At 66.1% G+C, this 56,687-nt stretch carries 52 protein-coding genes and 1 pseudogene (2 of these 53 only partly in view); 24 read left to right on the top strand and 29 right to left on the bottom strand.

The window, feature by feature from the left end:
• A protein-coding gene (locus QW887_RS31755) for an SDR family oxidoreductase (protein ID WP_316195860.1) crosses the window boundary here: on the top strand, positions 1–492 show its 3' portion. Its footprint begins 261 nt before the window's first position; 492 of the gene's 753 nt are visible here — the last part of the coding sequence; the start codon falls outside the window, past its left edge; it ends in the stop codon at positions 490–492.
• A gap of 256 nt (positions 493–748) precedes the next feature.
• Here QW887_RS31755 and QW887_RS31750 read toward each other — a convergent pair whose 3' ends face one another.
• Positions 749–967 (bottom strand): hypothetical protein, encoded by a 219-nt coding sequence (locus QW887_RS31750; protein WP_409998659.1) that lies wholly within the window; start codon positions 965–967, stop codon positions 749–751.
• 391 nt (positions 968–1,358) lie between these two features.
• Positions 1,359–2,336: a magnesium transporter CorA family protein gene (locus QW887_RS31745; protein WP_315715525.1), complete on the bottom strand. Its 978-nt coding sequence runs from the start codon at positions 2,334–2,336 to the stop codon at positions 1,359–1,361.
• Positions 2,337–2,679: 343 nt separating this feature from the next.
• Between QW887_RS31745 and QW887_RS31740 the strand changes: the two genes are divergently transcribed.
• Positions 2,680–3,360 (top strand): L,D-transpeptidase, encoded by a 681-nt coding sequence (locus tag QW887_RS31740; protein ID WP_011925214.1) that lies wholly within the window; start codon positions 2,680–2,682, stop codon positions 3,358–3,360.
• A 306-nt stretch (positions 3,361–3,666) separates the two neighbouring features.
• Here the strand turns inward: QW887_RS31740 and QW887_RS31735 are convergent.
• Positions 3,667–4,755: pseudogene (locus tag QW887_RS31735) on the bottom strand (extensin family protein); the annotation flags it as partial.
• Positions 4,756–4,875: 120 nt separating this feature from the next.
• Between QW887_RS31735 and QW887_RS31730 the strand changes: the two are divergent.
• From QW887_RS31730 to QW887_RS31715, 4 genes are all read left to right on the top strand, one after another.
• Entirely contained in the window at positions 4,876–6,504 is a 1,629-nt protein-coding gene (locus QW887_RS31730; RefSeq protein ID WP_315752068.1) for a fatty-acid--CoA ligase, read from the top strand.
• Positions 6,505–6,669: 165 nt separating this feature from the next.
• Positions 6,670–7,875: an ABC transporter substrate-binding protein gene (locus QW887_RS31725; RefSeq protein WP_315752069.1), complete on the top strand. Its 1,206-nt coding sequence runs from the start codon at positions 6,670–6,672 to the stop codon at positions 7,873–7,875.
• Between the two features lie 127 nt (positions 7,876–8,002).
• On the top strand, positions 8,003–9,220 hold the full coding sequence (locus QW887_RS31720) for an MFS transporter (protein WP_316195857.1): 1,218 nt from the start codon (positions 8,003–8,005) through the stop codon (positions 9,218–9,220).
• Positions 9,221–9,353: 133 nt separating this feature from the next.
• On the top strand, positions 9,354–10,214 hold the full coding sequence (locus QW887_RS31715) for a DUF1499 domain-containing protein (protein ID WP_315715519.1): 861 nt from the start codon (positions 9,354–9,356) through the stop codon (positions 10,212–10,214).
• An 80-nt stretch (positions 10,215–10,294) separates the two neighbouring features.
• Here the strand turns inward: QW887_RS31715 and QW887_RS31710 are convergent, their stop codons facing one another.
• From QW887_RS31710 to ribB, 3 genes are all read right to left on the bottom strand, one after another.
• Positions 10,295–11,212: an MBL fold metallo-hydrolase gene (locus tag QW887_RS31710; protein ID WP_315715518.1), complete on the bottom strand. Its 918-nt coding sequence runs from the start codon at positions 11,210–11,212 to the stop codon at positions 10,295–10,297.
• 211 nt (positions 11,213–11,423) lie between these two features.
• Positions 11,424–12,638 (bottom strand): acyl-CoA dehydrogenase, encoded by a 1,215-nt coding sequence (locus tag QW887_RS31705; RefSeq protein ID WP_315715517.1) that lies wholly within the window; start codon positions 12,636–12,638, stop codon positions 11,424–11,426.
• Between the two features lie 64 nt (positions 12,639–12,702).
• Positions 12,703–13,779, bottom strand: coding sequence for a 3,4-dihydroxy-2-butanone-4-phosphate synthase (ribB, locus tag QW887_RS31700; RefSeq protein ID WP_315715516.1), 1,077 nt, complete (start codon positions 13,777–13,779; stop codon positions 12,703–12,705).
• Positions 13,780–13,954: 175 nt separating this feature from the next.
• On the opposite strand from ribB, the gene QW887_RS31695 reads away from it, so the two are divergent.
• Complete coding sequence (locus tag QW887_RS31695) at positions 13,955–15,193, top strand: PLP-dependent aminotransferase family protein (protein WP_315715515.1); 1,239 nt, start codon at positions 13,955–13,957, stop codon at positions 15,191–15,193.
• A gap of 11 nt (positions 15,194–15,204) precedes the next feature.
• Here QW887_RS31695 and QW887_RS31690 read toward each other — a convergent pair whose 3' ends face one another.
• Complete coding sequence (locus QW887_RS31690; RefSeq protein ID WP_315715514.1) at positions 15,205–16,485, bottom strand: amidohydrolase/deacetylase family metallohydrolase; 1,281 nt, start codon at positions 16,483–16,485, stop codon at positions 15,205–15,207.
• Positions 16,486–16,660: 175 nt separating this feature from the next.
• Here QW887_RS31690 and QW887_RS31685 point away from each other — a divergent pair, with 175 nt between their 5' ends.
• Together QW887_RS31685 and QW887_RS31680 are read left to right on the top strand one after the other, a co-directional pair.
• The gene (locus tag QW887_RS31685) at positions 16,661–17,107 is read left to right on the top strand and encodes a hypothetical protein (protein ID WP_315715513.1); all 447 of its coding nucleotides are present in this window, start codon (positions 16,661–16,663) and stop codon (positions 17,105–17,107) included.
• 144 nt (positions 17,108–17,251) lie between these two features.
• Positions 17,252–17,479, top strand: a complete 228-nt coding sequence (locus tag QW887_RS31680; RefSeq protein WP_315715512.1) for a hypothetical protein — start codon at positions 17,252–17,254, stop codon at positions 17,477–17,479.
• Between the two features lie 91 nt (positions 17,480–17,570).
• On the opposite strand, the gene QW887_RS31675 is transcribed toward QW887_RS31680, so the two are convergent.
• The 3 genes from QW887_RS31675 to QW887_RS31665 form a co-directional block, all read right to left on the bottom strand.
• The gene (locus tag QW887_RS31675; RefSeq protein WP_315715511.1) at positions 17,571–18,392 is read right to left on the bottom strand and encodes an aldo/keto reductase; all 822 of its coding nucleotides are present in this window, start codon (positions 18,390–18,392) and stop codon (positions 17,571–17,573) included.
• Positions 18,393–18,585: 193 nt separating this feature from the next.
• Positions 18,586–19,005 (bottom strand): hypothetical protein, encoded by a 420-nt coding sequence (locus tag QW887_RS31670; protein ID WP_315715798.1) that lies wholly within the window; start codon positions 19,003–19,005, stop codon positions 18,586–18,588.
• 317 nt (positions 19,006–19,322) lie between these two features.
• Entirely contained in the window at positions 19,323–20,204 is an 882-nt protein-coding gene (locus QW887_RS31665; protein WP_316171890.1) for an aldose 1-epimerase family protein, read from the bottom strand.
• A 331-nt stretch (positions 20,205–20,535) separates the two neighbouring features.
• On the opposite strand from QW887_RS31665, the gene QW887_RS31660 reads away from it, so the two are divergent.
• A complete protein-coding gene (locus QW887_RS31660; protein WP_315715509.1) occupies positions 20,536–21,732 on the top strand; it encodes an amidohydrolase family protein in 1,197 nt (398 codons plus the stop codon).
• Between the two features lie 147 nt (positions 21,733–21,879).
• Here the strand turns inward: QW887_RS31660 and QW887_RS31655 are convergent, their stop codons facing one another.
• The 8 genes from QW887_RS31655 to QW887_RS31620 form a co-directional block, all read right to left on the bottom strand.
• Positions 21,880–22,395 carry a MarR family winged helix-turn-helix transcriptional regulator gene (locus tag QW887_RS31655; protein WP_315715508.1) on the bottom strand — a complete coding sequence of 172 codons (516 nt, stop codon included), beginning with the start codon at positions 22,393–22,395 and terminating at the stop codon, positions 21,880–21,882.
• A 13-nt stretch (positions 22,396–22,408) separates the two neighbouring features.
• Positions 22,409–23,113, bottom strand: coding sequence for an ABC transporter ATP-binding protein (locus tag QW887_RS31650; RefSeq protein ID WP_315715507.1), 705 nt, complete (start codon positions 23,111–23,113; stop codon positions 22,409–22,411).
• Positions 23,110–23,901 (bottom strand): ABC transporter ATP-binding protein, encoded by a 792-nt coding sequence (locus tag QW887_RS31645; RefSeq protein ID WP_316185978.1) that lies wholly within the window; start codon positions 23,899–23,901, stop codon positions 23,110–23,112. The genes QW887_RS31650 and QW887_RS31645 overlap by 4 nt, the downstream gene beginning before the upstream one ends.
• Positions 23,901–25,784 carry an ABC transporter permease gene (locus QW887_RS31640; protein ID WP_315715505.1) on the bottom strand — a complete coding sequence of 628 codons (1,884 nt, stop codon included), beginning with the start codon at positions 25,782–25,784 and terminating at the stop codon, positions 23,901–23,903. The genes QW887_RS31645 and QW887_RS31640 overlap by 1 nt, the downstream gene beginning before the upstream one ends.
• Before the next feature lie 182 nt (positions 25,785–25,966).
• Complete coding sequence (locus tag QW887_RS31635; RefSeq protein WP_315715504.1) at positions 25,967–27,169, bottom strand: ABC transporter substrate-binding protein; 1,203 nt, start codon at positions 27,167–27,169, stop codon at positions 25,967–25,969.
• Positions 27,170–27,195: 26 nt separating this feature from the next.
• A complete protein-coding gene (locus QW887_RS31630; protein WP_315715503.1) occupies positions 27,196–27,780 on the bottom strand; it encodes an amino acid synthesis family protein in 585 nt (194 codons plus the stop codon).
• Positions 27,781–27,819: 39 nt separating this feature from the next.
• Complete coding sequence (locus QW887_RS31625; protein WP_315715502.1) at positions 27,820–28,707, bottom strand: UPF0280 family protein; 888 nt, start codon at positions 28,705–28,707, stop codon at positions 27,820–27,822.
• Positions 28,704–30,155 (bottom strand): 6-hydroxynicotinate reductase, encoded by a 1,452-nt coding sequence (locus QW887_RS31620; RefSeq protein ID WP_315715501.1) that lies wholly within the window; start codon positions 30,153–30,155, stop codon positions 28,704–28,706. Before QW887_RS31620 ends, QW887_RS31625 begins: the two co-directional genes overlap by 4 nt.
• A gap of 285 nt (positions 30,156–30,440) precedes the next feature.
• Between QW887_RS31620 and QW887_RS31615 the strand changes: the two genes are divergently transcribed.
• From QW887_RS31615 to QW887_RS31575, 9 genes are all read left to right on the top strand, one after another.
• Positions 30,441–30,923 carry a (2Fe-2S)-binding protein gene (locus tag QW887_RS31615; RefSeq protein ID WP_315715500.1) on the top strand — a complete coding sequence of 161 codons (483 nt, stop codon included), beginning with the start codon at positions 30,441–30,443 and terminating at the stop codon, positions 30,921–30,923.
• Positions 30,923–34,468 (top strand): molybdopterin cofactor-binding domain-containing protein, encoded by a 3,546-nt coding sequence (locus QW887_RS31610; RefSeq protein WP_315715499.1) that lies wholly within the window; start codon positions 30,923–30,925, stop codon positions 34,466–34,468. The genes QW887_RS31615 and QW887_RS31610 overlap by 1 nt, the downstream gene beginning before the upstream one ends.
• A gap of 153 nt (positions 34,469–34,621) precedes the next feature.
• Positions 34,622–35,404, top strand: coding sequence for an IclR family transcriptional regulator (locus tag QW887_RS31605; RefSeq protein WP_315715498.1), 783 nt, complete (start codon positions 34,622–34,624; stop codon positions 35,402–35,404).
• A complete protein-coding gene (locus QW887_RS31600) occupies positions 35,404–36,279 on the top strand; it encodes an ABC transporter permease (protein WP_315715497.1) in 876 nt (291 codons plus the stop codon). Before QW887_RS31605 ends, QW887_RS31600 begins: the two co-directional genes overlap by 1 nt.
• Before the next feature lie 8 nt (positions 36,280–36,287).
• A complete protein-coding gene (locus QW887_RS31595) occupies positions 36,288–37,166 on the top strand; it encodes an ABC transporter permease (protein WP_315715496.1) in 879 nt (292 codons plus the stop codon).
• A 14-nt stretch (positions 37,167–37,180) separates the two neighbouring features.
• Entirely contained in the window at positions 37,181–38,245 is a 1,065-nt protein-coding gene (locus QW887_RS31590; RefSeq protein ID WP_315828062.1) for an extracellular solute-binding protein, read from the top strand.
• Entirely contained in the window at positions 38,242–39,330 is a 1,089-nt protein-coding gene (locus tag QW887_RS31585) for an ABC transporter ATP-binding protein (protein ID WP_315715493.1), read from the top strand. The genes QW887_RS31590 and QW887_RS31585 overlap by 4 nt, the downstream gene beginning before the upstream one ends.
• A gap of 78 nt (positions 39,331–39,408) precedes the next feature.
• A complete protein-coding gene (locus tag QW887_RS31580; RefSeq protein ID WP_315715492.1) occupies positions 39,409–40,512 on the top strand; it encodes a DUF917 domain-containing protein in 1,104 nt (367 codons plus the stop codon).
• Between the two features lie 2 nt (positions 40,513–40,514).
• Positions 40,515–42,068 carry a hydantoinase/oxoprolinase family protein gene (locus tag QW887_RS31575; RefSeq protein ID WP_316195856.1) on the top strand — a complete coding sequence of 518 codons (1,554 nt, stop codon included), beginning with the start codon at positions 40,515–40,517 and terminating at the stop codon, positions 42,066–42,068.
• Positions 42,069–42,078: 10 nt separating this feature from the next.
• Here the strand turns inward: QW887_RS31575 and pncA are convergent, their stop codons facing one another.
• Entirely contained in the window at positions 42,079–42,714 is a 636-nt protein-coding gene (gene pncA, locus QW887_RS31570) for a bifunctional nicotinamidase/pyrazinamidase (protein ID WP_316195894.1), read from the bottom strand.
• A 170-nt stretch (positions 42,715–42,884) separates the two neighbouring features.
• Between pncA and QW887_RS31565 the strand changes: the two genes are divergently transcribed.
• Positions 42,885–43,169, top strand: coding sequence for a hypothetical protein (locus QW887_RS31565; RefSeq protein ID WP_315715490.1), 285 nt, complete (start codon positions 42,885–42,887; stop codon positions 43,167–43,169).
• Between the two features lie 68 nt (positions 43,170–43,237).
• The gene (locus QW887_RS31560; RefSeq protein WP_315715489.1) at positions 43,238–43,438 is read left to right on the top strand and encodes a hypothetical protein; all 201 of its coding nucleotides are present in this window, start codon (positions 43,238–43,240) and stop codon (positions 43,436–43,438) included.
• 2 nt (positions 43,439–43,440) lie between these two features.
• On the opposite strand, the gene QW887_RS31555 is transcribed toward QW887_RS31560, so the two are convergent.
• Both QW887_RS31555 and QW887_RS31550 read right to left on the bottom strand, forming a co-directional pair.
• Positions 43,441–43,641, bottom strand: a complete 201-nt coding sequence (locus QW887_RS31555) for a DUF3606 domain-containing protein (protein ID WP_315715488.1) — start codon at positions 43,639–43,641, stop codon at positions 43,441–43,443.
• A gap of 76 nt (positions 43,642–43,717) precedes the next feature.
• Positions 43,718–45,268 carry an aldehyde dehydrogenase family protein gene (locus tag QW887_RS31550; RefSeq protein WP_315752091.1) on the bottom strand — a complete coding sequence of 517 codons (1,551 nt, stop codon included), beginning with the start codon at positions 45,266–45,268 and terminating at the stop codon, positions 43,718–43,720.
• A gap of 827 nt (positions 45,269–46,095) precedes the next feature.
• Between QW887_RS31550 and QW887_RS31545 the strand changes: the two genes are divergently transcribed.
• A complete protein-coding gene (locus QW887_RS31545; protein WP_316171940.1) occupies positions 46,096–46,722 on the top strand; it encodes a LysE family translocator in 627 nt (208 codons plus the stop codon).
• Positions 46,723–46,856: 134 nt separating this feature from the next.
• Entirely contained in the window at positions 46,857–47,621 is a 765-nt protein-coding gene (locus QW887_RS31540) for a serine O-acetyltransferase (protein WP_316171941.1), read from the top strand.
• Positions 47,622–47,655: 34 nt separating this feature from the next.
• Here the strand turns inward: QW887_RS31540 and QW887_RS31535 are convergent, their stop codons facing one another.
• The 5 genes from QW887_RS31535 to QW887_RS31515 all read right to left on the bottom strand — a co-directional run bounded on the left by QW887_RS31535 (position 47,656) and on the right by QW887_RS31515 (position 52,017).
• Positions 47,656–47,874, bottom strand: coding sequence for a hypothetical protein (locus QW887_RS31535; protein ID WP_316171942.1), 219 nt, complete (start codon positions 47,872–47,874; stop codon positions 47,656–47,658).
• 171 nt (positions 47,875–48,045) lie between these two features.
• Positions 48,046–49,668: a PAS domain-containing methyl-accepting chemotaxis protein gene (locus QW887_RS31530; protein ID WP_315715483.1), complete on the bottom strand. Its 1,623-nt coding sequence runs from the start codon at positions 49,666–49,668 to the stop codon at positions 48,046–48,048.
• Between the two features lie 505 nt (positions 49,669–50,173).
• The gene (locus QW887_RS31525; RefSeq protein ID WP_315715482.1) at positions 50,174–50,557 is read right to left on the bottom strand and encodes a DUF302 domain-containing protein; all 384 of its coding nucleotides are present in this window, start codon (positions 50,555–50,557) and stop codon (positions 50,174–50,176) included.
• 183 nt (positions 50,558–50,740) lie between these two features.
• Entirely contained in the window at positions 50,741–51,133 is a 393-nt protein-coding gene (locus QW887_RS31520; RefSeq protein ID WP_316195853.1) for an EF-hand domain-containing protein, read from the bottom strand.
• A gap of 149 nt (positions 51,134–51,282) precedes the next feature.
• The gene (locus QW887_RS31515) at positions 51,283–52,017 is read right to left on the bottom strand and encodes a thioredoxin family protein (protein WP_316188124.1); all 735 of its coding nucleotides are present in this window, start codon (positions 52,015–52,017) and stop codon (positions 51,283–51,285) included.
• Positions 52,018–52,962: 945 nt separating this feature from the next.
• Here QW887_RS31515 and QW887_RS31510 point away from each other — a divergent pair.
• Positions 52,963–53,175 carry a hypothetical protein gene (locus QW887_RS31510; RefSeq protein ID WP_315752098.1) on the top strand — a complete coding sequence of 71 codons (213 nt, stop codon included), beginning with the start codon at positions 52,963–52,965 and terminating at the stop codon, positions 53,173–53,175.
• Positions 53,176–53,237: 62 nt separating this feature from the next.
• Here the strand turns inward: QW887_RS31510 and QW887_RS31505 are convergent, their stop codons facing one another.
• The 3 genes from QW887_RS31505 to QW887_RS31495 form a co-directional block, all read right to left on the bottom strand.
• Positions 53,238–54,935 (bottom strand): response regulator, encoded by a 1,698-nt coding sequence (locus tag QW887_RS31505; protein ID WP_315828054.1) that lies wholly within the window; start codon positions 54,933–54,935, stop codon positions 53,238–53,240.
• A complete protein-coding gene (locus QW887_RS31500; protein WP_316195851.1) occupies positions 54,925–56,451 on the bottom strand; it encodes an ATPase domain-containing protein in 1,527 nt (508 codons plus the stop codon). Before QW887_RS31500 ends, QW887_RS31505 begins: the two co-directional genes overlap by 11 nt.
• Before the next feature lie 227 nt (positions 56,452–56,678).
• On the bottom strand, positions 56,679–56,687 hold the final stretch of the coding sequence (locus QW887_RS31495) for a YihY/virulence factor BrkB family protein (protein WP_315828053.1). It continues 1,026 nt past the right edge of the window; the window shows 9 of its 1,035 coding nt (coding positions 1,027–1,035); its start codon lies beyond the right edge, outside the window; it ends in the stop codon at positions 56,679–56,681.

The following is a 56,687-nucleotide window of genomic DNA, read 5'->3' as shown; positions in this document are numbered from 1 at the left end:
GTCAACAACGCCGCGATCTCGCCGAAGGGCGCGGGCGGTGCCCGGCTCGGCACCGTCGACACCGACCTCGACACCTGGAATCACGTCTTCCGCGTCAACTTCTTCGCGCCGATCATGATGGCGCGCGGCCTGATCAAGGAGCTGAAGGCGGCCAAGGGCTCCGTCGTCAACGTCACTTCGATCGCCGGCTCGCGCGTGCATCCCTTCGCCGGCGCGGCCTACGCGACCTCCAAGGCGGCGCTGGCCGCCCTGACCCGCGAGATGGCGTCGGATTTCGGCCGGGTCGGCGTCCGCGTCAACTCGATCGCGCCGGGCGAGATCGACACCTCGATCCTGTCGCCGGGCACCGAGAAGATCGTGCAGGAGCAGATCCCGATGCAGCGCCTCGGCACGCCCGACGAGGTCGCCAAGATCATCTACGTGCTGTGCACGGAGACCAGCTCCTACGTGAACGGCGCCGAGATCCACATCAACGGCGGCCAGCACGTCTGAGCCATTCGGCGCAGAGACGGTTGCCCGTGTTCGATTTGGTTCATGGCGGCTTGCCACGTTCGGCAAGTTCCCGATGACCGCGCGAAGGCGTGATTAACGCCATCTCCGAAGATCGATACGGACCTACCGACCACCACAAACAAGACAGCGCTCCCGGAGGGAACGCTGTTCATGGGATGGGATCGGCGTACTGAATTTCCAGTCGCTGGCTGCGCGGGCGGCATTGCCTGAATACCGTCCGGTCGAGAACGGTCGTTCAGCCTTCGCACACCAAACCGCGCAGAATCTGCGCGGCACGCCAGCGCAGGCGGTCGGACTCGACGTTGAGGGCGCTGGAGCAATCATCGTCGCGCTCGTCCTCCTCGAGATCGGCGCCGCAGTAGCGGCAGGTGCGCGGCGACAGCGCATGGGCCACGACGATGTCGGCTCGGCTGCGCTGATAGCTGGCAAGATCGATCACGTTGTTCGATGCCATTATGCGTTTCTCAACCATTGCCGCCGCCTCTTGGATAAGGCGCGACGAACGCGCCCTCGAGCTCTGCCTTGCATGCCACGCGCCGAGGCGCTCGTTGTTTGTCATGCTGGTGCAGATTTATCGCAGAGAAGTTTCGATCAAACGTTCAGCGTTCCCATCAAATTTTACCTGAGGAATTGGGGCGGCTTTGCAGCGGCATTGCAGCCGGCCTAACAAGTATTTCCCATTATGTGTTGCATCTCACCGCTTGTGTCACCTGAGGTGCATAGCGACGGACTCTGTCCCGCTGCTAACAACGGGGCGCGAATGAGGCATCGCCTGGAATGACGGCACAATGCCGCAGGCCTCGCCCAGATTTGTCGACAGAGCCTGGATTTTCAGGCCCGCGGCACTACAGCCACTTCTTCAATTTGAAGATGTAGTACGGCACGATCGCGCAGATCAGCATCAGCACCAGCGCCATCGGATAGCCGTGCACCCATTCGAGCTCCGGCATCATCTTGAAGTTCATGCCGTAGATCGATGCGATCAAGGTCGGCGGCATCAGCACCACCGCCATCACCGAGAACAGCTTGATGATGTTGTTCTGCTCGAGGTTGACGACACCGAGCATCGCATCCAGCACGAAGGTGATCTTGCCCGCGAGATAGGACGCGTGGTCGGTCAGCGAGGCGACGTCGCGCTGCATGGTCTTGAGCTGCTCGCGCATATCCTTCGACCACTTCACGCCTTCGACGACCGCAGAGAGAAACGTGACGAGACGACCGATCGACACCAGGCTCTCACGCACCTTCGAGGTCAGGTCGCCCTTGCGCCCGATCGCGATCAGGATCTGCGAATACTGCTTGGCGTGCCCGTGACGCTCATTGTTCGGCTCAAATATCTCGTGGCTGACCTGGTCAATATCGGCCCCGACCTTCTCGAGAATGTCGGCGCAGCGGTCGATTACCGCATCGAGCAACTCCATCAGCACCATCTCGCCGGTGATCCCGGGCGCACAGTTGCGAGCGAGTTTGGCCTCCACCACGGCAAACGGTCGCGGCTGGTCGTAGCGGACCGTCACCAGACGGTGGCCCGCCAGGATGAAGGTGACGGCGGTGGTCCTGGGCATATCGGAGTCCGAGTGGCACATCAGCGTAGCCGTCATGTAGCGGGCGCCGTTCTCGATATAGAGGCGGCTGGAGATCTCGATCTCCTGCATGTCCTCGCGCGTCGGCACCGCAATCCCGGCCAGCTTTTCGACGGCCCGATCCTCGGCACTGCTCGGGTTCACCAGGTCGACCCAGACCGCATTGTCCGGCAGAGCCGCGGGATCGGTGATCGCCATCTTCTTCAGCGCGGTTTCGGACGGGACGAACACCGAGAACATGGACAAACTCCGAATCGCGAAACCTGAATTTCGGGGACTTAGCGGTGGGATGCTGCCGCCTTGTGACGCAGCTTGCGAGTCCGGTCCATCGGCTTTTCGCGCCAATGCTCCGCGGCCTCTCGCGCGGCGCCGAGGGGGAGCTGACCGTGCCATTCGAAGCACAGCTGTGGATGACTGCCCGCAACTTTGCGGCAAAAAAGCAACAATCGCGGCGCTGCAGCGTGACCTGTGCGTGTATCGGCTGGAATTGAGAACGATTTTGACGATAATGGGACATGTGGAATCGCGCTGCAGTGGCGCGGCCGTGTCATTGCAACGTCAGCTGTCGATTGGAATTGGTGACATGTCGCTGAAGGTGAAACTCGGACTCCTGGCCGCCGGCCTGATGCTGTCGGGCTGCATGCAGGCCACGACGTACGAGGCGACCAACACCCAGGCCTTCAAGCCGAAGGACAAGGAACTTCTCGCGAAGATCCGCTACACCAACACGCCGGTGGCCGAGCCCTATCGGCGCGCGATCGTCGACTATCACCGCAAGGAAGCTCCGGGCTCGATCGTCGTCGATTCCGACAGCCACTACCTCTATTACGTGCTGGATGGCGGCAAGGCGATCCGCTACGGCATCACCGTCGGCGAAGAGGCCATGGCCTGGTCGGGCATCGCCAAGGTCGGCGCCATGACCGAGTGGCCGGCTTGGCATCCGACCAAGGGCGAGATCGAGCGGCTGGGCGTTCCGACCTTCGTCGCCCCGGGCCCCGACAATCCGATGGGCTCGCGCGCGATGTACCTCTATGCCAACGGCAAGGACACGCTGTTCCGCATCCACGGCACCAACCAGCCGGAATATATCGGCGCCTCGATCTCCTCGGGATGCATCCGCCTGACGAACGAGGACGCGATCGACCTCTATAACCGGGTGAAGGTCGGCACCATCGTCGTGGTCCTCGATCCGAAGAAGGGTGATTCGCCGTACAAGCCGCAGATGGCGCTGCAGGGCGGGGGCACCTACGCTGCGATGCAGTGAGCCTCGGCTGAAGCCGGCACGATATCAAAAAGCCGAGAAACGCGTTTAGCAGCCTTTCCAAGGGCGCCGGTCACCCGGCGCCTTTTGTTTTGGGGGCTAGAACAATCCGCGGAAAGGATCCCAGCCACGACGGCTGTGATGGCGCGTCCGAGAAGCCGGCTTCGACGGCGAAGCCCGACCCACGCGGGGACTGTTCTGTGCGCGCTGGTCCCGCCCGGCTGCATTCCGCACCGTGTCGGAAGCTGCGGTCGGCGCGCGCGCCTCTGCCGCGGAGCTTCCGGGCTCTTGCTGTTCAGGCGCCGACTGGGACGCGGTCCGCCGGCTGCGGGCCGTTGCAGCGGGCTTTATGGCCGGAGGCCCTGCTTCCGCGTCGGCCCGTCGGGAGCTGTCGTCAGCAGAAGGATTCTCCGCTGCGGCCGAGGGGTCGGCCTTCCTCTCGTCGGCGCCGGCGCGACCGCCGTCGTTGTGCTCGGCTTTGGTGCTCGGGCTCTTCCGGGCGTTTTCGGTGCCGGCCTGCGCGGTCTCGCGTGGCGGCGCGTCTTCGGGTCTGGCGGCGGGCATCAGGGGCGCGACCTTCGGCAGCGGATCCAGCACGTCCCATTGGCAGATCCGGTAATTGTTCCGCCGCTCCATCAGGTCGAGATGGATGTGGTCCTCGTGGTACCAGTCGGAATCGGGGCCGAGCACCGTGGAGAAATGAGTGCAGACCGCGTGCAGCACCGCCTCGCGCAAATCGCGCGGCTGGGTGCGGTCGGTGAGATCGACCAGGCGGCCGTCGGCCAGCTTGAACCCTTGGACATCCAGCGCATTGGCACGGCCGTGCTCCGATAGCTGCGCGCCGCTGACATTGTTGCGGCCGCGGCACTGATATGAATCGAAATTGTCGAGCGCGGTGACCGCGCTGCCGAGCCGTTCGGCCAGCGGCGCCACATCGTTGCGCACCCAGTTGACGACCGCGGTCGCCATCGGACAACGCATGGTCGCCGCGGGCGTCAGCGCCACCCTGCGCTTGTCAGGCAGCACCACCGCCTCCAGCCGCACCAGGTCCTCGCCGCCGCAGCCGCCAGGCCCCTTGATCGGCGGAATCGATGGCGCGATCGCGACCTCTTCGGTCAGGGCCAGCCGGCAGGCCGAAGGCGGCGGTGGGGCTTGCGCATCCGCCTTCGGACCGCCGCTGGCCGCGTCGCGCGGAGCGGCATCCTCACCCTTGGCCGCCTGCCGCGCCGGCGCGTCGGCTGGCCGCGGCTGCGGAAGCGGCACCTTGGCAACGTCGTCGGCCGGCTTCGCTGCGGGCTCAGAGGCCGCGGGCGGGCTGCGGTGCGCCGATTTCGCGGCCGCCGCCGGCACCGCCATGAGCCAGCTCAATGCGATCGCCACGGCCACAGCGCTAACCATCACGCCCGGCGCGACGTCGTGGCCATCACAAGCCCATTTGCGTCGGGTGCGGCGCGCGCTAAAATTGACCAAAGAGACCAAAAGACCCTCGCTGCAAGCGAATACCGGAGGAACGACCTGATGCTTGGTTTGATGCAAGACTGGCCCCTGCTTTGTCACCGGATCATCGAGCATGCGGCGACAATCCACGGCTCCCAGGAGGTCGTGACCCGCTCGGTCGAAGGCCCCATCGTTCGCACCACCTATCGGCAAATCCACGACCGCGCTCTCAAGGTCTCGCAGAAGCTGACGCGCGACGGCATCAAGCTGGGCGACCGCGTCGCCACCATCGCCTGGAATACCGGCCGTCATCTCGAGGTCTGGTACGGCATCATGGGAATCGGCGCGATCTGTCACACGGTCAATCCGCGCCTGTTTCCCGAGCAGATCGGCTGGATCATCAACCATGCCCAGGACCGCATCGTCATCACCGATCTGACGTTCGTGCCGATCCTCGAGAAACTCGCCGACAAGCTGCCGAGCGTCGAGCGCTACATCGTGCTGACCGACGCCGCGCACATGCCGCAGACGACGCTCAAGAATGCCGTCGCCTACGAATCGTGGATCGGCGAGGCCGACGGCGATTTCGCCTGGGGGACCTTCGACGAGAACACCGCAGCCGCGATGTGCTACACGTCCGGGACCACCGGTGATCCGAAAGGTGTGTTGTATTCGCATCGGTCCAACGTGCTGCATGCGTTGATGGCCAATAGCCGGGATTCACTCGGTACGTCCGCAGCAGACACAATGCTTCCGGTGGTTCCGCTGTTCCATGCCAACAGCTGGGGCATTGCCTTCTCCGCTCCCTCGATGGGCACCAAGCTGGTGATGCCCGGCCCCAAGCTCGACGGCGCGTCGGTCTACGAGCTGCTCGACACCGAGAAGGTGACCTACACCGCCGGCGTGCCGACGGTGTGGCTGATGCTGCTGCAGCACATGCAGGCGCATAACCTCAAACTGCCGCATCTGAAGATGGTCGTGTGCGGCGGCTCGGCGATGCCGCGCTCGATGATCCAGGCCTTCCTCGACATGGGCATCGGCGTGCGCCATGCCTGGGGCATGACCGAGATGAGCCCGATCGGCACGCTCGCCACCCTGAAGCCGCCGTTCCTCGCCGCCGACGGCGACGCCAAGCTCGATGTGCTGCAGACCCAGGGCTTCCCGCCGTTCGGGGTCGAGATGAAGATCACCGACGATGCCGGCACCGAGTTGCCGTGGGACGGCAAGACCTTCGGCCGGCTCAAGGTGTCCGGTCCCGCGGTGTCGAAGGCCTACTACAAGGTCGACAGCAACATCCTCGACGATGAAGGCTTCTTCGACACCGGCGACGTCGCCACCGTCGATGAACATGGCTACATGCGCATCACCGACCGCTCCAAGGACGTCATCAAGTCCGGCGGCGAATGGATCTCCTCGATCGACCTCGAGAATCTCGCGGTCGGCCATCCCGCCGTCGCCGAGGCTGCCGTCATCGGCGTCTATCATCCGAAATGGGACGAGCGCCCGCTGCTGATCGTGCAGTTGAAGCCCGGCCAGACCACGACGCGCGAGGACATCCTGAAATACATGGAAGGCAAGATCGCCAAATGGTGGATGCCCGATGACGTCGCCTTCGTCGACGGCATCCCGCACACGGCAACGGGCAAGATCCTGAAGACTGCGCTGCGCGACCAGTTCAAGAGCTATCGCTTCCCCAACGCCGCCGCCTAGCAACAACTCCCGCTCCGCGCGAGACTCACGGCCCCTGCGCCCCCGCGGGGGCCGTTTGCGTTCCGCGCAAAAAGTTCCATCGCCCTCGCCTCGACCAAAGGCGAATAGGAAGCCCATGGGCGCGTTCCTAAGGTCCGGCACCATAAAAAACGAGGGAACGCCACCATGCGAAAATCAACCCGCCTGCTGCCCTGGCTGCTGGGAGCCTCACTGGCCGCCACGGCCGCGCACGCCGCTGGCAACAAGGTCGTGATCGGCGACATCGACGACATGTCCGGGCTCTATGCCGACGTGATCGGGCCGGGCGGGGTCGAGGCTGCAAGGATGGCGATCGAGGATTTCGGCGGCAGCGTGCTCGGCAACAAGATCGAGTTCATGGAGAGCGATCATCAGAACAAGCCGGACGTCGGCGCCCAGAAGTTGCGCGAGTGGGCCGATCGCGACGGGGTCACCATGATCCTCGGCGGCTCCAACACGGGGGTCAGCCTCGCGATGGCCAACGCCGCCAAGGAGAAGAAAATACCGTTCATCGCGATCGGTGCCGCCGGCGCCTCGCTGACCGGCAAGGACTGCACGCCCTACACCGTCCACTACGCCTACGATACGACCTCGCTCGCCAACGGCACCGCCAAGACCATGGTCAGCCAGGGCGGCAAGAGCTGGTTCTTCCTGACCGCCGACTACGCCTTCGGCACCCAGTTGCAGGAAGCCGCGTCCAAGGTGGTCGAGGCCAATGGCGGCAAGGTGGTCGGAGCGGTCCGCGTGCCGCTCTCCACGTCGGACTTCTCCAGCTATCTGCTGCAGGCGCAGGGCTCGGGCGCGCAGGTTCTGGGCCTCGCCAATGCCGGCAACGACTTCACGAACTCGATCAAGGCCGCGGATGAATTCGGCATCGCCAAGACGATGAAGCCGGCGGCGCTGCTCGCCTTCATCAGCGACATCCACAGTCTCGGCCTGAAGACCGCGCAGGGTCTCTATCTCACCACCGGCTGGTATTGGGACCTCAACGACAAGACCCGCGCCTTCGCGAAGCGCTACTACGAAAAGACCAAGCGCGAGCCGACCATGAACCAGGCCGCCTACTACTCGGCGACGATCACCTATCTCAATGCCGTGAAGGCGGCCGGCACCACCGAGTCCGACAAGGTCATGGACCAGCTGCGCAATATGAAGATCGACGACATGTTCACGTCGAACGGCAAGATCCGCGCCGACGGCCTGATGGAGCATGAGATGTACATCATGCAGGTCAAGAAGCCGGAGGAGTCGAAGTACCCCTGGGACTACTACAAGCTGATCCAGACGATGTCCGGCGAGGAGGCGTTCGGCAAGCTTTCGGAGTCCGCCTGCCCGCTGGTGCATTCGCACTGAGCATCCGGCGCAAGCCTGACCAAGGCAGCCACGGCCCCTCCCCTTCGGCGGGGCCGTGGCGTTGCGTGCCGCCGTGGCGTTGACGTGGCGCAAGGCGGGCATGCCGGGCCGCATCTAGAAGGTGGGCATGAGTTCAAGAGCGCGCCTCCCAGCGTCCACGACATGGCGCGACGTACCGTCGACGGTGCTGACGCTCGGGCTGGTATCGCTCCTGATGGATATCTCCTCGGAGCTGATCCATGCGCTGCTGCCGGTCTTCCTCGCGACCGTGGTCGGCGCCTCCACGGTGACCATCGGCCTGATCGAAGGCGTGTCCGAGGCGACCGCCGCAATCACCAAGGTGTTCTCCGGCGCACTGTCCGACCGCATTGGCAAGCGCAAGCTGCTGGTCGCAATCGGCTATGGGCTGGCGGCATTGACCAAGCCGGTGTTTCCGCTCGCCAGCACATCATGGCAGATCCTCGCGGCGCGCTTCGTCGACCGCATCGGCAAGGGCATCCGCGAGGCGCCGCGCGACGCGCTGATCGCCGACGTCACGCCGGAAGGCATCCGCGGCGCGAGCTACGGCCTGCGCCAGGCGCTCGACACGATCGGCGCCTTTGCCGGTCCCCTCCTCGCCGTGGCGCTGATGGCGCTCTACGCCGACGACTTCCGGGCGGTGTTCTGGTGGTCGGCGCTGCCGGCCACGCTTGCCGTGCTGCTGATCCTGTTCGGCCTGCGCGAGCCGGCGCAGACCGCGCCTGCGGCGCGCCGGGACTGGCCGGTCCATGCGCGCGAGCTGCGCCGGCTGCCATCGGCCTATTGGATCGTGGTCGCCACCGGCGCGGTGTTCGCCTTGGCCCGCTTCAGCGAGGCGTTCCTGGTGCTGAAGGCGCAGGCCGACGGCCTCGCTCTCGCCCTGATCCCGTTGGTCTACGTGCTGATGAACCTGATCTATGCCGGCGTCGCCATGCCCGCCGGCATCCTCTCCGACCGCATCGGCCGCAACAACGTGCTGACCTGTGGCCTCGTGGTGCTGACAGCCGCCGACCTGACGCTGGCCTTCGTGCCCGGCCTGATCGGCACCGCGATCGGCGTCGCGCTGTGGGGCCTCTACCTCGGGCTGTCGCAGGGGCTGCTGTCGGCAATGGTCGCCGATACCGCCCCGCCGGATCTGCGCGGCACCGCGTTCGGCCTGTTCAACCTTGTGACCGGCGCTGCGCTGCTGGTCGCGAGCCTGCTGGCGGGATGGCTGTGGCACGCCTATGGGTCGCAGGCGACGTTCACGACCGGCGCAGCCTTCTCGATCGCAACCGTCCTGTTGATGCTGACGGCGTTGCGCAGCCGCCCAGACCGAGCCGCCTGACGCGGTCTCCGCATCAACCGCCCTCTCCGGGCCAAACGCCTCTTGAATTTGCGCGATCCGCGTGGTCTCACACGGGGTGATCCGGCCGCCCGGCAACGCAGGCAGCGGCCCAACCCCGGCAGTTCCTGACACGATGGCACGCAGGTTTCACGCCCCCTATCTGTCGGAGCCGATCTCCAGCCTCGCGACCTGGACCCGCAATCTGGCGGTGTTCTCGGTCGTCGCCGTGCTGGTCTCGATCCTGATCCTGCGCTTCGATTTTCTGGAGATGAAGCCGGCGCTGGCGACGTTCTTCGGCGCGCTGGGGCTCGCCGTGCTGTCGATCCTGCTCGGGCTTGCCGCCTTCGTCGCGATCTGGCGCAACGGCAGCCGCGGCATGAGCCGGATCCTGCTCGCCTTCATGATCGATGCGGTGGTGCTGGCCTATCCGGCCTACCTCGCGCTCCAGTACCGCAAGCTGCCGAAGATCTATGACATCACCACCGACCCGATCGATCCGCCGCGCTTCGAGGCTTTGGCGCCGCTCCGCAACGGCGACGGCACCAACACGGCCGTCTATGCCGGGCTGTATTCAGCCGAGCAGCAGCAGAAATTCTATCCGGACATCGAGCCGGTGCAGATCGAACTGCCGCCCGATCGCGCCTACGCGATCGCCCTGAAGCTGGTCAACCGGCGCAAATGGTTCGTGGTCGACGAACGCGCGCCGCAGCCGCCGCGCCGCGTCGGCCGCATCGAGGCGGTCGCGCGCACGCCGATCATGGGCTTCCGCGAGGACATCTCGATCCGCATCCAGCCCGACGGCGAGGATTCCCGCGTCGACGTCCGCTCCGCCTCGCGCTATTTCGAGTCGGATATCGGCAGCAATGCCGCGCGCGTGACCAAGCTGATCGAGGACCTGTCCAACGCCGGCGAGGCCGAGGCGCAGAAGCCGGTGAAGAAGGTCACGCCGCCGCCGGTGGCGGCGAAGGGCAATGCGAAGACGGTGAAGAAGTGAGCGGGGCGAATGGCGAATAGGGAGTAGCGAATAGGGAACGAAGTCTTCCCGGCTCGCACTCTTCCCCTACTCGCTATTCGCTACACCAGCCGATACGTCCCGCCGATCACCGGATCACCTTCCGTCGCGACCACGCCGCGGGCGACGAGGTCTTCCAGATGGGCCAGCACGGAATAGCCGGCCGCGGTGGTGAGCCGTGGATCGATGCCGATATAGATCGCGCGCACCATGGTCGGGATGTCGGCCTCGCCCTTGGCGAGGCGATGCAGGATCGAGGCCTCGCGGGCCTGGCGGTGGCGCATCAGGAAGCGCGTGTAGCGCGGTCCCTCCGGAATTTCCGGACCGTGGCCTGAGAAATACAGCTCCTCGGGTCGCGCGGCGAGCCGCTCCAGCGAAGCCATGTAGTCGACCATCGAACCGTCGGGCGGCGCCACGATCGACGTCGCCCAGCCCATGACGTGATCGCCGACGAAGGTGGTGCTGCGCTCGGTCCAGGCGAAGGCGAGATGGTTGGCCGTATGGCCCGGCGTCGCCACGGCCTCGACCCGCCAGCCCCGCCCTTCGATCACATCGCCGTCGACAACCGTGACGTCGGGTGCGAAATCGCGGTCGACGCCGGATTCCGGACTGTGCTTCTCACTCTCGTAGCGCGGCCGCGAGGCGCGATGCGGGCCCTCGGCATAGACGGTGGCGCCGGTCGCGGCCTTCAGCCGTCCGGTGTTCGGCGAGTGATCGCGATGCGTGTGCGTCACCAGGATGTGCGTGACGGTCTCGCCTCTGATGGCATCGAGCAGCGCCTGCGCATGGGCCTCGTTGTCCGGACCCGGATCGATGATCGCGACGTTGCCGGTCCCCACGATGTAGCTGACCGTGCCGGTGAAGGTGAACGGACTCGGATTGTTGCAGAGGACGCGGCGAATACCCGGGCGGACCTGCTCGACGACGCCCGCCCGAAGCGGGAAGTTGCGGTTGAACGGGACGTCGTCATTCTCGGCCATGGCGTGCCTTCCCTGTGCATGGGGCAGATCGCCTGCCTCACTCGCTGCCGTCATCCCCCGCGAAAGCGGGGGATCCAGTACTCCGAGACGGCGATGAGCCTCGATGGGCCGGTGATTGCTGGATCGTCCGCTTTCGCGGACGATGACAGCGAGGGCGCAACGGCGACCGCGTATACCGCCCGATGCAGCGAATGGGCGTCGCGCACAGCAGTTAGAAGAACGCCTGAATGCCGGTGATCGCGCGGCCGAGGATCAGCGCGTGGACGTCGTGCGTTCCCTCGTAGGTATTGACCGTCTCGAGGTTGGCGGCGTGGCGCATCACCTGGTACTCGATCGAAATGCCGTTGCCGCCGTGCATGTCGCGCGCGACGCGGGCGATGTCGAGCGCCTTGCCGCAATTGTTGCGCTTGACGATCGAGATCATCTCCGGGGCCATCTTGCCCTCGTCCATCAGGCGGCCGACGCGAAGCGAGGCCTGCAGGCCGAGCGCGATCTCGGTCTCCATGTCGGCGAGCTTCTTCTGGACCAGCTGCGTGGCAGCCAGCGGCTTGCCGAACTGCTTGCGGTCGAGCGTGTACTGGCGGGCGCGATGCATGCAATCCTCGGCGGCGCCGAGCACGCCCCAGGAGATGCCGTAGCGGGCGCGGTTGAGGCAGCCGAACGGCCCCTTCAGACCGGACACGTTGGGCAGCAGCGCGCTCTCCGGCACCACCACGCCATCCATCACCACCTCGCCGGTGATCGAGGCGCGCAAGGAGAGCTTGCCGCCGATCTTCGGCGCCGACAGGCCCTTCATGCCCTTCTCGAGAATGAAGCCACGGATCTGGTTGTCATGCGCGGCCGACTTGGCCCACACCACGAACACGTCGGCGATCGGCGCGTTCGAGATCCACATCTTGCTGCCGGTCAGGCGATAGCCGTCGGCCACCTTCTCGGCGCGGGTCTTCATGCCGGCCGGATCGGAACCGGCATCCGGCTCGGTCAGGCCGAAGCAGCCGACCCACTCGCCGCTGGCGAGCTTCGGCAGATATTTCTTGCGCTGGCTCTCGTCGCCATAGGCATAGATCGGATACATCACCAGCGAGGACTGCACCGAGTTCATCGAGCGGTAGCCGGAATCGACGCGCTCGATCTCGCGTGCCACGAGGCCATAGGCGACGTAGCTCGCATTGGCGCAGCCATATTCCTCCGGCAAGGTGATGCCGATCAGGCCGAGCTCGCCCATCTCGTTGAAGATCTCGCGGTCGGTCTTCTCCTCGAGATAGGCCTTGGTCACGCGCGGCAGCAGCTTGTCCTGGGCGTAGGCGCGCGCGGTGTCACGCACCATGCGCTCGTCCTCGGTCAGCTGATCGTCCAGCAGGAAGGGATCGTCCCACTGGAAGCTCGACTGGGCCGGCTTGTCCTTTGCCTGAGGGCGCGCGCTCATGAATGGTCCTTTCGCGTCTCGCTGCGCACGGGTCGCAGCAGTTGAGAGGTTAAATCCTGGAAGTTCAGCCTTCAAGCCGCTCGTTGGCGACGATCTCGATACCGAAACCCGACAGGCCCTTGTAGTCATGGACCGACGACGTCAGGTTCCGGATCGAGGTCACGCCGAGATCACGCAGGATCTGCGCACCGACGCCGACCTCGCGCCACTGCCGATGGCGATCGGCCTCCGCGGTATGCGGCTCTTCGACCGGCTCGACGGGAACGCCGGCCGCGCCGTCGCGCAGATAGATCAGCACGCCGCGGCCGGCCCGCTTGAAGTGCTGCAGCACCGCCTGGATACGCTGCGGACCTGCGATCAGATCCTTCACGATGTTGGGCTTGTGCAGCCGCGTCAGCACGTTCTTGCCGTCGCCGATGCCGTTATAGACGAACGCGGCGTGGGTGATCGGATCGAACGGCGAGCGGTAGGCGAAGCCCTGCAGCGGCCCGATCGGGCTGTCGGTCGTGAAGGTCGACACCCGTTCGATCAGCTTCTCGCGCGCCTGCCGGTACGAGATCAGATCGGCGATGGTGACATGCTTGAGATTGTGGGCCGCAGCGAAACGAACGACCTGCTCGCCTTTCATGACCGTGCCGTCGTCGTTCATCAACTCGGAGATGACGCCGACCGGCGGGAGCCCCGCGAGCTTGCAGAGATCGACCGCCGCCTCGGTGTGGCCGGAGCGCAGCAGCACGCCGCCGTCACGCGCTATCAATGGAAAGATATGGCCGGGACGCGCGAAATCAGCGGCACCGGCATTCGGGTTGGCGAGCGCACGACAGCAGGAGGCGCGCTCTTCGGCCGAGATTCCGGTGCCACCGTCCGGCTTGTAGTCGATCGAAACGGTGAAGGCCGTGGTGTGGTTGGAATCATTGTGCGCGACCATCGGGTCGAGCCGCAGCCGCCGCGCGTCGTCGGCGGTGATCGGCGCACAGACGATGCCGGAGGTATGGCGAATGATGAACGCCATCTTGTCGGGCGTGCAGAGCGAGGCGGCGACGATGAGATCGCCCTCGCCCTCGCGGTCGTCGTCATCGGTCACGACGACCATCTCGCCCTTGGCGAAGGCGTACAGAACTTCCTGGATCGAGTCGGCCATTGCAAGTCTCGCTGCTTTTCCGGGCTGCTTTAGCCGGGATCGCAGGCGCGCGCCAGAGCGGCGGAACCGCCGCTCGAAGGTCGCCTTCCCCGGGAAAAGGACCTGCCCTGCCAGGACAAGCGCCCTGGTATCTGTTTAAAGTCGCCTCAAATCGAGAACAAGGGAGCCGCGCCTCATGGCCGCATTCGATTTTGCACCCCTCCTCAGCCCCGGCCTGCCCGCACCCGCCGCGCGCTGGACGGGACTCGCAAAATACAGCTTCGTCGGCGGCAACAACGACGCCGATGCCGTGCCCGTGAAGGGCTTGCGCGCGGCCGCCGACGCCGTGCTCGCCCGCGAGGGACGCGCGCTCGCCACCTACGGCCTCGCGCACGGGCCTCAAGGCTACCGGCCGCTGCGGGACTTTCTTGCCGCCAAGCTGACGCGGGACGCGGGCATGTCGGCGCGCGCCGACGACATCATGATCCTGTCCGGCTCGCTGCAGGGCCTCGACCTCGTCAATCAGGCGCTGCTCACGCGCGGCGACACCGTGCTGGTCGAGCAGGACAATTACCAGGGCACGCTGACGCGGCTGGCACGACTGGGCGTCAAGGTCATCGGCATCCCGCTCGACCAGGACGGCATGCGAACGGACGCGCTGGCGACGATGCTGGCCGATCTCAAGGATCGCGGCATCCGGCCGAAATACATCTATACCATTCCGACGGTGCAGAACCCGACCGGCACCATCATGCCGGAAAGCCGGCGGGCCGAGCTGCTGTGGCTGTCGCGCGCTTATGGCGTACCGGTGTTCGAGGACGACTGCTACGCCGACCTGATCTGGGACGGCAAACGGCCCCGCGCGATCCACGGCATGTCCGACCATGGCGGTGTGATCCACCTCGGATCGTTCTCGAAGTCGGTCGCGCCGGCGTTGCGGGTCGGCTTCCTGGTCGCCCCCTGGGAGATCATGTCGGTGCTGCTGTCCCTCAAGACCGATGCCGGCTCGGGTGCGCTGGAGCAGATGGTGCTCGCGGAATATTGCAGGCCGCATTTCGCGACCCACGTGCCGCAGTTGGTGCGGGGACTGCGCGCCAAGCTGGACACCCTGATCGAGGCGCTCAACGCCGAGTTCGGCACCGCCGCCGAGTTCGCGCCGCCCAAGGGCGGGATCTTCCTCTGGGTCAAGCTACCGGACCAGGTTGACGCGATGAAGCTGTCACAGGCAGCGCTCAAACGCGGCGTCTCGATCAATCCGGGACCGGAATGGTCCACCGACGCCGCGCATGCGCGGAGCCGCCTGCGGCTGTGCTTCGCCAGCCCCTCGCATCAGGAGATCCGCGAGGGCATCGCAGTCCTCGCCGACGTCTGCCGGGAGGAGTTCGGGGTCCCACTGCGCTCATCCAATGTGGAGCGGACGCGCGCGATCGAGTGATCGCGCGCTGCTCACCGCACCGAAAAGGGCGACTGGTAGGGCCGCCCGAACGGCACGCCGTTGATCACCGTCTGCACCGGTTTGAGCTGCAGCTTGCCCTCGCGCTTGTTGCCGCGGGTATCGACGAAGCTGACGGGCCCCTCGACCAGGTCCATGATTGCGACGTCGGCCGGCGCACCGACCTGCAAGCTGCCGATCTTCGGCGCACGGTTGATGATCTTGGCCGGCGCAGAGGTGGCCATGCTCACCACCTGCTCCAACGAAAATCCCATAGCGATGAATTTCGCCATCACGTTGGGCAGGAACGGCATGCCCGGACTGTTGCCGGAGAAGACATGGATGTCGGACGAGATGGTGTCCGGGCCGCAGCCGCCGGGGATCGCGACCTCGGCCACGGTGAAATCGAAGCTGCCGCCGCCATGGCCGACATCGAACAGCACGCCGCGCTGCTTGGCGGCGAGCGCCGCGGGCAGCAGCTTGCCATCCTGGACGATGTTGGTGAAGGCGCCGCCCATATTCGGCGCGCCGGAATAGGCATGGGTCAGGATGTCGCCGGGGCGCAGCAGGTCCAGGATCTGCGACATCAACTCGCCGGTCTCGACCCCACCGATATGCACCATCATCCGCGCCGGCCAGCCGCACAGCTCGCAGGCCTTGATGCCGCGCTTCAGCGGCTCGAGCCCATGCTTGAAGATCACGTTCTCCGACATCCGCACCTTGACCCCGAGCAGGAAGTCCGGGTTCTCCGCCAGCGCCATGGCGCAGGCGTCTACCTGCGCATTGTCGATGTTGTAGAGCTCGGCCACCGGAAACGCCGACAGGCCGTTGTTGGCGATGTGGACGAAGGCGTAGATGCGTGCCCGCGACTGGGCGACGATGAAGCGGCGCAACGCAGCAAGATTGTTGACGCCGGCGTCGCCGGCCGAGACGACCGTCGTCGTGCCCTGGAATTGCACCAGTTCGTCGGGCGGGATCCCAATCGCCGAGCCATAGGGATAGACATGACTGTGGAGGTCGATGAGGCCCGGCGTCACCAACCGGCCGTTGGCGTCGATCGACCGCAGCGCCCGCTCGGCCGGTATCTCGGGCTCGACCGCTTCGACGACGCCCCAGCGGATCCCGATGTCGCGCTTGCCTCGGAGCGACTGGCTGGGATCGATCACGTCGCCGCCCTTGATCACCAGATCGAACTTGTCGGCCGGCCCCACCGCGGCGCCGGCAGGACCCGATAGCGCGGCCATGGCGGCCGCTCCGGACGACAGCAGGAATTTGCGGCGCGACAGCGCAGACATGGTCAGCCTCCCCACGCTTGTTTGTAGTTGCGGGGAGCATGCGCCTTGTCCCCCTCGCCAGCAAGGCCGGCCCGAAAAGAATGAGACTTTGTGCCAACGATCTCGGCGCAGGTCTGTCGTTGCGCCATTGACGCAGTGCATTAAGATGTCACGGCAGTCATCCCCGCGAGACCGCATGATTTCGATCTCCCGCCCTCTCATCGCAATCGTCCTCTGCGCATCATCAGCGTCTGCCGCTCGGGCCGGCGACACCGTCGAGGTTGCTCGGACCTGGGGCCTAATCGGAACCTGGGCCGCCGACTGCAGCGCACCCGCGGTCAAGGGCCGCGGCGCCATCATCTCCTACGAAGTCACTGACGATGGTCACCTGATCTATCGTCGTGACCACGATCCGTCCGACGTCAACCAGGTGGCGAGCGCACGCGTCGAGGCGGACCAGACGCTGGTGCTCTCGATCGTGCTGCCCAAAGCGCGCCAGACGCGAGAGAATGGGATCACCCGGACCGCCGACGGCAACATCCGCTCCGCGTTCAATCGCGGCGAGGACGACAGCTACACCATTCGTGACGGCCGCTTCGTCGCCAACGGCAAGCCGACGCCAGCGCTCAGGAAGTGCGACTGACGCGGCAGGCTCGAGGGGACGGCACGGTTCGCCCGCGAGCGTGAAGACCAAATCTGAACGTGTATTCAGCAACTTCGTGGAAGTTCCTGCGGAACGTTCTTTCACACTTCAAGTTGATCCCGCACTTTCATTCTGGAGGACAACATGAAGAAAATCGCTCTCGCGCTCGCTTCCCTTGCGGTCGTCGCGCTCGCGGCACCGTCGATCGCCAACGCCGAGACGGTGGTCATCAAGCGTGGCGGCCATCACTACCACCACGGCTGGGATCGGTCCCACGCCGAATACCGCATGCATCGTGAGTACCGGCCTCACCGCTATGTCCGGCCGTTCCACCGCCATCACGATCGCACCGTGATCATCCGGCGCGACTGATCTGCAACTTCGACACAGCAATGGCCCCGAGAGGGGCCATTTTCTGTGGCGTTCGTTCTGACGTCCGTTCTCGCAGGGCTCCGCGTGGTGGTCAGCGGTCCCATTCCGGCGCAAAGGCCGGATTGACGAAGCGCTTGTCCTTCGGGAGGGACGCGATGGTGGCACGATCCTCATCATCGAGTTGAAGCTTCATCGCATCCCAGTTCGCACGCTGACTTTCCGGACGCGCGGCCTTGGGGATCGCCGCCACCCCATCCTGGTCCAACAGCCATTTCAGTGCGACCTGGGCGGCGCTCGCGCCATGCCTCCTGCCGATGGCCCCCAGCGTCTCGTCGGCGGCGGCGCGTCCCTGCGCCAGCGGGCAATACGCCACCAGGGGAATCGACCGGCTCGCCATGTAGGCCATCAGCTTCGACTGGTCGAGCATCACATGATACTCGACCTGATTGCAGGCAACAGGTGCCTCGACGTCCTCCACCGCCTGTTTCAGCAGCGCGACGGTGAAGTTGGCGACGCCGATCGCGCGCGTACGCCCCTCCTCCTTCAGCTTCAACAGCGTCTCCAGCGCGGCCGGCAGGTTCATCCCCTTGGCCGGCCAGTGGATGAGATAGAGATCGACGAACTCCAGTCTGAGCTTCCTCAGACTCGTGTCGAATGCGCGACGGATCGCGTCCGGCGCGAGGTTCTCCGGCCAGACCTTGGTGGTGACGTGCAATTCGGCGCGCGGCAGATTTGTTGCCGCAAGTGCAGCACCGATCGCATCCTCGTTGGCATACATCTCGGCGGTGTCGATGTGGCGGTAGCCGAGCGCAAGCGCGCTCTCGACGGCCTCGCGGCAGACAGTGCCCTGCATGCGAAAGGTGCCGAGCCCGAGCTTGGGCAGACGGATACCCTGGGTGTCGATGGCGTTCATGAAATCTCCTGGAATCGCGCGAGCCATTCGCCAGCAAACGCCGGCGGCAGCCTCGAAACATCAAGACCTTGGCGGGAAGCGTTCAACTTGCCTTTGCTCCGCTTGCGAGTTCAAGCGAGCCGGCATCCGCCTCAATCAAGATGTCGGGAGCGAGGTTCCTGAACGCAACAGGCGCGCGGGGTAGCCCCGCCGATCAGCGCCAGTTACAGATGCCGCCGCTGCCAGGCCGGCACGGCCAGGTCTGAATGCGCGTATCCATCGCCTGCGCGTCGAGCGGATTGCCGCGCCGATGGACGAGCTTGGTGCGGGCGGCGCCGCGGGGCCGCTCGGCCGTCCTGGTGCCATGAGCGCGCCGGCTGGCGATGGCGCGCGGGATGGCGAAGCGCTCGTCCGGGTCGATCGCGGAACGGACGGCGACCGCAGGTCGATCTGATTTGGCTTCGATAGGCACAGGTTCGAAATGCGCCTCGGGGCCGAGCGGCTCCGGCGACAACACGGCCTTCGACAGATCAAGCTTGAGGAAGTCACCCGGCTGATAGGCCCCCGCCACAGCATCGCTCGCCGTGAGCAACACGGCGCATGTAATCGTGCCGATAACAGCTCTCAACACCATCCCATCCTCCCGTTCCCCGCGTAACGCCACTTACGCGCCCCCGCCGCGAGATCTCTGCACGCCGGCTGATGGCGAACTCGCAGCGCTGCCCGGCTGCAAGAGCCAGCTAAGAGCGCCTGACATCACGCCGCACGTCATGTTCGATGATCGACCGTTATCAGTTCGGAGAAAGCGCCCACCAACCGCCGGTCGTTCGACGTATCATAGCCAAAGTTCCGCGCTCGTCTCTGATGTAGGTCACGGCGCCGTCATTTCCAGGCCCAAAACTGCGAGTCACAGTTACCGCTGTGCACGCAAATGGGCGCTGCGAGCATTAGTCATACCAATCCGTCGACCCGGATGCGGCATCGCAGCGTCTCTGCAGAGTCCGGGGCGATGTGCATGACGCCGGGCTTGGCGGCAAACTCGCCGTCGAAATCGAGCGGACTGGCGAAACCGCGCCACGGCTCGATGCACAGGAACGGCACGCCGCCGGGCTTCGACCAGATTCCAAGCTGACGAAAATGATCCCAAGTTAACTCAAGCGCCGGTCCTGTGGTTCCGACGAGGCGAACCGAACGGCTGGCCGGCTGATCGAGGATCACGGCATCGTCGTCGAACAGACGTTCGCTCAACGGGAGAACGCGCCCCTCGATCGGTGAGGGCTCCGGCCGCTCGCGCAGCAAACCTCCTGTCAGACGGCGGATCGGCGCCGGCTCCGGCTCTGCAAAGATCAGCCGATAGCTCTCCTTCGGCTGGCCGGGGAGCAGCGGCCAGTTGAAGGCGGGATGGCATCCGAACGAGGCTGGCAGAACCTCCGCGCCGGGGTTGGCAATCTCGACCGCCACGTCCAGCGCATCAGCGGTGATCCGGTAGCTCACCGTGAGACGGAAGGCGAACGGATAGTGCGCCTGCGTCGTCTCGTCGTCGGTCAGCTGCAACACGCACGACTCGGCCCCGCGCTCCAGCCAGGTGAATCGCAGGTCGCGGGCGAAGCCGTGCTGGGTCATCGGATAGGTCCGGCCGCGGTGGTGGAGCTGGTCATTCTTGAGTCGGCCGACGATCGGAAACAACCATGGCGCATGGCGCGGCCAGACGGCTCCGGCCTGCCAGAGCAACTCCAGGCCCCCGGCCGTCTTCAACGAGCACAGCTCGGCGCCATCAGCCTTGACCGAGGCGGTGATGCCGCCCGCTCCGATCATGTGGAGGTCGTCGCTCATCTGCCGTCACCCACGTCGCAAAAAGATCGCACGAGGTGATGCCGGATTGCGGCGGCAACGTCCAGGGGTGCGGTTCGTCACCTGCGCGTAGACCACCGCCACAAGCACAGGGGACGGGAATGTCGAACACGCGACCGAAGCCGAGGATGTCGCCGCGCTCATAGGGCCCGCGCTGTGTCTGAAGGGTAGGCAGCCCGCGCCAAATCTTCGTGCAGGCCGCAGCTTGCCGGACCTGATCATTCGTGTACGAATGACCGAAACCGGCTTGATGCTGCGCCGCGTGCAGGCGCAAACTGCCGCAAATGCCTTGCCAGGAAAGAAGGATATCCCGATGGCCCATGACGCGCCGCAAGCAACCGGTCCCAGCAAGCTGGTCATCCGCAACATCGGCCTGATGCTGTCCGGCGCACTGGAACGGCCCATCCTGGACGCCGACACGATCGTCGCCGAGAACGGCAAGATCACGGGCATCGGCCGCTTCAAGGACGTCGACACCGAAGGCGCGACGACCATCGTCGATGCCCATGGCACGACGGTGGCGCCAGGCCTGATCGACAGCCATGTTCATCCGGTCGCCGGCGACTGGACGCCGCGGCAGAACCAGACCAACTGGATCGACTCCTATCTGCATGGTGGCGTCACCACGATGATCTCCGCCGGCGAGGTGCACATGCCCGGTCGCCCGCGCGACGTGGTCGGCCTGAAGGCGATGGCGATCTTCGCGCAGCGCGCATTCTGGACGCTCCGCCCCGGCGGTGTGAAGGTGCATGCCGGCGCGCCGGTGATCGAATGCGAGATGGTCGAGGACGATTTCAAGGAGCTCGCGGCGGCCGGCGTCAAGCTGCTCGGCGAGGTCGGCCTCGGCGGCGTCAAGGACGGCCCGACCGCGCGCAAGATGGTCGGCTGGGCGCGCAAATACGGCATCCAGAGCACCATTCACACCGGCGGTCCGTCGATTCCCGGCTCCGGCCTGATCGACAAGGACGTCGTGCTGGAGGCCGGCACCGACGTCATCGGACACATCAATGGCGGCCACACCGCCCTGCCCGACGACCAGATCCGCTGCATCTGCGAGGGCTGCAAGGCTGGGCTCGAGCTGGTGCACAACGGCAATGAGCGCTCGGCGCTGTTCACCTTGCGCACCGCGCGCGAGATGAACGAACTCAACCGCGTGATCCTCGGCACCGACGCGCCGGCCGGCTCCGGCGTGCAGCCGCTCGGCATCCTGCGCATGGTGTCGCTACTGTCCTCGCTCGGCGACGTCCCCGCCGAGATCGCGTTCTGCTTCGCTACCGGCAACACAGCGCGGATGCGCGAGCTCGACTGCGGCCTGATTGAGGTCGGCCGCTCCGCCGACTTCGTCATCATGGACAAGGCGCAGCACTCGCCGGCCACGACCTTGCTCGACAGCGTCCAGCTCGGCGATCTCCCGGGTATCGGCATGACCATCATCGACGGCATCGTCCGCACCCAGCGCAGCCGCAACACGCCGCCGGCCACGAAGATCCCGGAGATCGTGGCGAAGTAATATCGTCGTAGAGCGGCATACACAGTCATTCCGGGGCGCCCAAAGGGCGAACCCGGAATCCCGAGATTGGCCAGCGCTGTTCTTTCCCTCAGCTCGGGATTCCGGGTTCGTCGCTTCGCGACGCCCCGGAATGACGTGGAGGAAGGGCTACCGCAGCCGGTTCAACAACCCCAGCAGCGTCTCGCGTTCCTTCGCATCGAGCGGCGCCAGTGTTTCCTTGGAGATGGCGAGCGCGAGCGGTGCGGTCTTCTCCGCGAGCTGCTGGCCGGCGCGGGTCAGGCTGACGAGCAGCCTGCGACCATCCTGCGGGTCCGGGCTGGTTTCGGTGAGACCGCGCGCGGTCAGCCGGTCGATCACACCTTTGATCGTCGCGACGTCCATCGCCGTGAACCGTCCGAGCTGGTTTTGCGAGCACGGCCCGGTCTCGACCAGCTTCGACAGTGCCGCCCATTGCGTTGGCGTCAGGTTGCTGCCGATGTCGCGCGCGAAGATCATCGTGTGGCGCTGCCAGACTTGACGCAGGATGAAGCCGATCTGATCGTCGAGCACGTAATTTGATTTCGCCGCTTTGGCCGTGGCCTTCGCAGCGGCCTTTGGCTGCGGCTTCGGCGCGGTCTTCGTTGCGGTCCTTGCCGATCGCTTCAGCGTGGCGCTCTTGGCCATATCTTCCCTCGCCTCAGATCGACAGATGCGCGTCGCGGATGTCGGGCCGCGCGTCGAGCTCGGCCATGGTGCCGGAGAAGCAGATGCGGCCGCGCTCGATGATATAGGCGCGGTCCGAGATCAGCTTGGCGAAATGCAGGTTCTGCTCGGAGACGACCAGCGAGACGCCTTCCTTCTTCATGGTCAGGATCGCATCGACCATCTGCTCGACGATCTTCGGCGACAAACCCTCCGATGGCTCGTCGAGCAGCACCAGCGACGGATTGCCCATCAGGGTACGGGCGATGGTGAGCATCTGCTGCTCGCCGCCGCTCATGCGGCCACCCGGGCGGTTCTTCATCTCGCCGAGATTGGGAAACAACTGATAGAGTTTCTCGCGCGTCCATTGCGGCGCATTGGGCCGCGGCTTCTGCCGACCGACCTCGAGGTTTTCCTCCACCGTCAGCTCGGTGAAGATGCGGCGCTCTTCCGGAACATAGCCGAGGCCGGCGCGGACGATCTCATGGGTCGGCGCGGACGAGATGTCCTTGCCCTCGAACATGATCTGGCCCTCGCGCAGCTCGACCAGGCCGACGATCGAGCGGAACGTCGTCGATTTGCCAGCGCCGTTGCGCCCGAGCAGTGCCACCACCTCGCCCTCGCCGACCTCGAGGCCGATGTCGAACAGGATATGCGCCGGACCATAGTGGCTGTTGAGACTGGCGACGGACAGCTTCATGCCGGAGCTCCCTCGCGATGATCGGCATCATACAGCAGGCCTTCGCCGAGATAGATCGCCTGCACCTCCCGGTTGGCGCGCACCTCGGCTGGCGATCCCTCGGCAATGAGGCTGCCGCGATTGAGGACGAGAATGCGGTCCGCATGCTCGAATACCACGTCCATGTCGTGCTCCGTAAAGAGGACGCCGATCGACTGCTCACGCGCGATTCCAGCCGTCAGCCGCATCAGCTCGACGCGCTCGCGCGGCGCCATTCCGGCGGTCGGCTCGTCCATGAGCAGCAGCTTCGGCTGGTTGGCGAGCGCGATCGCGAGCTCCAGCCGCTTGAGGTCGCCATACGCGAGCTCGCCGCAGGGACGCTCGGCATAGCCGGCCATGCCGACGAGATCGAGCAGGCGATCGGCTTCGTCGCGCTCGATGCCAACCATCGGGCTCCAGAAATCGAACAGGCGGCGATGATGCGAGACCAGCGCGACCTGGATGTTCTCACGCACGGTCATGGTCGGATAGGTCGCGGTAATCTGGAAGGTGCGGCCGACCCCGAGCCGCCAGACCTCGCGCGGCTTGCGCCCGGTGGTCTCCTGCCCCATCACCGTGATGCGGCCGCTGTCCGGCACGTTCTGGCCGTTGAGCATGTCGAAGCAGGTGCTTTTCCCCGCGCCGTTCGGGCCGATCAGCGCCAGGATCTCGCCGGCCCGCAGCGTGAACGACACGTTGCGGACGGCGTGAATGCCGCCATAGGATTTAGACAGGCCTTCGACCGAGAGCATCGACACGCCGAGACTCATTATGCGCCCTCCATCTTGGCCGACAGCGAAGCCCCCTTGGGGGACACTGCGCGGCGCCGATGCATGACGGTTTCGACCACGCCCACGATGCCTTTCGGGAACACCACCACGATCAGCACGATGAAGATGCCGAGCACGAGCTTCGACCAGTCGGTCTGGCTGACCAGCCAGATGTTGAGCGCCTTGTAGACGATGGCGCCGAAGATCGCGCCGGGCACCGTCTCGACGCCGCCGAGCAACACCATGACCAGCGCATCGACCGAGAGCGAGATGCCCATGTTGTCAGGGAAGACGCTGCCCTTGAGATAGGCGAACAGCGCGCCGCCGATGCCGGCCGTCGTGCCGGCGATGATGAAAGCGGTCCACTGGATACGCTTGCCGTTGATGCCGATCGACTCGCTGCGCAGCGGCGAGTCGCGCATGCCGCGCAGCGCGTAGCCAAAGGGTGAGAAAGTAATCAGCCGGAGCACGCTGACCACGAGCGCCGACACGCCCAGTGCGAGCCAATAGAAGTGCGACGGCGAGGCCGCCCACTTTTCCGGCCAGAGACCGAGAATGCCATTGTCGCCGCCGGTCACGGCCACCCATTGGAACGCGATCGACCAAACGATCTGGGCGAACGCCAGCGTCAGCATCGCGAAGTAGACGCCGGAGAGCTGGACCGCGAAAGCACCAAACACGGCTGCGCCGAGCGCGCCGAGCAGCGGGCCCAGCAAAAGGCAGACGATCATCGGCAGTCCCGCCATCTTGGCGAGGAAGGCGACGCCATAGGCGCCGAGGCCGAAATAGGCGGCGTGACCAAACGAGGCGAGCCCGCCGACCGCCATCAGGAAATGCAGCGACGCCGCGAAGATCACGAAGATCGCGATCTCGGCGCCCACGGTCAGCGCGTAGTTGCCGGCGATGAAGGGCAGCATCGCCGCCAGCGCCAGAGCGACGAGGGACGCCAGCCGCTCGACCGAGCTCAGCGGACGCCACGGAATAACGGTGAGGCCCGGCGTGCGGCGCGCGGGCGCTTCCTTCTTACCGAACAGGCCCCAGGGCCGGACGACCAGCACGACCGCCATCACCAGGAACACCAGGATCAGCGAGATCGTGGGGAAGATCAAAATGCCGAAAGCGTTGAGCTCCGACACCAGCACGGCGGCAATGAAGGCGCCGAGGATGCTGCCGAGGCCGCCGATCACGACGACCACGAACACCTCGACGATGATGCGCAGATCCATCGCGTGATGGACCGCGTCGCGCGGGATCTGCAGGGCGCCGCCGAGCGCCGCCAGGAAGACGCCGACGGCAAACACCGAGGTGAACAGCCACTTCTGGTTGACCCCGAGCGCCGCGACCATGTCGCGGTCCTGCGTCGCCGCGCGCACCAGGATGCCCCAGCGCGTGCGCTGGAACAGCAGCCACAATGCGCCGAGCACGACGGGGCCGAGCACGATCAGGAACAGGTCGTAGCTCGGGATGTTCTGGCCGAAGAAATCGACCGCACCTTTCAATCCCGGCGCGCGGCGGCCGACCAGGTCGTCCGGTCCCCAGATCAGCACGACGAGATCCTCGACCATCAAGGTCAGGCCGAAGGTCGCGAGCAGCTGGAACAATTCCGGCGCGTGATAGATCCGGCGCAGCAGCACGATCTCGACGAGCACGCCGACGGCCGCGACCGCGAGCGCTGCCACGACGATGCCGCCCCAGAAGCCGAGCGGACCGGACAGCCTCTCAGTGAGCGAAAAGGCCACATAGGCGCCGAGCATGTAGAACGCGCCATGGGCGAAATTCACGATGCGGGTGACGCCGAAGATGATCGACAGTCCCGACGCCACCAGGAACAGCGAGGCTGCACTGGCAAGGCCGGTCAGGAACTGGACGAAATAGAAGGCCATGGGCGGTCCGCGTGAGGAGATCGTCGAATCGATGAGCCGCGTTTGCGCTCGGCGCTCCCTCAGAGAGCTGGCGAGCAAGCGTGGGGTGAGGGATCTCGGCCCGAACCTGCAGATCAGGCGTCGTATTCCCTCACCCCGCCCGCTCTCCCCCTGCGGGAGAGGGAGAAGCAGGATCGTGTGGATCAGTCCTTCGGCCGGAGCTTGCCGACCTCCGCGTCACCAGGCAGGTAGTCCGAGCCCTTGCGATAGACGGCGTCGACCATGATGCCCTTGCCGTCCTTCAGCGCAGTCTTGCCGACGTAAGCGCCGAGCGTCGACTGGTGATCGATCTTGCGGAACGTGATTTCACCGAAGGGCGACGGCACCGACAGTCCCTCGGCCGCGGCGATCAGCTTGTCGGTATCGGTCGAGCCGGCCTTGGCGAGGATGGCGGCTGCCGACTTGATGGTCTGGTAGCCGACGATCGAACCAAGCCGCGGATAGTCGTTATATTTGGCCTGATACGCCTTCAGGAACGCGTCGTGCTCGGGCGTCTTGATCGAATACCAGGGATAGCCGGTGACGATCCAGCCCTCGGGCGTCTCCTCCTTGAGCGGATCGAGATATTCCGGCTCGCCGGTCAGGAAGCTGACGACCTTGCGGTCCTTGAACAGGCCGCGGGTGTTGCCTTCGCGGACCAGCTTCACGAGATCGGCGCCGAAGGTGACGTTGAGGATCGCCTCCGGATTGGCGGCGGCGACGGCCTGCACCACCGGACCGGCGTCGATCTTGCCCTGCGGCGGCCACTGCTCGTCCACCCACTGGATGTCGGGCCGTTTCTCAGACAAGAGCTTCTTGAACACGGCGACGGCCGACTGGCCATATTCATAGTTCGGCGCAATGGTGGCCCAGCGCTTGGCGGGAAGCTTGGCGGCCTCCTCGACCAGCATCGCCGCCTGCATGTAGTTCGACGGACGCAGGCGGAAGGTGTATTTGTTGCCCTTCGCCCAGGTGATGGCGTCGGTCAGCGGCTCGGCCGCCAGGAAGAACACCTTCTTCTGGTTGGCGAAGTCGCTGACGGCGAGGCCGATGTTCGACAGGAACGTACCGGCGAGCATCGCGACGTTCTCGCTCGACACCAGCTCGTTGGCCGCGGTCTGCGCGTCAGCCGGCTTGCCGCTGTCGTCCTTGGAGACGACGACGAGCTTCTTGCCGTTGATGCCGCCGGCCGCATTGACCTCCTCGACCGCGAGCTGCCAGCCCTTGCGATAGGGCTCGGTGAAGGCCGGCAGCAGCGAATAGCTGTTGATCTCGCCGATCTTGATGACGTCCTCGGCGCGCGCCGCGCCCGTCAATCCCGCGACGGCAAGGCCCAGGCCTGCCGCAAGCATCGTTCTCCGTCGCATCCCTTCAGCCTCCATGTTGAGTCGAATTACCGTAGACCGTCCTCGCCCTTGATCTCGGCGACCGTGAGCCCGCCGACGCGCGGCAGCGGACGGCCGCTGTCGGTGACCGCGAGCGCGACCATGATCTCATTGGCGCGCGGCGCGTCGTTGATCTGCACCTCCATGCCATCGAAATGACTGCGCACGAAGGCCGCATCTTTATGGCCGAGCGGAATGTCGAGCGTGCAGCCGACGCCGCCGCGCTTCTTCGACGACGGGATCAGCGCCGCGCCCTTGCCGAGTACCTTGCGCACCGGCGCGCCCATTTTCGGATGCAGGATCGCGGCCGCATGCTCCAGCTCGCCGTCGCTGCCGACGGCGGCCGCCTTGCCGTAGCTGTGCGCGGCCGGCCCTTCGATGCCGAGCGCGGCCACGGCGCGCTTGGCCAGCATCTCGCCCAGCTCCTCGCCGATCGCAATCAGAGGCGACAGGTCCTCGACATAGCGGCCGGCAAACGGATTCTCGATCACCGCCACTGCCGCAGCCCGCCGCGTCGGCGGCGAGACGGACCGGCCCATCTCCTGATGGACTTCCTCGACCACGGTCACGATCTTTCTGATGACGGCGCTCATCGATGATCCTTCGTGTTCCTGCACATCATGCATCAAACCTCACGCCGCCGCCGCTCGCAACTGCGGCCGACGAACGATCTCGATCGCGCGCGGACCGACAACGCGAATGTTGCCGCGGAGCTGCAGAACGGCGCCTTCGATCAGACCGGCCGACAGCAGCGACTGCCCACGATGCTCGCCCGCGGCCAGCGCTTCGGCAACCTCGACATCACGGAGCTCTCCGACCTCGCATGTGACGAGGCGATCACCGAGATCGGTCTCCGGTTGCAACTCGCAGGCAGGTCGGCGAAGCACGGCCGGATGACCCGGAAGATCGACCGCGTTGCCGATCACCGTCGCCGCCGCATCCGCCTGCGCCGCGCTGCGCGCGAGTACCGTCACCGCGTCGGCAATGCCCAGCGAGAAACTGCGGCCGTGGCGGCCCGACGTGGCGACGCCGCCGATCGCATCGGCAGCACGAAGCGTCATCCTGCGCATCACACCGGCGCCGTCGGGACGGTCCATCAGCCCGACGCTGAAGGTGGCGGCATCCCGCAGATGGAGTGCGATGTCACCGCCATTGTTGACATAGGCCCGCGTCAGCTTCGCCACGCCGCACATGGCGCCGAGGATCTCCTCGGCCACGCTCCCGGCAACCGCGGCCATCGGCGTGATGAACATTTCGCGGGCGAACGGCGACACTGCCGCATGCATCCGCCGCGCGACGACACCTTTCAATGGGCATCGATCGTGATCGGCGCCCCTGCGCAGATCGGACAGTTCGGCACACAGCTCGTCCAAGAGACCCGTGAAACGCTCGGCCGCCGCACGATAGGCCGCGCGGATATCACCATCGACCGCGTCGACGCCGATGATCAGATCGATCGGGCCGTCCTGCAGATGCAGCCGCCGGTCGGGCAACAAGGCGATCTGTGGCTGCCGGGTCATGCACCCGGCCTCGGCCACGGCAGTTGGCGAATGTCCTTGCTGACATCCTTGAGCGAAGCGAGCGGCTGGACGTAATCCATGTGCCCGCCGAGCGCCGCATAATCCGATAGCCTCAGCGTGAACTCGATCGGCGCGACGATCGCCGGCGTCGGCACATAGCCGAAGGCGCCGGCCGGCATCTGGGTCACGTCGACCATATAGGTGATGCCGCCGCCCGGCCAGACATAGACCGGCGCACCGCCGCTCGTCACCCGCGTCAGCGTATCCTTGACCGAACGCGTCAGCCGCACCGGATTGTCGGTGACGCCGGCGCGCAGCGAGCCGCCGGCACCGGCCATGAACAGCACGGTGCACAGCGCCGGCTCGCAGTTCTCCTGGATGCGCTCGACCGAGAACTGCAGCTCCGGCGGCATCTCGCGCTGCACCGGCCTGAGCGTCTCGTCGAGCACGTAGTATCCGGCATGCTCGCCCGTCGTGGACACCATCAGCAGCGTCGTTCCCGGCTTCGCCGTCTTGGGATCGAATGGCCCGAGGATCGACAGCGGATCGGAGATGTCGGTGCCGCCCCAGCCGGTTCCGGGCTGCGCCACCTGGAAGTAGCGGCCCGGCGTCGAGCGTCGTCCCTTCATCTTGATGCCTGTCGCGGGAATGTCGAGCAGCTTGCCGGCCTGGTGCTCTGACAGCACGCCGGTGATGTGATCATCGACCACGACGACCTCGTCGACCTTGCCCTGCCATTGCTTGGCGAACATCCCGATCGTGGCCGAGCCGCAGCCGACGCGCATGCGCTCTTCCTTGACGCCGTTGACGATCGGGGGCTGCCCCGCCTGCACGATCACGCTGGAGCCGCCGTCAACCACCAGTTCCACGGCCTTGCGGTTGCTGAGGTCCATCAGCGCGTCACAGGTGACACGCCCCTCCTTCTTGGAGCCGCCCGTGAGATGATGCACGCCGCCGAGCGACAGCATCTGCGAGCCGTATTCGCTGGTCGTGACGTGACCGACCGCTTCGCCGTCGACGCGCACCGTCGCCGCTTCCGGGCCGAGATAGCGGTCGGTGTCGATCTTCACCTTGACGCCGCAATAGCTGAAGATGCCCTCGGTCACGACCGTGACCATGTCGACGCCATCGACGACCGATGACACGATGAACGGCGCCGGCTTGTAGTCGGGATAAGTGGTGCCGGCGCCGATCGCGGTGACGAACAGCTCCGGCTGATGCACGATCTTGCCGTCCCAGTCGCCGCTCGCCTGGAACGGCACCAGCTTGCCGCCATGCGACACCGTGCGCTCCAGCAGGATATGCGGATCGACGCGCACCAGCACACCGTCCTGATTGGCATAGCGGTCGCAGGCGCCTGCCGCGCCCGGCTTGATGTAGCACATCACCGGGCAGGCATCGCAGCGGATCTTGTCCCCTGCACCGTCGCTCGCCGTCTCAGTCACCATGCAGAGAAGCCCATCTTGAAGCGGAGTTGGCGGCAGCCATCCACGCGCCGCGGCAATTCGTTCGTATACGAATGATGTCGCGCCCCTCCGCCGACTGTCAAGCGCCACCGCGAACGAAAAGCACGATTGCCGGATAAACGATCAGTTTGCCCTGCACAATGACGACAAATCGTGCATACGCTGCAACGCAATACGTGCCACTTGCATGTTAGTACACAAACGATACGCTCGGAGCGATCACCATCGCATCCTCGTTAACGATAGCATAGCGGACGACAGAAGGGCATGACGCCAGCAACGATTCGGCTGACCGTGAACGGACGGACACATGACGTCGCCGCCGCGCCGGACACGCCCCTGCTCCATGTGCTGCGCAACGACCTCGCTCTGAACGGTCCGAAGTACGGCTGCGGCCTGGGGGAATGCGGCGCCTGCACCGTACTGATCGACGGCCGCGCCGCCCGCTCCTGCGTCATTCCGGTGGAAGGCTGCATCGGCCGCGACGTCACCACGCTGGAAGGACTGGGCTCGCGCGAGGCGCCCGATCCGGTGCAGCAGGCCTTCATCGCCGAGCAGGCCGCGCAATGCGGCTACTGCCTCAACGGCATGATCATGACGACCAAGGCGCTGCTGGCGATCAAGCCCGATCCGTCACCCGACGAGATCAAGCAAGCGCTGCGCTACAATCTCTGCCGCTGCGGCGCGCATGTCGAAATCCTCCGCGCGGCGATGCGCGCGGCCGGCCACACGCTCGAGGCGCTGGACTGATGAACGATCGCCTCACCAAGGACGCCGACATGCCTCGCGGCCGGCTGGTCGTCGAACGTCCCATCGCCGGCAACGATGGCCAGTTCGAAACCTTCATCCGGATCACGGCGGCAGGCGAGGTCTCCGCCTTCAACGGCCATGTCGATCTCGGCACCGGCATCCGCACCGCGCTGGGACAGATCGTCGCAGAAGAGCTCGACGTCTCCTTCGCTCGGGTCGTGGTCGTGCTCGGGGACACCGCGGTCGTGCCGAACCAGGGCGCGACCATCGCCAGCGAGACAATCCAGATCACCGCCGTGCCCCTGCGCAAGGCGGCGGCGCAGGCGCGCGCCTTCCTCTTGGCGCGGGCGGCGACGCAGCTCGACCTCGACGTTCAGGACTTGATGGTCGAGGATGGACTGGTCCGCGGGCCCAACAACCGCGTCCTCAGCTATGGCGAGCTGATCGGCGATGAGACGATCCGCCTCGAGCTCGCCGACGATATCCTCGTCAAGTCGGTGAACGACTATCAGGTCGTCGGCCGCTCGGTGCCGCGCGTCGACCTGCCGGCGAAGGCGACCGGTGAGCTCACTTACGTGCATGACGTTCGCGTCCCCGGCATGCTGCACGGCCGCGTCGTGCGTCCGCCCTATGCCGGCGTCGATGCCGGCCCCTTCATCGGAACCAGCCTTCTTGGCGTCGACAGGGAGTCAGTGCGCGATGTCCCTGGCCTAGTCGACGTCGTCGTCATCGGCGACTTCATCGGCGTCGTCGCCGAGCGCGAGGAGAATGCGATCCGTGCCGCCGAGCGCCTCGAGGTGAATTGGAAGCCGGTGCCGACCCTGCGCGACCTCGATGATGTCGAGAACGCGCTGCGCGCCAATCCGTCCGCTCCGCGACGGCTGCTCGACAAGGGCGATGTCGATGCCGCCATCGCCGGCGCCGCCAAGCCGATGCGGAGGACCTATCTCTGGCCCTACCAGATGCACGGCTCGATCGGACCGTCCTGCGCGGTGGCCGACTATCGCGACGGGCAGATCCGCATTTATTCCGGCACGCAGAATCCTCATCTCCTGCGCGGCGATCTCGCCAAGCTGATCGACCGTCCCGAGCACCAGATCGAGCTGATCCGCCTCGAGGCCGCCGGCTGCTACGGCCGCAACTGCGCCGACGACGTCACGGCCGATGCGCTGCTGCTGTCGCGTGCGGTCGGCCGCCCGGTGCGGGTGCAATTGTCGCGCGAGCAAGAGCATCTGTGGGAGCCCAAGGGCACCGCGCAGCTGATGGACGTCAATGGCGGCCTCAATGCCGACGGCTCGGTCGCGGCCTATGAGTTCGCCACGCGCTATCCCTCGAACGGCGCACCGACGCTGGCGCTGCTGCTGACCGGGCGCATCGGGCCGGAGCCTGCGGTGTTCGAGATGGGCGACCGCACCGCGATCCCGCCTTACGACTATGAGCACATGCGCGTCACGGCGCATGACATGCCGCCGATCGTGCGTGCGTCCTGGATCCGCGGTGTCTCGGCGCTGCCCAACACCTTCGCGCACGAGTCCTACATCGACGAGCTCGCCGCCGAGGCCGGCGTCGACCCGATCGAATACCGGCTGCGCTATCTGAAGGACGAGCGCGCACGTGATCTCGTGAACGCCGTGGCCGAGCGCGCCGGCTGGACGCCGCGCCCCGTGCGGGAGGAGAAGACGCCCGAGAACGGCGTCGTCCATGGCCGCGGCTTCGCCTACGCGCTCTACGTCCACAGCAAGTTTCCCGGCTACGGCGCGGCATGGTCGGCGTGGATCGCCGATGTCGCCGTGAATACGACCACCGGCGATGTCAGCGTCACGCGGGTCATTGCAGGCCAGGACTCCGGCCTGATGATCAATCCCGACGGGGTACGCCACCAGATCGAAGGCAACGTCATCCAATCCACCAGCCGTGCGCTGATGGAGGAGATTCCCTTCACGCGCGGCAAGGTCGCGGCACGGGAATGGGGCGCCTATCCGATCATCACCTTCCCCGACGTGCCTGAGATCGACGTGCTGATGCTGCCGCGGCCGGATCAGCCGCCGCTCGGCGTCGGCGAGTCCGCGTCCGTGCCCAGCGCCGCCGCGATCGCCAATGCGATCTACGACGCCACCGGCGTCCGCTTCCGCGAGCCGCCATTCACGCCGGAGCGCATCCTGAAAGGCCTGCGCGGCGAACGGGCGGAGACGCCGGCGCCGCAGTCGCTGCCCGCCCCCGAAAGACCGGCGACCACGTGGCCCAAGCCCTTTGCCAAGCGGGGCGGCGTGATCGCCACCGCCGTCGCGGCCTGCGCCGCGGCGATCGGCGTCGCCACCGCCGTGTTGCCCTGGCGCGCCATCGCGCCGATCACGCGCCCCGATCCCTCGGTCTATTCCGCAGCGACGATCGCGCGCGGCGAGGCGCTCGCGGCGCTCGGCAATTGCGCTGTCTGCCATACCGCGGATGGCGGCCTGATCAATGCCGGCGGCCGCGCACTGGAGACGCCGTTCGGCACGCTGTTCAGCACCAACATCACGCCCGACGTCGAGACCGGCATCGGCGCCTGGTCCTATCCCGCCTTCGAGCGCGCGATGCGCGAGGGCGTGCATCGCGACGGCCGGCAGCTCTATCCGGCGTTTCCCTACACGCATTTCGCGCGAACCGATGATGCCGACCTGCAGGCGCTCTACGCCTACCTGATGGCACAGGCGCCAGTGAGACAGCAGGCGCCTGACAACGCGCTGCGCTTCCCATTCAACCTGCGGCCGCTGGTCGCCGGATGGAACGCTCTGTTTCACGACACGCAGCCGTTCCGGCCCGATCCGACACAATCGGAGCAGTGGAATCGCGGCTTCTATCTCGTCGAAAGCCTCGGCCATTGCAGCGCCTGTCACTCGCCGCGCAACGCGCTCGGCGCCGAGCAGCGCAACGCACATCTGGCTGGCGGCTTCGCCGATGGCTGGGAAGCCCCTGCGCTGACCGCGCTCTCGACTGCCCCGATCCCGTGGACCGAGGACGAGCTCTACACTTATCTGCGCTCGGGGCAATCGCGCTTCCATGGTGTCGCGGCCGGTCCGATGGCGCCGATCGTGAAGGATCTCGCGACGCTGCCCGACGCGGACGTTCGGGCCATGGCGATCTATCTCGCCTCGTTCCAGACGCCCTCGCCCGAGGCAGCGAAGCTGGAGGCGATGGCCGCGGAGTTGGAAGCGCGCACCAAGGCGACCTCGACGGCGTCTCCGGCGGCACGGCTCTATCTCGGCGCCTGCGCGGTCTGTCACGAGGTGGGCGGCCTGCCGCTGTTCGGCAGTCGGCCCTCGCTGGCGCTGAACAGCAACCTGCACAGCGCCACACCCGACAATCTGATCCAGGTGATCCTGCACGGGATCATGAAGCCGGTCTCGTCCGATCTCGGCTACATGCCGGCGTTCAAGGACCATCTCAGTGACGTCCAGATCGCCGAACTCGTCGCCTATCTTCGTCAGCAGTTTGCTCCGGACAAGCCGGCCTGGACGGGCGTAGACGCCGCCGTCGGTCGCATCAGGTCCACCGTGGCGCAGTGAGGCTGAGCATGCTCCGTCTGCGCCCGGCGCCCCGACCACCACCCTGACGCGCATTCGGGCACCTCGTTGCCAGTAATTTCGCCTTGCGGCAGACGGTCTGCCGCTTCTAGAATTTGGGACTACGTTCCAAAAAATGGAACAAACGGTATCATCATGAGCGCTCTGACCAACGCCATCGACATCCTGCGCTGCTTCTCGACCGCGCGGCCCGACCTCTCCTTTGCCGACGTCCAGGTCCTGACCGGCAAACCGAAAAGCTCGACCTCCCGCCTGCTCCGCTCGCTGCGCGATTGCGGCCTGCTCGAGCAGGATCCGCACAGCCGCCGCTACCGGCCGGGCCTGCTCACCTTCGAGCTCGGGCGGCTGCACCGGGCCCATGACGACCTGATCGCCACCGCCGAGCGCGAGCTGCGCGATGTCTGCGCGCGCACCGGCCACACCGGCTACATCGCCGTGCTCGACGGCTATCAGCAGGTGGTGCTGCGCATCGTGCCCGGCTCCAACCCGCTGCGCGTCGTCAACCCGCCGGGCCAGCGCACGCCGGCCATCATCACCTCGAACGGCCGCGCCATGCTGGCGCGTCTGACAGACCAGGAGATCCGGACGCGCGTGCCGCTCGACTACCCGAAGGTCCCGGCCAACTCGCCGCAGAACTTCACCGAGCTGATGGCGCGGCTGAACGAGATCCGCCGGACCGGCATCTCGGACGCCGCCGACGAGGCCATCGAGGGCGTCGGCTCGCAGGGCTTTGCGCTGACGAGCGGCGAGAGCGGTGAGCTGATCGGCATCGCCGTCTCCTACTCGGTCCAGGCCACCACCGAGATCGAGCGTGCCAATGTCCGCCGCGAGCTCGGCAGCATGGCCGCAAAGCTGCGGCGCATGACCGGCGATCCGCTCGGCCAGACCATCGAGCAATTGGCCGGACTGGCCTCCTGATGACGAGCAGCAGCGCGCCGCGCGTCAACAGCCTGGCGCTGTTGATCCTGCCGAGCGCGCTGCTGTTTGCGTTGTTCTTCTTTCTGCCGATCGGATTGATGGCGGTGATGAGCGTCCTGACCGGCAACCCCGTGGTCATGCCGAACGTCGCCCTCACAGCCAGGCACTATGCCCGCATGGGCGATGACGGCTACTATCTCGAGGTGATCTGGACCACGATCCGGATCGGCCTCTGGACGACGCTCGCCGCGCTCGTGATCGGCTACCCGCTCGCGCATTGGATGGCGCGTATCAAGAGCCGCACCGGCCATGCGCTGCTGCTGATGGCCGTGCTGGCGCCGATGCTGACCGGCATCGTGGTGCGTACCTTCGCCTGGATGACGCTGCTGTCCGACAAGGGTGTCATCAACCAGATCCTGGCGTCGCTCGGGCTGGTCACAAGGCCGTTGCAGCTGATGTACAATGAGACCGGCATCATCATCGGCCTGGTCCACATCTATGTGCCTTTCATGGTGCTGACGCTCACCGGCGTGATCGGCCGCATCGACGAGCGGCTGGAGCAGGCGGCGGAGAATCTCGGCGCCAGCCCATGGCGCGCATTTCTCGAGGTCACCCTGCCGCTCAGCCTGCCCGGCATCCTCGCCGGCTCGCTGCTCGTCTTCGCGCTCGCGATCAGCGCCTATGTCACCCCGATCCTGCTCGGCGGCTTCCAGGTCATGACCTTGCCGATCCTGATCTACCAGCAGATCTCCGCCAACTTCAACGTCGGCTTCGCGGCTGCGCTCGGCATGGTGCTGCTCATCATTTCGCTCTCGCTCGTCATCGCGTATAATCACGTGCTCGGCCTCGTTTCGGGCCAGCGCGAGCTGCAATGAGGGCGCAGATGACGAGCCTTGCTCCGGGATCGCGGCCGCCGCTCGCTGCGCCAATCGGTCTGGCGGCCACACCTGCCCTTCGCAGCAAGGCGCGGCCGCTCCGGTGGGGCCGCAGGCTCTATCTCGCCGCCAACACCGCCATCCTCGTCTTCCTGCTGGCGCCGATTGCGATCGTGATCGTGTTCGCGCTCAACCCGACGCCTTTCATCCAGTTTCCACCAGTCGGCATCTCCTTTCGCTGGTTCGAGAAATTCTTCGCCTCGGGCGACTTCATGCACGCGCTGCTGTTCAGCATCGAAGTCGCGGCCATGACCACGGTCGCGGCCACCGTGCTGGGCGCCTCGGCCGCGCTGGCGATCGCCCGCGGCAACCTGCCAGGCTCCCGGCTGATCGTGGCGACCATGCTGTCGCCGCTCATGCTGCCGGCGATCCTGACCGGTCTTGCGCTGTTCCAGTCCTACGTACTGCTCGACGTCGGACGCCCGGTGTGGGGGCTGGTGGCTGGTCACACGCTGGTGACGATTCCCTACGTGGTGCGGACCACGCTCGCCGTGCTGCACAATTTCGATGTCAGGTTGGAGGAAGCCGCGCAGAATCTCGGCGCCAGCCCCACCCGGACCTTCTTCGAGATCACGCTGCCGCTGGTGAAGCCCGGCGTTCTGGCAGGCGCGATCTTTGCTTTCATCGTCTCGTTCGACCAGTTTCCGGTGTCGCTGTTCCTGGTCGCGCCGGGCAGCGAGACCTTGCCGATCACGCTGTTCAACTATCTGAAGTTCGATCTCGACGGCACCATCGGCGCGGCCTCGGTGGTCTCGATCCTGCTCGCCTTCATCGTCGTCATCGCGCTCGACCGCACCGTAGGTCTTCGCTCCTACGTCAAACTCTAAGGGAGATCCCGGACATGACCGCCTCATCGCGTCGTTTTCCCCTGAGCCGCCGCCGCCTGCTGACCGCGGCTGCGTCGCTCGGCGCCGGCGTTGTCGCTGCTCCCTTTGTCGCGCGTGCGGACGAGCCCGTTCTCAACGTCACCGGCTGGGGCGGCAAATGGGGTGACGTGATGAAGGCCGAGATCGGCCCGGCCTTCGAAAGCGAGTTCAAGTGCAAGCTCAAGACCGACACCGCGCTGCCATTCCTGCCGAAGCTGCAGGCGAGTTCGCGCTCGGCTCCCATCTACGACGTGCTGCACACCAACTCCAACGAGCAGTGGGCGGCCGTGGAGATGGGTCTCGTCGAGCCCAAGGTCGACCCCAAGCTGGTTCCGAACATTGCCGACGTCTACCCTTACGCCGTCAGCGACAAGATCGTCGGCGTCTGCATCTTCACCAGCGCCATCGGGCTCGGCATGCGCACCGACAAGGGCTATGGGAGCGTCACGTCGTGGAAAGACTACTGGGATGCGAAATTCAACGGCGCGCGCGGCGGCTATGTGATCCCTGCCAATAGCCTTGGACAGGCGTTCGTGATGATGTGCGGCGCCCTGTATGGCAAGGGCCAGACCGACCTCGACGCCGCCTATGCAGCGCTGGAGAAGCTGAAGCCGATCAAGCTGGTCGACTTCACCGGCGCGATGGAGAAGCTGATCCTGTCCGGTGAGGTCGGCCTCGGCATCCTGCATGATTCCGGCATCTATCGTTACGACGGCCAGAACCAGCCGGTCGACTTCGTCACGCCAAACGAGGGCGTGCTGTCGCTCGAGCAAGTGCTGAGCATCACGCCTGGCAGCAAGGTGAAGGATCTCGCCAACGCCTATATCAACTACATGCTGCGCCCCGAGGTTCAAAAGCGCCTCGCTGAGACCGTCTGGTATTCGCCGGCCAACAAGAAGGTCAAGCTCGACTCCAAGTATGACGCCAAGCTGCTGACGACGCCGGAGAAGGTCGGCAAGCTGATCCAGGTCGACTGGAAGTGGTACAACGCACGGAAGGACGAGATCGACAGCCGGGTCAACCGGATATTCCGCGCATGAGCGCTGCCATCGAGATCGCCGCGGTCAGCAAGATCTATGACGGCGGCGTACGCGCAGTCGACGCGGTTGCCGTGAACATCAGGCCTGGCGAGTTCTTTTCGCTGCTCGGCCCGTCCGGCTGCGGCAAGACCACCACCCTGCGCATGATCGCCGGCTTCGACAGCCCAAGCGCCGGCGAGATCCGCCTCGACGGCGCCGACATCACCCACGTGCCGGCGCACAAGCGCGACATGGCGATGGTGTTCCAGAACTACGCCCTGTTCCCGCACCGGACCGTGGCCGAGAACGTCGCCTTCGGCCTGCGCATGCGCAAGATCGACAAGGCGACGATTGCCGCGAAGGTGAAGGCAGCGCTGGCGATGGTTGAACTCGGAGGCCTGGAGAACCGCAGGCCGGCGCAACTGTCCGGCGGCCAGCAGCAGCGCGTCGCGCTCGCCCGCGCCATCGTCATCTCGCCCCGCGTGCTGCTCTGCGACGAGCCGCTCGGCGCGCTCGACAAGAAATTGCGCCAGCAGATGCAGTTCGAACTCAAGCGGCTGCAGAAGACGCTTGGCCTCACCCTCGTGTTCGTCACCCACGACCAGGAGGAGGCGCTGGCCATGTCGGACCGCATCGCGGTCATGAACGCCGGCCGCGTCGAGCAGATCGGCACCCCGCTCGAGATCTACGATCAGCCGCGGACGCGTTTCGTTGCCGATTTCATCGGCGACACCAACATTTTTCGTGGTCAGCGCGTGACCTTGGACAAGGGCGTCGGGATAGCCGTCGGCAACGGTCTGGTACTGTCCCTGGCGGACACAGTTGCAGCAGCCGAGGCCGAGGTTCTGTCGGTCGCGCTGCGGCCGGAGAAGATCTCGGTATCGCCAGCCGAGGTGGCCGATGCCAAGCGGACAGGCATGTCCGCGCGCGGCACCGTCGAGAGCACCAATTTCCTCGGCGGCGCGGTGCTGTACCGCATCGCCCTGGAGAGCGGACAGCACGTGCTGGCGCAACAGCCGAATTCCGGAGCTGGTCCTCTCCATGCGCCGGGTCAAACGGTCACGCTCGACTGGCGTCCGGCCGATCTCGTCATCCTCGAGGATTGATATTGTGAGCGTTATATTCCTATTCCCGCAGCAGTACCGTGCGCCGCAGTCACAGAGCGACGTCGAAGAGCTTGTGCCGTGAGCGCAGCCGGCATGAAGACGATCAGCCTCGACGACATCGAGGCGCTCGCGGTCGGCGCCTGGATCCTCGGCACCGGCGGCGGCGGCAGTCCCTATCTCGGCCTGCTCAACCTGCGCCGGCTCTATGCGGAGGGGCATCGCGTGCAGATGATATCGCCGCTCGACCTCGCCGACGACGACTGGGTCGCGGTGGTCTCCAACATGGGCGCCCCCTTGGTCGGGCAGGAACGGCTGGCCGACAGCCGCAGCATCGCGCGTGCGGTGCGCATGCAGGAGGAGATCAACGGCATCACATTTCGCGCCGTGATGTCGGTCGAGATCGGCGGCGGCAACGGCATGCAGGCGCTGATGGCGGCGGCGCATCTGAACATCCCCGTGGTCGACGCCGACTGCATGGGCCGTGCCTTTCCCGAGGCACAGATGACGTCGGTCGCGATCGGCGACCTCAAGCCCTATCCCTGCACGCTCTACGATCCGCGCGGCATCGAGGCCGTCGTGACCAAGGTGCCGAGCTGGAAGTGGATGGAGCGCGCCAGCCGCAAGATCTGCGTCGAGATGGGCTCGATCGCCTCGACCAGCAAGGCGCCGCGCACGGGCCGCGAGGTCAAGGACTGGGGCATCCATTTCACGACCACCAAGGCGATCGCGATCGGCCGTGCGGTCGAGGCAGCGAACCGGAGCCACCAGGATCCGATCGCGGCGATCCTCGATTGCGAGGGCGGCCAGCGGCTGTTCAGCGGCAAGATCGTCGACGTCGAGCGCCGCACCACCGAGGGCTTTCTGCGCGGCAGCGCCGTCGTGGAGGGCAGCGACGACGATCGCGGCACCCGGCTCAAGCTGTCGTTCCAGAACGAATGGATCGTGGCTTGGCGCGATGGCGAAGCCATCGCGATGTCGCCAGACCTGATCTGCGTGCTCGACAGCGTCAACGGCCACGGCATCGGCACCGAGACGGCGCGCTACGGCCAGCGCGTCACCGTGATCGCGCTGCCCGCGCCCGCCGTATTGACCAGCCCGCGCGGGCTCGAATTCGTCGGCCCCCGCGCCTTCGGTTACGACCTCGATTTCCGGTCGCTGTTTGCGACCCCTGGAGCTCCCTGAGAATGAAGCGGATTGGCATTGACGTCGGTGGCACCAACACCGACGCCGTCCTGATTGCCGACGACCATGTCGTCCACTCCGTCAAGGCTGCGACCACCGCCGACGTCACCTCCGGCATCCTCGCGGCGCTGAAGGCGCTGCGAGAAAATCCCGCGGCGGCCGCGCCGGTCGACGCGGTCGTGATCGGCACCACGCATTTCATCAATGCGGTGGTGCAGCGGCGGCACCTGCAGAAGATCGGCGCCATCCGCATCGGCATGCCCGCCTCCGCCTCGCTGCCGCCGTTCTGCGACTGGCCGGGCGATCTCGCCGCGCTGGTCAGCGGCGAGACGTTCATGCTCGAGGGCGGCCACGATTATGATGGCCGCCCATTCATGCCGCTCGACATCGGCGGCCTGAAAGCCGCCGCGCGCGCGATCAAGGCCAAGGGCCTGCGCGCGGTCGCGGTCGCCTCGTCGTTCTCGCCGCTCGACCCGAGCTGTGAGATCGCGGCGCGGGAAATCCTCGCCGAGATCTGCCCTGATGTGGCCGTCACGCTCTCGCACGACCTCGGCCGCATCGGACTGCTGGAGCGCGAGAACGCCGCCCTGCTCAATGCCGCGCTCCACGACCTCGCGGTCACGACGGTCGCCGCCTTCCGCAAGGCGATCGCGGAGTCCGGCATCGATGCGCCGCTGTTCCTGACGCAGAACGACGGCACCGTGATGCAGGCGGAGATCGCGACCGCCTTCCCGGTCATGAGCTTCGCCTCCGGCGCCACCAACTCGATGCGCGGCGCCGCGTATCTCTCCGGCCTCGACGACGCCATGGTCGTCGACGTCGGCGGCACCACCAGCGACATCGGCCAGTTGCGCCACGGCTTTCCGCGCGAGGCCAACACCGTCGTCGAGGTCGGCGGCGTCCGCACCCTGTTCCGCATGCCCGATTTGCTCTCGATCGGGCTCGGCGGCGGCAGCCATGTCGAGCAGGATCCGGTCCGCGTCGGCCCGCTCAGCGTCGGATACCGGCTGACATCCGACGCGCTGGTGTTTGGCGGCAACCGCCTGACCGCGACCGACATCGCGGTCGCGGCGGGGCTGATCGACATCGGCGACAGATCGCGCGTCGCGCATCTGCCGAAAAGCCTGATCGACGCCGCGCTCGCCGACGCCCACCGCAAGCTCGAGGGCGACATCGACCGCATGAAGACCGAGGCCGGCGACGTGCCGCTGCTCGCGGTCGGCGGCGGCGCCTTCCTGGTGCCGGAGCGCCTTGCCGGCATCTCCACCATCGTGCGCGTCGACCATGGCGACTGCGCCAACGCGGTCGGCGCCGCCATCGCCCAGGTCTCCGGCGAGGCCGACCAGGTCTTCCGCGACCTGACCCGCGACGAGGCCATCGCGGCGGCGCGGGCCATCGCCGAGGAGCGCGCGGTGCAGGCCGGCGCCGACCGCGACACGCTCAAGACGGTCGATGTCGAGGACATGCCGATCGCCTACCTCCCCGGCAACGCGCTGCGCGTCCGCGTCCGCGTCGCCGGCGCCATCGCCGAGCCGACCATCGGCGCGGCGGCGTAGTCCATCGTCGCTACGCCAGCTCGGCGATCCGCTCGACCCCGGCCTCCGCGCCCTGCGCCTTGGCCGCCGCCATCGAGCCGCCGAGGTCGATGCCGCGGCAGGCGTTGTCGATGACGATGGCCGCGAAGCCGAGCCGCCGCGCATCGACCGCCGAATAGTGCACGCAGAAATCGGCGGCGAGACCGACCAGGAAAACCCGCTTCAGGCCGCGCTCGCGCAGGTAGCCGGCGAGGCCCGTGGGCGTGGTCTTGTCGTTCTCGAAGAACGCCGAGTAGGAATCGATCGCGGCACGAAAGCCCTTGCGGATGATGAGCTGCGCCTTGTCGGTCGCAAGCTCGGCATGGAAGGCGGCGCCCGGCGTGCCCTGGATGCAGTGGTCCGGCCACAAGGTCTGCGGCCCGTAGGGCATCGTGACGCTCTCGAACGGCGCCTTGCCGGGGTGGCTCGAGGCGAACGAGCTGTGTCCCGCCGGGTGCCAGTCCTGGGTCAGGACGACGTGATCGAACATCCCGCTCAGCCGGTTGATCGCCGGCACCACGGCATCGCCGTCGGCCACGGCGAGCGCGCCGCCGGGACAAAAATCGTTCTGCACATCGATGATGAGCAGCAAATCCTCGTTGGCCCTGATCTGCATTCCGGTCTGCATCCGTTTCACTCAAACTCCATCAAGGATGGCCCCAGCCCGCGGCGATCTCAAGCCGGGCCGCCGAATAATCCGCGGCAAGCCAGCCCCTCCATTTTGGAATCCCTGCCCTGCAGGACGGGCCTGGAAACGCCCGCCGATTCATGGATTCTCCCGGCGGGAGAGCGTGGCCGATGCAGACTGCCGTCACACACCATTCCGCGAGCCAGCGTCTCGAGCGCTGGGCGGTCGCCACCCTGCGCGAGGCCGGCGCGATCGTCGAATGCGAACAGCACGGCTGGATGCGCGAGCGCGGCGACCCGCATGCGCTGGCGCGGGCGCTTCGCATCGCACGCGACGATCCGCCACGCGGCTTGTGTAGTTCGGACGCGCTCGCGGCGATCGAGGCCGTCCTGGCCGCGACCGGCGACACCTGCCCTGATTGTTCACGGCACGGAGAGCCGGAATATCCGCCGTGATTCAAATAAGTGATTCCGTAGCTACCCCGAGATGCCCTAGCCTGAGGCCTCCACCGGGAGACGCGATCATGCCGAATCATCCGGTCCCGTGGCTGCTGCGCAAGCCATGCCCGACCTGCGGCCGTGCGCTCGCGGTTCGCGAGGGCAAGGGCGGGCGCCGCGAGCTTGCTTGTCCGACCTGCGATGGGCCCGATCCGCTGCACTCGCCCAAGGCGCTCCGCTGGGCGAGGGGATCGCTTCGGCCGCCGGAGCGGCCGAAGCAGCATTGACGTCACTGGCGCGTCAGCTTGCGCTCGACTTTCTTGCGGCTGTTGCCGACCTTCTTGACCGCCTTCTTCACCGCGGACGCCGAGCGGCCGCTCTTCTTGGCTTCGTAGCGGACTTCGTGGTCCTGTCCACCCGCGACGCGGGCGCGATCCTGGTTGCGTCCGCGCGCTGACTTTGCGGTCGAGGCTTTCTTCTTCGTTGCCATGGTGCATCTCCTTATCAGCGCGCAACGCACGACGCAGCGAAGCGGTTCCGCCGATGAGGGAGCCCCATCGCATCGATCAGCCGAGGTCGAACTTGACGCCCTGCGCCAGCGGCAGGCTGCGGCCGTAGTTCACGGTGTTGGTGGCCCGGCGCATATAGGCCTTCCATGAATCCGAGCCGGACTCACGGCCGCCGCCGGTCTCCTTCTCGCCGCCGAACGCGCCGCCGATCTCGGCGCCCGAGGGGCCGATATTGACGTTGGCGATGCCGCAATCGGAGCCGCGCGACGACACGAACAGTTCGGCCTCGCGCAGATCATTGGTGAAGATCGACGACGACAGCCCCTGCGGCACCGCATTGTGCAGCTCGATCGCGGCATCGAGATCGCGATACGGCATCACGTAGAGAATCGGCGCGAACGTCTCGCGCTCGACCGGACCGGATTGCGATTCGATCTCGACCAGGGCCGGCCGCACGTAGTACGCCTCCGCGAAGCCGCCGACCGCGACGCGCTCGCCGCCGAACACGCGGCCGCCGTGATCCCGCGCAGCGCTCAGCGCGTCCTGCATGGCGTCGTAGGCGCCGCGATCGATCAGCGGGCCGATCAAGGTGCCCTGCTCCAGCGGATTGCCGATCGCCACCGAGGCGTAGGCCTGCTTCAGCCGCGGCACGAGCTGGGTGTAGACGTCGGCATGCACGAACAGGCGGCGCAGGCTGGTGCAGCGCTGGCCCGCGGTGCCCATCGCCGCGAACGCCACGGCGCGCAGGGTGAGATCGAGGTCGGCCGTGGGCGTGACGATCGCGGCATTGTTGCCGCCGAGCTCGAGGATCGCGCGGGCAAAGCGGCCCGCAAGACAGGCGCCGACGACGCGCCCCATGGCGGTCGATCCGGTCGCCGACACCAGCGGCACCCTGGCATCGTCGACCAGCATCTCGCCGACCGCGCGGCCGCCGAGCAGCAGGCCGGCGAGCCCCTCCGGCGCCTCGCCGCCCTCGCGGCGATAACGCTGCAGCGCACGCGCCAGCAGCGCGTCGGTCGCGAGCGCGGTGAGCGGCGTCTTCTCCGACGGCTTCCAGACGACGCTGTTGCCGCACACCAGCGCCAGCGCCGCATTCCAGGCCCACACCGCCACGGGGAAGTTGAAGGCGGAGATCACGCCGGTGACCCCCAGGGGATGCCAGGTCTCCATCATCCGGTGCTCGGCGCGCTCGGTGGCGATGGTCAGGCCATAGAGCTGGCGTGACAGGCCGACGGCGAAGTCGCAGATGTCGATCATCTCCTGGACCTCGCCGAGCCCCTCGGAGACGATCTTGCCGGCCTCGATCGAGACCAGGCGGCCGAGCGCGGCCTTGTGGGCGCGCAGCTCCTCGCCGAACAGCCGCACCAGTTCGCCGCGCTTCGGTGCCGGCTTGAGCCGCCACTGCAAGAACGCGGCATGCGCGCGCGCGATCACCGCGGTCGCATCGGCTCTGCTGTCGTCATGCACATGGGCCAACACCTCGCCGGTCACGGGCGAACGGGCGGCGCGCGTCCCACCGCGCAGCCGCTCCGGCGCGACGCCGAGCGAGGTCAGGATCTCGGCCGTTTCGACAACGAGTGTCAGAGGCGATGCTTGGCTGGGCGACATATGCAACTCCGGATTGTCCCACGCACCGGTGCACGCGAGACGTCATGAATGGTCCATCGTAAACGCCCCCGTGTAGATCAAATCCGGCTGCGGCGCGAGCACCCGCGCGCTGGGCAAACGGCCACTGGGCAGGTGGCTCGTCGGCGCACGGAGGCGTCCTCCCGCTCGTTCTGTTTCGCGCGCGCCGGCTCAGCCTTCTGGCGCGCATCGGCGAGATCCCGCGACGCAACGCGCCCGGGCTGATGGGATCGACGATCCCTCGCGAAACACGAGGGCGCGGGGAATGCCGGGAGCTGGCCGCCCCCATGGCCCGCCTGCGGAAAAAAATGCAGGCGGCAGGAACCACAGGTTCAGCCGAGACATCCCGGCATTCCCCGCGCGATGGTCTTCACGCTTATATCGTGATCTCCCCGGTGTACAGCTGTTTAGCCACCGTCGCCTCGGGATCATCGCCCGACGGCTTGGCGCCAGCGTCGCGGCGCCAGGACCACACGACTTCACGTCCGCAAGCCCGCCGTTCGTCCGCGTGCAAGCACGCTGCGACAGGCAAGCGGCCATCGCCTCCCCGCCTCACGTGTCGTGACGATCGCGATACGCCCCTCGTGGCGAAGCAGGATGGATGCAGTAGAGCACATTTTCTGGAAAAGCGAAAGCGCTTTTTTTGGAGCGCCGCAGTGATCGAAGGTCGTTCATGACACGTCTTGCGTTGGCAGACGGATTGTGATCGTCGAGGAAAACGGCGAAGCGGCTCTCGCAACAAAGATCATTGCGGCCCTATCCGCCTCGATATACCAACGTCGCATATGTCCTCGCGAGAGACGATCAGCATGACGATCGAGACTTTGTTCGCGTTTGCGGGAACGTCCATCATCCTCCTGGTGATCCCGGGGCCGACGGTTCTGCTGGTGGTCTCCTATGCGCTGGGCCAGGGGTGGCGAACCGCGCTGCCGACGGCCCTCGGCGTCGCGCTGGGCGACTTCACCGCCATGACCTTGTCCATGCTGGGCGTCGGTGCGTTGCTGGCCACGTCGGCGCTGCTGTTCACCGTGCTGAAATGGATCGGCGCGGCCTATCTCGTCTGGCTCGGGATCAAGCTGTGGCAGGCCGGCGGCGCGCTGAACGCCGTGCCGCGGACCGACAGGACCTCGGCGCTGAAAATGCTCGGTCACGCCTGGATCGTCACGGCGCTGAACCCGAAGAGCATCACCTTCTTCGTCGCGTTCTTGCCGCAGTTCCTCAGTCCGAACGGCAGCTTCCTCACGCAGATGGTCGTGTTCGAATCGACCTTCGTCGTGCTCGCCTTCGCCAATGCCGTCGGCTATGCGCTGATCGCCTCGCGCGCCCGCGCGCTCGTACGGAGCGCGAAGGTGATCAGCATCTTCAACAAGGCGGGCGGCACCCTTCTGATCGGTGCGGGCGTCGCCGCCGCGGCGGCGCGGACGGCGCAGAACTGAACGGACTGCGACCTTCGGCGTGGATCGTCGCCGGCCACATCGGATGACGACGCCCGCGAGGCGTCGTCCAGGTTTCTGCAACGCGCAGGTCAGGCTATATTGTCGCCGTCACCTGTTATCGAGCAGGCTTTGCCATGGCCGACACACACCCATCCAGTCCCGAGCTCTGGTCGTCGATCCAGCACGAGGCCCGGCCCATCGCCGCGGCCGATCCCGTGTTCAGCCGCGCCCTGTCGGCTGCAATCCTCGATCATTCTGATCTCGGCAGCGCCGTCGCGCAGCAGATTGGCATCCGCCTCGGCAGCGGCGATGCCGCGCGCGCCCGATTTGCCGCGGTCGCGCGCGAGGCGTATGCCGCCGCGCCTGAGCTCGTCGAGGCGGCGGGTCGCGACCTCGGGGCGATCGCGGCGCAGGATCCAGCGACGACGGCGCTGCTGCCGCCGCTGCTGAACTACAAAGGCTACGTCGCGCTGCAGGCGCATCGCGTCGCGCACTGGCTCTGGAGCAACGGGCAACCCGACCTGGCGCTCCTGATGCAGGCGGACTCGTCAACATCCCTGCAGGTGAGCATCCATCCCTCGGCGCGGCTCGGGACCGCGGTGTTTCTCGATCATGCCACCGGCATCGTCATTGGCGCCCACAGCAGCATTGGCCACGACGTCACCATTCTGCAGAACGTTACGATCGGACGACACGACGCGCTGCCCGGCCGCGCCCCGCGGATCGGCCGCGGCGTGCTGCTCGCCTCGGGCGCGACCGTGCTGGGCGACGTCGCGATCGGTGATTTTGCCAAGATCGGCGCCGGTGCCGTCGTCACCACCGATGTGCCGTCGGGCTGCACCGCCGTGGGCGCGCCGGCTCGCCTGACGAACTGCCCGGAGCAGCCGGTCCCAGCCTGACCACGACTCCTCGCGACCCCTGGGGCGGCCGGTTTTACAGCAATGTTTCAAGCTTGCCCGCGGTGACGGAGATCAGGTCGCGGATCTTGTCGCACTCGGCCGCAAGCGGTGCGAGGGCCGGATCCGACCTGATGCACCGGTCCAGATTGTCGACCGCGCTTCGCCAAGCCTCCAATTCGCGCCGCAGCCGTCCGACCTCGCCGGTGACCACCGCATCGCGCAGCCGTTCTGCTTTCGCGCCGATGATACGCAACGAGGCCCGGGCGGGAAATGCGAGGATATCAGCCACGGGTCGCCCCGATGAGAAAGGTGGAATTCGGCGAAGACGACAGGCGCATGACGTGCGGGGCGGCGGCATTGCCTGCAACCACGCGGCGGCCTGGATTGACAGGCCGCCGCGCGATCGGTGCTTTCCGATCCGACCTCAAGCCGCGGCGCGCTCGGCCAGCGCCTGAGCCTCGGCCGCGGCGCGCGCCATGCTGGACGACATCTCGCTCGTGACGGTGCTCTGCTCCTCGACGGCGGCGGCCGTCGACGTCACATACTCGCTGACGTTCTGGATCGCCTGCTTGATCGAGCCGAGAGACGTGACGACGCCCCCGGAAATATTGTTGAGACTGTCGATCTCGGTCGCGATCTTGTCGGTGGCGGTCTTTGCCTGGGTGGCAAGGTTCTTGACCTCGGAGGCAACGACGGCAAAGCCCCTGCCAGCTTCGCCGGCCCTGGCGGACTCGATGGTGGCATTCAGCGCCAGCAGATTGATCTGGCCGGTGATGTTGTGGATCATCTCGACGATGCCGCTCATCGACTGAGCGGCATCGGAGAGCCGCTGCGCCTGCGCGTCGGCTGAGGTGACACGGTCCACCGCGCCCATGGCGGTCTCGCGCGACTTCGTCATGGCTTCGGAAATCTCCCGCACGGACGCGTTGAGCTCCTCCGCGCCCGCCGCCACCGATTCCATCATGGCGCGCACGCGCTCGTTGCCCATGCGAACGAAGACCTGCCGGGTGACGTCGGTCGCGTATTTGACCACCTTGAACGGCTTGCCGTTGAGGTCGAGGATCGGATTGTAGGAGGCCTGGATATAGACCTCCCGGCCGCCCTTGCCGATGCGCTTGTATTCGGCCGACTGGTACTGACCACGGTTCAGGCTGGCCCAGAAGTCGCGGTAGGCGGCGCTCTCCCGCTCGGACGGTTCGACGAACATGCTGTGATGCTTGCCCCGGATCTCGGCCAGCGTGTAGCCGAGCGCATGCAGGAAATTGTCGTTCGCGGTGATGACCGTACCGTCCATGTTGAACTCGATCACGGCCTGGGACTTGCCGATGGCCTCGATCTGGCCGGCGAGGTCGGCGTTCGTCAGCTTCTGCGCGGTGACATCGGTTGCGAACTTGACGACCCCGATTGGCCTGCCCGTCGCATCCAGCACCGGATTGTAGGTGGCAAGGATCCACACTTCCTTGCCGCCCTTGCCGATGCGCTTGTATTCGCCGCCCTGATATTCGCCGCGATTGAGAGCTGCCCAGAACTCGCGGTAGGCCGCGCTGTCGCGCAGCGCGGGTTCGACGAACATGCTGTGATGCTTGCCCTGGATCTCGTCGAGGCGATAGCCCAGCGCGTCCAGGAAATTCTTGTTGGCACTGACGATGGTGCCGTCGAGCTTGAATTCGATCATGGCCTGCGCGCGATCGATGGCGGCAAGCTTGGAGCCGTCGGCCATGCTGCGCAGCTTCTTCTCGGTGATGTCGGTCGCGAACTTGACGACCTTCACCGGCTTGCCGGCGCTGTCGAGGACGGGATTATAGGACGCTTCGATCCAGATTTCGCGACCGCCCTTGCCGATGCGCTTGAACTCGGCGGCCTTGAGCTCGCCGCGGCTCAGCGCCGCCCAGAACTCGCGGTAGGCGGCACCGTCGCGTTCGGAAGGCTCCACGAACATGCTGTGATGCCTGCCCTGGATTTCCTCTAGCTGATAGCCGAGTGCGTTCAGGAAGTTCTTGTTCGCGGTGATGATCGTGCCGTCGAGCTGGAATTCGATCACGGCCATCGCGCGACTGATTGCTGCAAGCTGTGCTTCCGCGTCCGAGCGGCTGTTCGATCGAAACAACAAGGTAACCTCCAGATGAATAGTTCGTTTGCAGATGGTCGGCGGCGGTGACGATCGTCCCGCGCGCCCGGCGACATGTCTGCGCAAAAATTGATGCAACTTGTTCCACTCTCGTTAAAGCGCGTTGAGAATTCCGGCTTTTCCGTAGTTCTACCGCTGTGACATGACGTCCGACATACAATGACGTCGCGCGGAAGCTGCGCTGCGGCCCCAGGATCGTCGACAATCGGGCGCGTGGCGCGGAGATCGTGGGGCGTCGCCTTGTTGGCGTGCAGCTCCTCTCCGAACAGCCGCACCAGCTCGCAGGACCTCGGCGCCGGGAGCAACCGCCACTGCAAGAACGCCTGATGCGCGCGGGCGATCACCGCGGTCCATCATCCCTGGTGTCGTCATGGACCTGGGCCGGCGATCCTCCGATCAGCGGTGGTCCCGTTGGACGGCAGAGCTACACCGCCTCGACCACCGCCTTCAAAGCGTCAGAGACCTTTGTGGCGAGCGTCGCGAGCGCCGCATTCTCGATGGCCTGCATCGAGGCGACGGGATTCACGGCGGCGACCTCGACCTTCCCGCCGATCTCCTGGACGATGACGTTGCAGGGAAGCATGGTGCCGATCCGGCTCTCCGCCTGCAATGCCTCATGCGCCAGCTTCGGATTGCAGGCGCCCAGGATGGTGTAGGGCCGAAAGTCGGCGCCGATCTTCTCGCGCAGCGTCGCCTGCACATCGATGCGGGTCAGAACGCCAAAGCCGCGTGCCTTCAGCTCGGCCGTCACCCGCTCGATCGCCGCGTCGAACGATAGATTTACCGCTTTGGCAAAATAGTAGGTCATGCTCGCCTCTTTTCCGGCTGGTCTGCCGCCGCGTCGACGCAGTTCGTCGCACGCGGCGATCGGATCTGACGGCGGCACTGTTGCGCGTCCGTGCGGCGGGCACTTGATCGAGATCAGCGAAATGGCCGCACTTGCCGGACTCGCGCCAGCGCAGGCCCGGCCATCACGCCGGTTTGACGCCGGTCATCGCGGCCCGTGCATGAACGCCTGCATCTCTTCCGGGGTCAACTTGCCGTCCTTGTTGCTGTCCATGGCCTTGAAGATGCGCTCATGCGCCGCCTGGAATTCCTGCAGCGAGATCGTGCCGTCGCCGTCGGTGTCGACAAGTGCGAACACCATGCGCATCAATGCCGGGCCCATGACGCCGCCGCCCATCCCGCCGCGTCCCATCGGGCCGGGCATATGCCCCATCATGCCGCCGCCCATCATGCCGCCCATCGGCGAGCCGGTTCCCGGGGCCATCGCAGGCGGCATCTTCTGCTGATCCGGCGTGGTCTGGCTTTGCGCCAGCGCGGCGGCGGTGCCGCAGGCAAAAACCAGGGCTGATATCGTCAGTCGCAACATGGCTCGGCGCATGGAAGCCTCCTCGAATGCGTCATCACGCGCGACAAGTCCGCCGACCGGGCATCGATCCTATGAGGACCCTTCACGATTTCCTGTGTCCGCATGGCGGCACTGACGGCGCGGCGGATCACGCTGCGCTGATCCGCCCTACTCGTTTCGATCTACCGGCCGCAATGACAGTCTCGCGCGCCGCTTTCCTCATATTCATCGTGCAGGCGCACCCAATCGGAGAGATTGCCGCGGCCGGTCTCGTTGCGGCCCTTGGGCGTGAGATCGAGATAGTGATAGGCGCCGATCAGGGGATCGCCGCCGCGGGAGCGGACCTGGAACGTGCAGAAGATGTTACCGGCGTCGTCCTTGGTGAACACGGTCAGGCCCGGGAGCTCGGGCGACCTGCTCGTCAAGGGTGCGAAATTGTAGGCGGCCTTGCCCGTCGCGATCTGCTCGTCCGAGAACGAGACCTGAAAGTCGAAGTTGAAATCACTGCCCTCGGATGACACCCAGTCGAACGCCCAGCCCATGCGCGCCTTGAACGGCGCGATCTCGGCGAGCGGCGCACGCGACACGACGACCAGGCTGACGTCGTGGTGGCGGAGGTGCTGGTTGGAGCCGTCGATGTGGTCGCACAGAAACGAGCAGCCGGGACAGCGGTGCGGATCGCCCGGCGCCATCATGAAATGATAGACGATCAGCTGGCTCCGTCCCTGAAACAGATCGCCCAGGCTGACGGGTCCGTCCGCCGCCTGGAAGACATAGTCCTTCTCGACCCGGACCCACGGCAGCGCCCGGCGGGCGGCAGCCAGCGCATCGCGCTGCCTGATGAAGGCCTTCTCCTGGGCGAGGTGGGCGCGATGCGCTTCGGTCCATTCGTCCGCGGTGACTATTCTGGGGGTCATGTCTGGAGTCCTCCGTGTCCTTAGCAGAGGACGATGCAAGGCTCGGCGGCCCGACACCGACGCCATCTATTTTCTCGGCGGGTCATCGCAGCGCGGCCGGGTGCGGGGAACCGCGGATCGACCAGAAAAGGCCAGCGTCGGGCGCCCCCACTCCCATCTCAGACCGGCGTGCGCGGTCGACCTGATCCACCGCCCGCTCTCGTCCGTTTCGGGGCAGCCATGGCAGACGTGTCGGATCAGAGCAGTGACTCCCACAGCGGTCGGACCGAGCCGGCGCGCTGCCGCGGCTGCGGACAACCGGCGCGCGCGGTTCAGAGCATCCTGAACCCACGAACCGGCGAAGCGGCGCGTCTGTTCAATTGTACCGCCTGCGGATCTGTCAATTGGATGGACGACCGGCGGTGAGCACCGGTTCGGTCGCGGCTGGCTGCCGGCAAAAAACTGATCCGCGAGGAACAGACCTCGCATTCGGCCGTTTTCGATGATCGCCTCCGGTCCTGCAGACCCTGCCTCAAGCCGATGGTCTTGAGCTTCGCCATCGCGAGCGGGTCAGGCATCCCATGACGATCCTGACCCGCCGGTTGCGACGGCACGAGCTGAACACCATCGACACCGCGGCACCTCGGCTTTGGCTCGGCAGCGGCACGCGTGGCGCATCTCGTCGCTGAGCTGCGACAACGCCTGGCGGAGGTCGGTCTTGTCGCCGACAACGAGTATCAGTTCCCGATTACGAGCCTGCGCTCGCCGAAGCCCTCGCTCTCAGCACGGTGCATGTGAAGCGGGTGCTTCAGGAGTTCCGCGTTCAGGGTGTTCCGGACATCCGCAGGAACCTTGTCACAATGTTCGATTTTGAGATGGTCGTGGCTGCTGGAGGGTTCGATCCCGCATATCTCCACCAGATCGACGGCTCCCGCCTTCGGGTGACGGCAGATCAGGACGAACGAGATGCGCTTCTATGTGACAAGTCCTGGCGAAATGCGCGGCGATGGCGTCGATTTCGATGATGTCGAGACGGTGCTGATGCAGACGGCGGACACCGCGCTTGCAATCGCGCGCGACCGGCTCGATCCCTCCTCCACGAACGTCCGCCTCAAGGTCAGCTCCGATGACGGCGAGGTCGGGCATGTCACGGTTTCGGTGCTGATCGAGCGCGGTTGATCGCGAACTGGAGAGGTCCGAGACCGCAGCTCGCTATCAGCAGCTCGCCATCAGCCCCCGTATCACGAGATGCGCGCCTGCGACCAGACGTGGTCCATCTTCACCGCATCGAGTGCGGTCGCCAGTTCGTCGATGCGATATGGCTTCGACAGGATGCGGACGCCCGCCTCCTTGGCGGCGTGAACGGCAGCGCCCGAATAGCCGCTGGTCAGCAGGATCGGCATGTCGCCGCGCCGTTTCTGAATCTCGCGCGCCAGCTCGACACCGTTCATGCCCCCCGGCATCATGACGTCGGAGAACACGAGATCGACGGCTCGTCCGTCGGCCAGCGCACCGAGCGCCGCGGCCGCGCTGGAGGCGCGGGTCACCTCATAGCCAAGCTGGCGGAGCATCTCGCCGACGAGCGCAGCGACCTCATCGTCATCCTCGACCAGCAGCACGCGGCCTTCGTTGCGCTGGCGGGCCTGGGGCCGCTGCAGATCGATCAGATGGTGCGGCTCCCTGGACGCCGCGTGCTCGGACCTCGGAAGGTAGAGCGCAATCGTCGTCCCCTTGCCCGGCTCCGAGTCGATGCGGACGGTGCCGCGTGACTGGGTGACGAATCCATAGACCTGGGCCAGCCCGAGGCCGGACCCTTTGCCGACGTCCTTGGTCGTGAAGAACGGCTCAAACACCCGGACGCGAACCTCCTCCGTCATGCCGGTGCCGGTGTCGATCACCGACAGGCGGACGTAGTCGCCGGCGATCTGATCGTCTTGCACGTTGCGGAGGTTCTCGGCCCGAACCACGATCGTGCCGCCGGTCGGCATCGCGTCGCGAGCGTTGACGGCGAGATTCAGCACGACGAGCTCGAGCTCGCCGGGGTCGACCTCGACTGGCCAGAGCGCCTCGGGGAAATCGAACTCGACGTGCACGTCGCCGCGCAGGCTGCGGTCGAGCAGCTCGCGCATGCCGCCGATCTGGCGGGCGATGTCGACCGGCTCGGGCCGCAGCTCCTGCCGGCGCGAGAACGCGAGCAGCTGGCGGGTCAGGCTGGCGCCGCGCTGCGCCGCCTGGATCATGCCGTCCATCAGGCGGCGACGCCGCGCCGGATCGCTCTGGCGGTCGAGCATGTCGAGCCCGCCGGAGATCACCATCAGCAGATTGTTGAAGTCGTGCGCGACGCCGCCGGTCAGCCGGCCGATGGCCTCGATCTTCTGCGTCTGGCGCAGCGTCTCCTCGACCCGCGCGCGCTCGGCCATCTCGATGCGAAGATGCTCGTTCGATTCCGCGAGCGCCCGCGTCCGCTCGACGACGAGTTGCTCGAGCTGCTGCGCCGCCTGCTCGCGCGCCTGGATGAGAGCGCGAATCTGGTATTGACGACGTCGCGCCCGCAGCGCGGACTGAACGGCGCTGGTGAGCGTGATCGGCTGGATCGGCCGTTCGAGCAGCGAGACATTGCGCAGCGCGCTTACCAGATTGCGCCGCCACGTGACGACGGCACTCTGCTCGCGGTGACTCGTGAGCACGATGAAGGGCAAATCGGACCAGGCCGGCTGCCGCTCGACCCATTGCGTGAGGGCGGCGGTGTCCTTTGCGAACAACCCTTCCTCGGCAACGAAGACCGTGCCCACGCCCGCGCTCAACTCACCGAGCAGCTGCGTGAGGTCAGAGCAGACGGTCGTCTCGATTCTTGCACTGCGGAGCAGCTCTGCCGATGCCGGCCCGTCCCGCCCGATCGGCGCGAAGACGAGGACGCGGTGATCTCGCTCAATGCCCATCCCGCACGTCCATGTCGGGGATATCCGTTCCGGTGAAGCGCGGATTGCCGGAAAATATTCCGCTGAATTCCTTGAGCGGCGGGCCGAGGGTGATGCCGGAGCTGCTCAGGCGAAACTCGCGGATGCTGTGCTCGTGGCGACCGCTGCGCTTCTTGACCACCGACAATGCGCGTCGCACCGCCCCTCCCACCTCGAAATAGCGCAGCATCAGCACGGCATCGCTGAGATAGCTGATGTCCAGCGGCGTATCCATCGGCCCGACCAGACCGTGCTGCGCGAGCACCAGGATGGTCAGCACACCCTGCTGGCCGAGATAGGTCAGCAGCTCATGCATCTGCAGGATGAGAAAGCGCTCGTCGGGCATCGCGTTGAGATAGCCGTTGAGACTGTCGATGACGATCAGCCGGGCGCCGTCCTGCTCGACGCTCTGCCGAACGATGGCGCCGAATTCGCCCGGCGACAGCTCGGCCGGGTCGACCTGCTGGAAATGGATGCGCCCGGATTCGATATGGCGTTCGAGCGGCAGGCCGAGCGTCCGGGCACGGGCTTCCACGGTGCCGCGGCCCTCGTCGAATGCGAAGAAGACCGCGTGCTCGCCGCGCTGGGCCGCCGCGATGGCGTAGATCAGCGCCACCGAGGATTTGCCGACACCGGCCCCACCGATGAGAAGCGCATTGGTGCCGCGCTCCAGCCCGCCGCCCAGGAGCTGATCGAGCTCGGCGTTGCCGCTCGAGGTGAAATCGCCGGCGAAGGATCGGTGATGCTCCGCGGCGACCAGGCGCGGAAAGATCCTGAGCCCGCCCGAGGCGATCGTGAAATCATGGAAGCCGCCCCGGAACGAGATGCCGCGCATCTTGATCACGCGCAGCCGGCGGCGCTCCGCGCCATATTCGATCGCGAGCTGCTCCAGCATCACGACACCATGCGCGACCGAGTGGAGCTGCAGGTCGTCCTGCGAGGATGACAGGTCGTCGAGCAGGACGACGGTGCAGTTGCGCTTGGTGAAGAAGTGCTTCAGCGCGAGCACCTGGCGGCGATAGCGCAGCGGGCTCTGGGCCAGCAGCCGGAGCTCCGACAGGCTGTCGATCACAACACGGCTGGGATTGATGCGCTCGACCTCGTTGAACATCAGACCGGTGGTCTCGCTGAGCTCCACCTCCGCCGGATGGAACACGGTGAGCTCGCGCTCCGGGTCGAGCGTCGTTTCCGGCGGCACCAGCTCGAACATGTCGACGCCGGCGAGCGACCAGCCATGGCGCCGCGCCACGACCTCCAGCTCGCGCCGGGTTTCCGACAGCGTGATGTACAGCACGCGCTCGCCACAACTTGCGCCCTTGAGCAGGAACTGCAGCGCTATGGTGGTCTTCCCGGTGCCGGGACGGCCTTCATACAGATACAGGCGATTGGGATCGAAGCCGCCGCCGAGAATGTCGTCGAGGCCTTCACTTCCGGTGGAAATGCGCGGCAGATCCCTGGGCCCACCCTCGTCGCTTCCGCGAACAGGCTGCTCCGTCATGCATAAGCTCCGTCGTGACAATCGAGACGACGCCGCAGCGAACCCGACAATTCGGGGCTTCGCGACGACCCGATAGGAACACAGCGGATCCGCCTCGGGTTCCCGGGTTCCGTCTCAGGCGGGCGGTTCCACGAGATCGCCGTGGCGCGGGCCCCGTGCGTTGCGATCCCCGTGCGGCATCTCGCATGGCCGAGCCGATCGCACCTGCATTCTCAGCCGACGGCAGATCAGCTCCC

The sequence above is a fragment of the Bradyrhizobium sp. SZCCHNRI3052 genome, from assembly GCF_032484895.1.
GTDB lineage: Bacteria > Pseudomonadota > Alphaproteobacteria > Rhizobiales > Xanthobacteraceae > Bradyrhizobium.
Note: the sequence above shows the minus strand (reverse complement) of the source record. Positions and strands in the feature narration are given on the sequence as shown.

Excerpts from the sequence above, each read along its gene's own strand:
- QW887_RS31750 (WP_409998659.1), bottom strand. The coding sequence starts at position 967 with ATGGCATCGAACAACGTGATCGATCTTGCCAGCTATCAGCGCAGCCGA.
- QW887_RS31745 (WP_315715525.1), bottom strand. The coding sequence starts at position 2,336 with ATGTTCTCGGTGTTCGTCCCGTCCGAAACCGCGCTGAAGAAGATGGCG.
- QW887_RS31740 (WP_011925214.1), top strand. The coding sequence starts at position 2,680 with ATGTCGCTGAAGGTGAAACTCGGACTCCTGGCCGCCGGCCTGATGCTG.
- QW887_RS31730 (WP_315752068.1), top strand. The coding sequence starts at position 4,876 with ATGCTTGGTTTGATGCAAGACTGGCCCCTGCTTTGTCACCGGATCATC.
- QW887_RS31725 (WP_315752069.1), top strand. The coding sequence starts at position 6,670 with ATGCGAAAATCAACCCGCCTGCTGCCCTGGCTGCTGGGAGCCTCACTG.
- QW887_RS31720 (WP_316195857.1), top strand. The coding sequence starts at position 8,003 with ATGAGTTCAAGAGCGCGCCTCCCAGCGTCCACGACATGGCGCGACGTA.
- QW887_RS31715 (WP_315715519.1), top strand. The coding sequence starts at position 9,354 with ATGGCACGCAGGTTTCACGCCCCCTATCTGTCGGAGCCGATCTCCAGC.
- QW887_RS31710 (WP_315715518.1), bottom strand. The coding sequence starts at position 11,212 with ATGGCCGAGAATGACGACGTCCCGTTCAACCGCAACTTCCCGCTTCGG.
- QW887_RS31705 (WP_315715517.1), bottom strand. The coding sequence starts at position 12,638 with ATGAGCGCGCGCCCTCAGGCAAAGGACAAGCCGGCCCAGTCGAGCTTC.
- ribB (WP_315715516.1), bottom strand. The coding sequence starts at position 13,779 with ATGGCCGACTCGATCCAGGAAGTTCTGTACGCCTTCGCCAAGGGCGAG.
- QW887_RS31695 (WP_315715515.1), top strand. The coding sequence starts at position 13,955 with ATGGCCGCATTCGATTTTGCACCCCTCCTCAGCCCCGGCCTGCCCGCA.
- QW887_RS31690 (WP_315715514.1), bottom strand. The coding sequence starts at position 16,485 with ATGTCTGCGCTGTCGCGCCGCAAATTCCTGCTGTCGTCCGGAGCGGCC.
- QW887_RS31685 (WP_315715513.1), top strand. The coding sequence starts at position 16,661 with ATGATTTCGATCTCCCGCCCTCTCATCGCAATCGTCCTCTGCGCATCA.
- QW887_RS31680 (WP_315715512.1), top strand. The coding sequence starts at position 17,252 with ATGAAGAAAATCGCTCTCGCGCTCGCTTCCCTTGCGGTCGTCGCGCTC.
- QW887_RS31675 (WP_315715511.1), bottom strand. The coding sequence starts at position 18,392 with ATGAACGCCATCGACACCCAGGGTATCCGTCTGCCCAAGCTCGGGCTC.
- QW887_RS31670 (WP_315715798.1), bottom strand. The coding sequence starts at position 19,005 with ATGGTGTTGAGAGCTGTTATCGGCACGATTACATGCGCCGTGTTGCTC.
- QW887_RS31665 (WP_316171890.1), bottom strand. The coding sequence starts at position 20,204 with ATGAGCGACGACCTCCACATGATCGGAGCGGGCGGCATCACCGCCTCG.
- QW887_RS31660 (WP_315715509.1), top strand. The coding sequence starts at position 20,536 with ATGGCCCATGACGCGCCGCAAGCAACCGGTCCCAGCAAGCTGGTCATC.
- QW887_RS31655 (WP_315715508.1), bottom strand. The coding sequence starts at position 22,395 with ATGGCCAAGAGCGCCACGCTGAAGCGATCGGCAAGGACCGCAACGAAG.
- QW887_RS31650 (WP_315715507.1), bottom strand. The coding sequence starts at position 23,113 with ATGAAGCTGTCCGTCGCCAGTCTCAACAGCCACTATGGTCCGGCGCAT.
- QW887_RS31645 (WP_316185978.1), bottom strand. The coding sequence starts at position 23,901 with ATGAGTCTCGGCGTGTCGATGCTCTCGGTCGAAGGCCTGTCTAAATCC.
- QW887_RS31640 (WP_315715505.1), bottom strand. The coding sequence starts at position 25,784 with ATGGCCTTCTATTTCGTCCAGTTCCTGACCGGCCTTGCCAGTGCAGCC.
- QW887_RS31635 (WP_315715504.1), bottom strand. The coding sequence starts at position 27,169 with ATGCGACGGAGAACGATGCTTGCGGCAGGCCTGGGCCTTGCCGTCGCG.
- QW887_RS31630 (WP_315715503.1), bottom strand. The coding sequence starts at position 27,780 with ATGAGCGCCGTCATCAGAAAGATCGTGACCGTGGTCGAGGAAGTCCAT.
- QW887_RS31625 (WP_315715502.1), bottom strand. The coding sequence starts at position 28,707 with ATGACCCGGCAGCCACAGATCGCCTTGTTGCCCGACCGGCGGCTGCAT.
- QW887_RS31620 (WP_315715501.1), bottom strand. The coding sequence starts at position 30,155 with ATGGTGACTGAGACGGCGAGCGACGGTGCAGGGGACAAGATCCGCTGC.
- QW887_RS31615 (WP_315715500.1), top strand. The coding sequence starts at position 30,441 with ATGACGCCAGCAACGATTCGGCTGACCGTGAACGGACGGACACATGAC.
- QW887_RS31610 (WP_315715499.1), top strand. The coding sequence starts at position 30,923 with ATGAACGATCGCCTCACCAAGGACGCCGACATGCCTCGCGGCCGGCTG.
- QW887_RS31605 (WP_315715498.1), top strand. The coding sequence starts at position 34,622 with ATGAGCGCTCTGACCAACGCCATCGACATCCTGCGCTGCTTCTCGACC.
- QW887_RS31600 (WP_315715497.1), top strand. The coding sequence starts at position 35,404 with ATGACGAGCAGCAGCGCGCCGCGCGTCAACAGCCTGGCGCTGTTGATC.
- QW887_RS31595 (WP_315715496.1), top strand. The coding sequence starts at position 36,288 with ATGACGAGCCTTGCTCCGGGATCGCGGCCGCCGCTCGCTGCGCCAATC.
- QW887_RS31590 (WP_315828062.1), top strand. The coding sequence starts at position 37,181 with ATGACCGCCTCATCGCGTCGTTTTCCCCTGAGCCGCCGCCGCCTGCTG.
- QW887_RS31585 (WP_315715493.1), top strand. The coding sequence starts at position 38,242 with ATGAGCGCTGCCATCGAGATCGCCGCGGTCAGCAAGATCTATGACGGC.
- QW887_RS31575 (WP_316195856.1), top strand. The coding sequence starts at position 40,515 with ATGAAGCGGATTGGCATTGACGTCGGTGGCACCAACACCGACGCCGTC.
- pncA (WP_316195894.1), bottom strand. The coding sequence starts at position 42,714 with ATGCAGACCGGAATGCAGATCAGGGCCAACGAGGATTTGCTGCTCATC.
- QW887_RS31565 (WP_315715490.1), top strand. The coding sequence starts at position 42,885 with ATGCAGACTGCCGTCACACACCATTCCGCGAGCCAGCGTCTCGAGCGC.
- QW887_RS31560 (WP_315715489.1), top strand. The coding sequence starts at position 43,238 with ATGCCGAATCATCCGGTCCCGTGGCTGCTGCGCAAGCCATGCCCGACC.
- QW887_RS31555 (WP_315715488.1), bottom strand. The coding sequence starts at position 43,641 with ATGGCAACGAAGAAGAAAGCCTCGACCGCAAAGTCAGCGCGCGGACGC.
- QW887_RS31550 (WP_315752091.1), bottom strand. The coding sequence starts at position 45,268 with ATGTCGCCCAGCCAAGCATCGCCTCTGACACTCGTTGTCGAAACGGCC.
- QW887_RS31545 (WP_316171940.1), top strand. The coding sequence starts at position 46,096 with ATGACGATCGAGACTTTGTTCGCGTTTGCGGGAACGTCCATCATCCTC.
- QW887_RS31540 (WP_316171941.1), top strand. The coding sequence starts at position 46,857 with ATGGCCGACACACACCCATCCAGTCCCGAGCTCTGGTCGTCGATCCAG.
- QW887_RS31530 (WP_315715483.1), bottom strand. The coding sequence starts at position 49,668 with ATGGCCGTGATCGAATTCCAGCTCGACGGCACGATCATCACCGCGAAC.
- QW887_RS31525 (WP_315715482.1), bottom strand. The coding sequence starts at position 50,557 with ATGACCTACTATTTTGCCAAAGCGGTAAATCTATCGTTCGACGCGGCG.
- QW887_RS31520 (WP_316195853.1), bottom strand. The coding sequence starts at position 51,133 with ATGCGCCGAGCCATGTTGCGACTGACGATATCAGCCCTGGTTTTTGCC.
- QW887_RS31515 (WP_316188124.1), bottom strand. The coding sequence starts at position 52,017 with ATGACCCCCAGAATAGTCACCGCGGACGAATGGACCGAAGCGCATCGC.
- QW887_RS31510 (WP_315752098.1), top strand. The coding sequence starts at position 52,963 with ATGCGCTTCTATGTGACAAGTCCTGGCGAAATGCGCGGCGATGGCGTC.
- QW887_RS31505 (WP_315828054.1), bottom strand. The coding sequence starts at position 54,935 with ATGGGCATTGAGCGAGATCACCGCGTCCTCGTCTTCGCGCCGATCGGG.
- QW887_RS31500 (WP_316195851.1), bottom strand. The coding sequence starts at position 56,451 with ATGACGGAGCAGCCTGTTCGCGGAAGCGACGAGGGTGGGCCCAGGGAT.